This is a genomic window from Xanthomonas sp. DAR 80977, assembly GCF_041240605.1.
Taxonomy (GTDB): domain Bacteria; phylum Pseudomonadota; class Gammaproteobacteria; order Xanthomonadales; family Xanthomonadaceae; genus Xanthomonas_A; species Xanthomonas_A bundabergensis.
The window spans coordinates 504,701-560,000 of sequence record NZ_CP162487.1 but is presented as its reverse complement, the minus strand read 5'-3'; the positions used below and the strand labels follow the sequence as shown (position 1 = coordinate 560,000).

The 55,300-nt window shown below is 70.4% G+C and carries 49 protein-coding genes and 1 tRNA gene (2 of these 50 cut by a window edge); 25 read left to right on the top strand and 25 right to left on the bottom strand.

Annotated features, from left to right (window positions below; genetic code table 11):
• Window positions 1-1,311, top strand: partial view of a peptidoglycan DD-metalloendopeptidase family protein gene (locus AB3X10_RS02535; RefSeq protein WP_369978806.1) — the 3' portion only. The gene continues 159 nt to the left of window position 1, outside the view; 1,311 of the gene's 1,470 nt are visible here — the last part of the coding sequence; its start codon lies off the left edge, out of view; the stop codon is at window positions 1,309-1,311.
• A gap of 89 nt (window positions 1,312-1,400) precedes the next feature.
• Window positions 1,401-2,531, top strand: coding sequence for an anhydro-N-acetylmuramic acid kinase (locus tag AB3X10_RS02530; RefSeq protein ID WP_369978804.1), 1,131 nt, complete (start codon window positions 1,401-1,403; stop codon window positions 2,529-2,531).
• A gap of 39 nt (window positions 2,532-2,570) precedes the next feature.
• Here AB3X10_RS02530 and AB3X10_RS02525 read toward each other — a convergent pair whose 3' ends face one another.
• The 3 genes from AB3X10_RS02525 to AB3X10_RS02515 form a co-directional block, all read right to left on the bottom strand.
• Window positions 2,571-2,798, bottom strand: coding sequence for a hypothetical protein (locus AB3X10_RS02525; RefSeq protein WP_145706592.1), 228 nt, complete (start codon window positions 2,796-2,798; stop codon window positions 2,571-2,573).
• A gap of 70 nt (window positions 2,799-2,868) precedes the next feature.
• On the bottom strand, window positions 2,869-4,185 hold the full coding sequence (locus AB3X10_RS02520) for an AmpG family muropeptide MFS transporter (protein ID WP_369978801.1): 1,317 nt from the start codon (window positions 4,183-4,185) through the stop codon (window positions 2,869-2,871).
• Complete coding sequence (locus AB3X10_RS02515) at window positions 4,182-4,982, bottom strand: exodeoxyribonuclease III (RefSeq protein WP_369978799.1); 801 nt, start codon at window positions 4,980-4,982, stop codon at window positions 4,182-4,184. The genes AB3X10_RS02520 and AB3X10_RS02515 overlap by 4 nt, the downstream gene beginning before the upstream one ends.
• Before the next feature lie 134 nt (window positions 4,983-5,116).
• Here AB3X10_RS02515 and pyrE point away from each other — a divergent pair, with 134 nt between their 5' ends.
• Together pyrE and AB3X10_RS02505 are read left to right on the top strand one after the other, a co-directional pair.
• A complete protein-coding gene (pyrE, locus tag AB3X10_RS02510; RefSeq protein ID WP_369981608.1) occupies window positions 5,117-5,776 on the top strand; it encodes an orotate phosphoribosyltransferase in 660 nt (219 codons plus the stop codon).
• Between the two features lie 69 nt (window positions 5,777-5,845).
• Window positions 5,846-6,463 (top strand): hypothetical protein, encoded by a 618-nt coding sequence (locus AB3X10_RS02505; protein WP_369981606.1) that lies wholly within the window; start codon window positions 5,846-5,848, stop codon window positions 6,461-6,463.
• Window positions 6,464-6,937: 474 nt separating this feature from the next.
• Here the strand turns inward: AB3X10_RS02505 and AB3X10_RS02500 are convergent, their stop codons facing one another.
• The 3 genes from AB3X10_RS02500 to coaBC are packed head-to-tail and all read right to left on the bottom strand — an operon-like array spanning window position 6,938 to window position 11,040.
• The gene (locus tag AB3X10_RS02500; protein ID WP_369978797.1) at window positions 6,938-9,283 is read right to left on the bottom strand and encodes a phosphomannomutase/phosphoglucomutase; all 2,346 of its coding nucleotides are present in this window, start codon (window positions 9,281-9,283) and stop codon (window positions 6,938-6,940) included.
• A gap of 15 nt (window positions 9,284-9,298) precedes the next feature.
• Window positions 9,299-9,769, bottom strand: coding sequence for a dUTP diphosphatase (dut, locus tag AB3X10_RS02495; RefSeq protein ID WP_369978795.1), 471 nt, complete (start codon window positions 9,767-9,769; stop codon window positions 9,299-9,301).
• On the bottom strand, window positions 9,766-11,040 hold the full coding sequence (gene coaBC / locus AB3X10_RS02490; protein ID WP_369978793.1) for a bifunctional phosphopantothenoylcysteine decarboxylase/phosphopantothenate--cysteine ligase CoaBC: 1,275 nt from the start codon (window positions 11,038-11,040) through the stop codon (window positions 9,766-9,768). Before coaBC ends, dut begins: the two co-directional genes overlap by 4 nt.
• Window positions 11,041-11,137: 97 nt before the next feature.
• Between coaBC and radC the strand changes: the two genes are divergently transcribed.
• The 3 genes from radC to AB3X10_RS02475 all read left to right on the top strand — a co-directional run bounded on the left by radC (window position 11,138) and on the right by AB3X10_RS02475 (window position 14,516).
• The gene (gene radC, locus AB3X10_RS02485) at window positions 11,138-11,812 is read left to right on the top strand and encodes a RadC family protein (protein ID WP_369978791.1); all 675 of its coding nucleotides are present in this window, start codon (window positions 11,138-11,140) and stop codon (window positions 11,810-11,812) included.
• Window positions 11,813-11,981: 169 nt separating this feature from the next.
• The gene (gene argS, locus AB3X10_RS02480) at window positions 11,982-13,670 is read left to right on the top strand and encodes an arginine--tRNA ligase (protein ID WP_369978789.1); all 1,689 of its coding nucleotides are present in this window, start codon (window positions 11,982-11,984) and stop codon (window positions 13,668-13,670) included.
• Between the two features lie 15 nt (window positions 13,671-13,685).
• The gene (locus tag AB3X10_RS02475) at window positions 13,686-14,516 is read left to right on the top strand and encodes an SPOR domain-containing protein (RefSeq protein ID WP_369978787.1); all 831 of its coding nucleotides are present in this window, start codon (window positions 13,686-13,688) and stop codon (window positions 14,514-14,516) included.
• 209 nt (window positions 14,517-14,725) lie between these two features.
• Here the strand turns inward: AB3X10_RS02475 and AB3X10_RS02470 are convergent, their stop codons facing one another.
• From AB3X10_RS02470 to AB3X10_RS02455, 4 genes are all read right to left on the bottom strand, one after another.
• Complete coding sequence (locus AB3X10_RS02470) at window positions 14,726-15,481, bottom strand: SDR family NAD(P)-dependent oxidoreductase (protein WP_369978785.1); 756 nt, start codon at window positions 15,479-15,481, stop codon at window positions 14,726-14,728.
• Window positions 15,482-15,553: 72 nt separating this feature from the next.
• Complete coding sequence (locus AB3X10_RS02465) at window positions 15,554-16,123, bottom strand: DUF4865 family protein (protein ID WP_369978782.1); 570 nt, start codon at window positions 16,121-16,123, stop codon at window positions 15,554-15,556.
• Window positions 16,120-16,518 carry a tautomerase family protein gene (locus AB3X10_RS02460; RefSeq protein ID WP_369978780.1) on the bottom strand — a complete coding sequence of 133 codons (399 nt, stop codon included), beginning with the start codon at window positions 16,516-16,518 and terminating at the stop codon, window positions 16,120-16,122. Before AB3X10_RS02460 ends, AB3X10_RS02465 begins: the two co-directional genes overlap by 4 nt.
• A 22-nt stretch (window positions 16,519-16,540) precedes the next feature.
• Window positions 16,541-16,873 carry a carboxymuconolactone decarboxylase family protein gene (locus AB3X10_RS02455; RefSeq protein ID WP_369978778.1) on the bottom strand — a complete coding sequence of 111 codons (333 nt, stop codon included), beginning with the start codon at window positions 16,871-16,873 and terminating at the stop codon, window positions 16,541-16,543.
• Between the two features lie 104 nt (window positions 16,874-16,977).
• Here AB3X10_RS02455 and AB3X10_RS02450 point away from each other — a divergent pair, with 104 nt between their 5' ends.
• Window positions 16,978-17,886 (top strand): LysR substrate-binding domain-containing protein, encoded by a 909-nt coding sequence (locus tag AB3X10_RS02450; RefSeq protein ID WP_369978776.1) that lies wholly within the window; start codon window positions 16,978-16,980, stop codon window positions 17,884-17,886.
• A 77-nt stretch (window positions 17,887-17,963) separates the two neighbouring features.
• Here the strand turns inward: AB3X10_RS02450 and AB3X10_RS02445 are convergent, their stop codons facing one another.
• Both AB3X10_RS02445 and speA read right to left on the bottom strand, forming a co-directional pair.
• Entirely contained in the window at window positions 17,964-19,082 is a 1,119-nt protein-coding gene (locus AB3X10_RS02445) for an acyltransferase family protein (protein WP_369978774.1), read from the bottom strand.
• Between the two features lie 239 nt (window positions 19,083-19,321).
• Window positions 19,322-21,211 carry an arginine decarboxylase gene (speA, locus tag AB3X10_RS02440; RefSeq protein ID WP_369978772.1) on the bottom strand — a complete coding sequence of 630 codons (1,890 nt, stop codon included), beginning with the start codon at window positions 21,209-21,211 and terminating at the stop codon, window positions 19,322-19,324.
• Window positions 21,212-21,517: 306 nt separating this feature from the next.
• On the opposite strand from speA, the gene speE reads away from it, so the two are divergent.
• Window positions 21,518-22,369, top strand: a complete 852-nt coding sequence (gene speE, locus AB3X10_RS02435) for a polyamine aminopropyltransferase (protein WP_369978771.1) — start codon at window positions 21,518-21,520, stop codon at window positions 22,367-22,369.
• A 169-nt stretch (window positions 22,370-22,538) separates the two neighbouring features.
• Complete coding sequence (locus tag AB3X10_RS02430; RefSeq protein WP_369978769.1) at window positions 22,539-23,273, top strand: hypothetical protein; 735 nt, start codon at window positions 22,539-22,541, stop codon at window positions 23,271-23,273.
• Between the two features lie 80 nt (window positions 23,274-23,353).
• Here the strand turns inward: AB3X10_RS02430 and AB3X10_RS02425 are convergent, their stop codons facing one another.
• Window positions 23,354-23,692: a P-II family nitrogen regulator gene (locus AB3X10_RS02425; RefSeq protein ID WP_003480503.1), complete on the bottom strand. Its 339-nt coding sequence runs from the start codon at window positions 23,690-23,692 to the stop codon at window positions 23,354-23,356.
• Window positions 23,693-23,868: 176 nt separating this feature from the next.
• Between AB3X10_RS02425 and ubiK the strand changes: the two genes are divergently transcribed.
• Both ubiK and AB3X10_RS02415 read left to right on the top strand, forming a co-directional pair.
• On the top strand, window positions 23,869-24,141 hold the full coding sequence (ubiK, locus tag AB3X10_RS02420; RefSeq protein ID WP_369978767.1) for a ubiquinone biosynthesis accessory factor UbiK: 273 nt from the start codon (window positions 23,869-23,871) through the stop codon (window positions 24,139-24,141).
• A 13-nt stretch (window positions 24,142-24,154) separates the two neighbouring features.
• Complete coding sequence (locus AB3X10_RS02415) at window positions 24,155-25,702, top strand: YifB family Mg chelatase-like AAA ATPase (RefSeq protein WP_369978765.1); 1,548 nt, start codon at window positions 24,155-24,157, stop codon at window positions 25,700-25,702.
• A 202-nt stretch (window positions 25,703-25,904) separates the two neighbouring features.
• Here AB3X10_RS02415 and AB3X10_RS02410 read toward each other — a convergent pair whose 3' ends face one another.
• From AB3X10_RS02410 to AB3X10_RS02400, 3 genes are all read right to left on the bottom strand, one after another.
• Complete coding sequence (locus AB3X10_RS02410) at window positions 25,905-26,801, bottom strand: WYL domain-containing protein (protein ID WP_369978763.1); 897 nt, start codon at window positions 26,799-26,801, stop codon at window positions 25,905-25,907.
• Window positions 26,802-27,945: 1,144 nt separating this feature from the next.
• On the bottom strand, window positions 27,946-28,773 hold the full coding sequence (locus tag AB3X10_RS02405; RefSeq protein WP_369978761.1) for an alpha/beta fold hydrolase: 828 nt from the start codon (window positions 28,771-28,773) through the stop codon (window positions 27,946-27,948).
• A gap of 380 nt (window positions 28,774-29,153) precedes the next feature.
• Window positions 29,154-29,230 (bottom strand) — tRNA-Arg (locus AB3X10_RS02400).
• Window positions 29,231-29,386: 156 nt separating this feature from the next.
• On the opposite strand from AB3X10_RS02400, the gene ubiA reads away from it, so the two are divergent.
• Entirely contained in the window at window positions 29,387-30,289 is a 903-nt protein-coding gene (gene ubiA / locus AB3X10_RS02395; protein WP_369978759.1) for a 4-hydroxybenzoate octaprenyltransferase, read from the top strand.
• A 439-nt stretch (window positions 30,290-30,728) separates the two neighbouring features.
• Here ubiA and AB3X10_RS02390 read toward each other — a convergent pair whose 3' ends face one another.
• Complete coding sequence (locus tag AB3X10_RS02390) at window positions 30,729-31,238, bottom strand: SecDF P1 head subdomain-containing protein (RefSeq protein ID WP_369978758.1); 510 nt, start codon at window positions 31,236-31,238, stop codon at window positions 30,729-30,731.
• A 366-nt stretch (window positions 31,239-31,604) separates the two neighbouring features.
• Entirely contained in the window at window positions 31,605-32,330 is a 726-nt protein-coding gene (locus AB3X10_RS02385; RefSeq protein WP_369978756.1) for a ComF family protein, read from the bottom strand.
• A gap of 49 nt (window positions 32,331-32,379) precedes the next feature.
• Between AB3X10_RS02385 and bioB the strand changes: the two genes are divergently transcribed.
• From bioB to bioC, 6 genes are all read left to right on the top strand, one after another.
• Window positions 32,380-33,435 carry a biotin synthase BioB gene (bioB, locus tag AB3X10_RS02380; protein WP_369978755.1) on the top strand — a complete coding sequence of 352 codons (1,056 nt, stop codon included), beginning with the start codon at window positions 32,380-32,382 and terminating at the stop codon, window positions 33,433-33,435.
• A 112-nt stretch (window positions 33,436-33,547) separates the two neighbouring features.
• Window positions 33,548-34,753 carry an 8-amino-7-oxononanoate synthase gene (gene bioF / locus AB3X10_RS02375; RefSeq protein ID WP_369978753.1) on the top strand — a complete coding sequence of 402 codons (1,206 nt, stop codon included), beginning with the start codon at window positions 33,548-33,550 and terminating at the stop codon, window positions 34,751-34,753.
• 10 nt (window positions 34,754-34,763) lie between these two features.
• Window positions 34,764-35,117, top strand: a complete 354-nt coding sequence (locus AB3X10_RS02370; protein ID WP_369978751.1) for a DUF7079 family protein — start codon at window positions 34,764-34,766, stop codon at window positions 35,115-35,117.
• 47 nt (window positions 35,118-35,164) lie between these two features.
• Entirely contained in the window at window positions 35,165-35,926 is a 762-nt protein-coding gene (bioH, locus tag AB3X10_RS02365) for a pimeloyl-ACP methyl ester esterase BioH (RefSeq protein WP_369978749.1), read from the top strand.
• Between the two features lie 341 nt (window positions 35,927-36,267).
• Window positions 36,268-37,050: an SDR family oxidoreductase gene (locus AB3X10_RS02360; protein WP_369978747.1), complete on the top strand. Its 783-nt coding sequence runs from the start codon at window positions 36,268-36,270 to the stop codon at window positions 37,048-37,050.
• 263 nt (window positions 37,051-37,313) lie between these two features.
• Window positions 37,314-38,204, top strand: coding sequence for a malonyl-ACP O-methyltransferase BioC (bioC, locus tag AB3X10_RS02355; RefSeq protein WP_179570925.1), 891 nt, complete (start codon window positions 37,314-37,316; stop codon window positions 38,202-38,204).
• Window positions 38,205-38,422: 218 nt separating this feature from the next.
• Here bioC and AB3X10_RS02350 read toward each other — a convergent pair whose 3' ends face one another.
• Genes AB3X10_RS02350 through AB3X10_RS02340 form a run of 3 tightly spaced genes read right to left on the bottom strand, consistent with a single transcriptional unit; the run spans window position 38,423 to window position 40,463 of the window.
• Entirely contained in the window at window positions 38,423-38,851 is a 429-nt protein-coding gene (locus tag AB3X10_RS02350) for a ketosteroid isomerase-related protein (protein WP_369978744.1), read from the bottom strand.
• Between the two features lie 50 nt (window positions 38,852-38,901).
• Entirely contained in the window at window positions 38,902-39,507 is a 606-nt protein-coding gene (locus AB3X10_RS02345) for a YdcF family protein (RefSeq protein WP_369978742.1), read from the bottom strand.
• Window positions 39,504-40,463, bottom strand: coding sequence for a pyridoxal-phosphate dependent enzyme (locus tag AB3X10_RS02340; RefSeq protein WP_369978740.1), 960 nt, complete (start codon window positions 40,461-40,463; stop codon window positions 39,504-39,506). The genes AB3X10_RS02345 and AB3X10_RS02340 overlap by 4 nt, the downstream gene beginning before the upstream one ends.
• A gap of 165 nt (window positions 40,464-40,628) precedes the next feature.
• Between AB3X10_RS02340 and AB3X10_RS02335 the strand changes: the two genes are divergently transcribed.
• From AB3X10_RS02335 to AB3X10_RS02325, 3 genes are all read left to right on the top strand, one after another.
• Window positions 40,629-41,162 carry a hypothetical protein gene (locus AB3X10_RS02335; RefSeq protein WP_369978738.1) on the top strand — a complete coding sequence of 178 codons (534 nt, stop codon included), beginning with the start codon at window positions 40,629-40,631 and terminating at the stop codon, window positions 41,160-41,162.
• 502 nt (window positions 41,163-41,664) lie between these two features.
• Entirely contained in the window at window positions 41,665-43,554 is a 1,890-nt protein-coding gene (gene mnmG / locus AB3X10_RS02330) for a tRNA uridine-5-carboxymethylaminomethyl(34) synthesis enzyme MnmG (RefSeq protein WP_369978737.1), read from the top strand.
• A gap of 49 nt (window positions 43,555-43,603) precedes the next feature.
• The gene (locus AB3X10_RS02325; RefSeq protein WP_369978736.1) at window positions 43,604-44,416 is read left to right on the top strand and encodes a nucleotidyltransferase domain-containing protein; all 813 of its coding nucleotides are present in this window, start codon (window positions 43,604-43,606) and stop codon (window positions 44,414-44,416) included.
• Window positions 44,417-44,682: 266 nt separating this feature from the next.
• Here AB3X10_RS02325 and AB3X10_RS02320 read toward each other — a convergent pair whose 3' ends face one another.
• The 4 genes from AB3X10_RS02320 to AB3X10_RS02305 form a co-directional block, all read right to left on the bottom strand.
• Window positions 44,683-46,134 carry an efflux transporter outer membrane subunit gene (locus AB3X10_RS02320; protein ID WP_369978735.1) on the bottom strand — a complete coding sequence of 484 codons (1,452 nt, stop codon included), beginning with the start codon at window positions 46,132-46,134 and terminating at the stop codon, window positions 44,683-44,685.
• Window positions 46,131-49,259, bottom strand: coding sequence for a multidrug efflux RND transporter permease subunit (locus AB3X10_RS02315; protein ID WP_369978733.1), 3,129 nt, complete (start codon window positions 49,257-49,259; stop codon window positions 46,131-46,133). Before AB3X10_RS02315 ends, AB3X10_RS02320 begins: the two co-directional genes overlap by 4 nt.
• 9 nt (window positions 49,260-49,268) lie before the next feature.
• Entirely contained in the window at window positions 49,269-50,390 is a 1,122-nt protein-coding gene (locus AB3X10_RS02310; protein ID WP_369978731.1) for an efflux RND transporter periplasmic adaptor subunit, read from the bottom strand.
• Window positions 50,391-50,879: 489 nt separating this feature from the next.
• The gene (locus tag AB3X10_RS02305) at window positions 50,880-51,737 is read right to left on the bottom strand and encodes a PA4780 family RIO1-like protein kinase (protein WP_369978729.1); all 858 of its coding nucleotides are present in this window, start codon (window positions 51,735-51,737) and stop codon (window positions 50,880-50,882) included.
• Window positions 51,738-51,791: 54 nt separating this feature from the next.
• On the opposite strand from AB3X10_RS02305, the gene AB3X10_RS02300 reads away from it, so the two are divergent.
• From AB3X10_RS02300 to AB3X10_RS02290, 3 genes are all read left to right on the top strand, one after another.
• On the top strand, window positions 51,792-52,001 hold the full coding sequence (locus tag AB3X10_RS02300; RefSeq protein ID WP_369981998.1) for a hypothetical protein: 210 nt from the start codon (window positions 51,792-51,794) through the stop codon (window positions 51,999-52,001).
• Window positions 52,002-52,553: 552 nt separating this feature from the next.
• Window positions 52,554-54,986, top strand: coding sequence for a membrane-bound PQQ-dependent dehydrogenase, glucose/quinate/shikimate family (locus tag AB3X10_RS02295; protein ID WP_369978727.1), 2,433 nt, complete (start codon window positions 52,554-52,556; stop codon window positions 54,984-54,986).
• Window positions 54,987-55,106: 120 nt separating this feature from the next.
• Window positions 55,107-55,300 carry the 5' end (the start) of an IclR family transcriptional regulator domain-containing protein gene (locus AB3X10_RS02290; protein ID WP_369978725.1) on the top strand. It continues 667 nt past the right edge of the window, so the window shows 194 of its 861 coding nt (coding positions 1-194); the start codon lies at window positions 55,107-55,109; its stop codon lies off the right edge, out of view.

The window sequence follows — 55,300 nt, the reverse complement described above, 5'->3', positions numbered from 1 at the left end:
ACCATCGGCGCGCTGGTGGCCACGATCGTCCCCGGCTTCTCCAATGCCATCGACGTGCCGCTGCAGACCACGCACGCGACGCTGGCGCTGCCGTTGCCGCCGATCTCGCTGGCCCAGCAGCAGGGCGTGGCCGGCGACAGCTGGCAGGTGGTGCGGATCCAGCCCGGGCAGACCCTGGGCGCGGTATTCGAACAGCTGAACATCCCGGCCACGGTGATGCATCAGGTGCTCGATCACCCGGGTACCCGCGAGGCGCTGACCAAGCTGCGCCCCGGCGCCGAGATCGGCTTCGACCTGCCGGTGGCCGGCAGCCTGCGCGGGATCCGCTTCGACCGCGACGCCACCCACCGCGTGGAACTGTCGCTGCTCGGCGACGACATCCGCGAGAAGGTGACCGAGCGCGAGACCAGCACCCGCACCGCGGTCATCAGCGGTGAGATCAGCAGTTCGCTGTACGTGGCCGCGCGCAAGGCCGGGCTGTCGCCGTCGGCGATCGCGACGATGACCGACGAGATCTTCAAGTACGACATCGACTTCGACAAGGACCTGCAGCCGGGCGACCGCTTCAGCGTGGTGATGGACGAGACCTGGCGCGAAGGCGAGCGGATCGACACCAGCAAGATCCTCGCCGCGACCTTCACCACCCGCGGCAAGACCTACAGCGGCTTCCGCTTCGAGCGCGACGGCAAGCCGGCCGAATACTTCGACGTCAGCGGGCGGCCGCTGAAGAAGAGCTTCATCCGCATGCCGGTGTCCTACAGCCGGATCAGCTCGACCTTCGGCGCGCGCAAGCATCCGGTGCTGGGCACCATGCGCATGCACAAGGGCATCGACTACGCGGCGCCGTCGGGCACGCCGATCATGGCCGCCGGCGATGCGCGGGTGCAGTTCGTCGGCACCCAGCGCGGCTACGGCAACGTGGTGATCCTGGACCACGGCAAGGGCTACAGCACGCTGTACGGGCACATGTCGCGCTTCGGCGGGATCAAGCCCGGCCAGCGCATCAACCAGGGCACGGTGATCGGCTTCGTCGGCATGACCGGCATGGCCACCGGCCCGCACCTGCACTACGAATTCCGCGTGGACGGCGTGCAGCGCAACCCGGCATCGGTGACGATGCCGCCGCCGACGCCGCTGGCCGGTGCGGAACTGGTCGCGTTCCGTGCGCAGACCTCGCCGGCGCTGGCGCGCATCCAGCGCGTGGAGAAGCTGATCTACGCCGACGCCGCACCGGCCAAGAACGACGCGCCGGCGAAGAAGAAGAAGAGCGTCGCCTCGGCCAGGCCGGCGCAGTCCAGCGACGCCGGCTGAGGCGCATACCGGCACGCCACGGCGGCGCGGATTGACGCGCCGCCGCCCCTCGCCCACGCTGCGCTACTGACGCTGCCTGGTGCCCCGCAATGCCCGATCCGACCGCAATCGACGACGCGTCCCTGTTCCTTGGCCTGATGTCCGGCACCAGCGCCGATGGCATCGACGCCGCGCTGGTGCGCTTCGCCGCCGATGGCCAGGCGCAGCTGCGCCTGGGGCGCACCTATGCCTGGGCGCCGCGCCAGCGCGAGGCGCTGATCGCGCTGAGCGAGGGCGGCGAGATCGATTCGCTGGACACGCTGGGCCGGCTCGATGCAGAGGTGGCGATCGCCTTCGCCGAGGCCGCGCTGCGCCTGCTCGAGGAAGCCGGCGTCGCCCCTGCCGACGTCCGCGCGATTGGCTCGCACGGGCAGACCGTGCGCCATCGGCCGCTGGCCGATCCCGCCTTCACCTGGCAACTGGGCGACGGCAACCGCATCGCCGAGCTGACCGGCATCGCCACGGTCTGCGATTTCCGCCGCCGCGACGTGGCCGCCGGCGGCCATGGCGCGCCGCTGATGCCGGCCTTCCACGCGGCGATGCTGGGCGCGGCGCACGAGGACCGCGCGGTATTGAACCTGGGCGGGATCGGCAACCTGACCCTGCTGCCGGCGCACGGCGACGTGCGCGGGTTCGACACCGGCCCGGCCAACGCGCTGCTCGATGCCTGGTGCCTGCGCCACCTGGGCCAGCCCTACGACGCCGGCGGCGCCTTCGCCGCCAGCGGCCAGGTCGACGACGGCCTGCTGCAGCGGCTGCTGGCCGATCCCTGGTTCGCGCTGGCCCCGCCCAAGAGCACCGGGCGCGAGCAGTTCCACCTGCGCTGGGTGGATGCGCTGCTGGAGCCGGCCGCGCATCCGGCCGCGGCGGTGCAGGCGACCCTGCTGGAACTGACCGCGGCCACCGTCGCCGACGCGCTGCTGGCGCAGCAGCCGGCGACCCGGCAACTGCTGGTCTGCGGCGGCGGCGTGCACAACCCGCTGCTGCTGGCGCGGCTGCAGGCGCGCTTGCCCGGCGTGCAGGTGCTGTCGACGCAGGCGCGGGGCCTGGATCCGGATTACGTGGAAGCGATGGGTTTCGCCTGGCTGGCGCGGCAGACCCTCGCCGGGCTGCCCGGCAACCTGCCTTCGGTCAGCGGTGCACGCGGGCCGCGCATCCTGGGTGCCATCCACCTGGCCTGACGGCGGCAGCGGCCCGCGCCACGGGCGCCGAAGCGCGGCTCAGAAGCCGGCGCCGGCCGGCAGTTCGCGCAACGCGGCGATCGCTTCGGACAAGGCGTCCACTTCCGGGTTCTCGAAGCCGCTGCGCACTTCGTGCTCGCTGGCGAACAGGCCCTGCTCGATCAGGTTGAGCACGGTCTGGTGCTGGGTCCAGCCGCGGGCCACGGCGATGCGGCGGATCCGGTCGACCAGGATGGGGTCGATGTCGCGCAACAACAGATCGGTCATGCGGACTCCCTGACGGACGGCGGCGCACCCCATGCGCCGGCGCCCATCATCCGCAACTCGCCGCGGGCTTTCAATCGGCCGGCGGCGCGGCCGCGGCCGGTTGTTCGCGGATCCGCGGCCACAGCCAGGCCAGCAGCAGCAGGGTCGGGATCACCGTGAACGCGCTGAGCACGAAGAAGGTGCTGTAGGAGGTGGCCTCGACGATGTAGCCGGAGGCGCCGCCGACGAACTTGCCCGGCAGGTTGGCCAGCGACACTAGCAGCGCGTACTGGGTGGCGGTGAAGTTGCGGTCGGTCAGCGAGGACATGAACGCGACCAGCACGGTGCCGGCGAAGCCCTGGAACAGGTTGTCGGCGCTGAGCGCGGCGTAGAACGACCAGATCTGCCCCGGATGCTGGGCCATCAGCAGGAACGCCAGGTTCGACAGCGCCACGCCCAGCGCGGCGACGAACAGCATGCGCCGGAAGCCGAACGCCGCCACCGCCAGGCCGCCGGCGAACGCGCCGGCGATGCCCATCCACACCCCGAACAGCTTGGAGACGGTGGCGATGTCGGCCTTGCTGAAGCCCGAATCCAGGTAGAACGGCCCGGACATCACCCCGATCACCTGGTCGGGGAACTTGAACAGGCCCACGAACAGCAGCAGCCCCAGGCCCAAGGCCAGGCCATTGCTGGTGAAGAAACTGGAGATCGGCTGCCAGAACGCGCCGACCACGTCGATCTTGCGCACCACCGTGGACGCCGGCACCTCCGGTTCGCGGCACAGCAAGGTGGTGGCGATCGGCAGCAGCATCAGCCCGGCCATGACCAGGTAGGCCAGGGTCCAGTCGCCGAACTGGGCCAGGTACAGCGCGCCGGCGCCGGCCAGGATCAGGCCGATGCGGTAGCCGAAGGTGTAGGTCGCGGCGAGCGCGGCCTGCGCCGCCGCCGGGGCGATCTCGATCCGGTACGCGTCGACCACCGAATCCTGGGTGGCGCCGGCGAAGGAGGCGACCAGCACCCACAGCACCAGCCCGCCGACGCTCAGTTCCGGGCGCATCAGCGCCAGCGCGACCAGGCCGATGGTGACCCCCAGCTGCGACACCAGCAGCCACGAGCGGCGCCGGCCGAGGAAGGCGATCAGCGGGAACGAATAGCGGTCCAGCAGCGGCGCCCACAGGAACTTGAGCAGGTAGAAGAAGCTGGCCAGGCTGATCAGGCCGATGCTGCCCAGGTCCAGGCCGACGTCGCGCAGGCGCGTGGACAGGGTCTGCGAGGCGATCAGCAGGAACGGCAGGCCGCTGCCGAAGCCCAGCAGCGCCATCGTCGCCGCCGACGGCGTGGCGAAGGCGCGCTTGATCCCGGCCCAGCCCTTGTAGGACGCCGGCGCGGAGGCGGCCTGGCTCATTCGCGGTAGTCCACCACGAACGGCGCATGGTCGGAGAAGCGCTGCGCGGTGTAGATCGCGCAGCCCTGCAGGCGCTCGCGCAGCGACGGGGTGGCGAACTGGTAGTCGATGCGCCAACCGACGTCGTTGGCGCGGGCGGCGCCACGGTTGCTCCACCAGGTGTAGTCCTGGCCTTGCGGGTGCAGCGCGCGGTAGGTATCGACCCAGCCGCGACCGCTGGCCGGGTCGGCGTCCTCGGCGCGGTCGGCGCACAGGCCGTTGAGCCAGTCGCGCTCGGCCGGCAGGCAGCCGGAATTCTTCTGGTTGGACTTCCAGTTCTTGATGTCCAGCGCCGAGCGCACGATGTTCCAGTCGCCGCACAGCACGTAGTCGCGGCCGCTGGCCAGCCACTCCGCCAGGATCGGCCGCAGCCAGTCCATGACCTGGAACTTGTAGCCCTGGCGCAGTTCGCCCGACGAGCCGGAGGGAATGTAGAACGAGACCACGCTCAGGTTGCCGAAGCGCGCCTCCAGGTAGCGGCCCTCCTCGTCGAACTCGGGCCAACCCAGCGCGGTGCGCACCTCGTCGGGCTCGCGCTTGCTGTAGATGGCCACGCCGCTGTAGCCCTTCTTGGTGCTGGCGTCGCGGAACCAGGCGCGGTAGCCCTCCGGCAGGAACGCCGGCCCGGCCAGCTGATGCTCCTGCGCCTTGGTTTCCTGCACGCACAGCACGTCGGCGTGCTGCGTGGCGAACCACTCGAAGAAGCCCTTGGTGGCGGCCGAACGCAGGCCGTTGGCGTTGAAACTGATGATGCGCATGGATGGAGAGCCGGGATTCGGGATTGGGGGATTGGGGATTCGTGAAAGCGTACCCCATGCGTGGACGCTGCATGGCCGCGACCGGCTATGCTTTCACCAATCCCGTCATCCCCAATCCCGAATCCCGGCCCCCAATGACCGACTACCGGCAACGTTTCCTGCAATTGGCGCTGGACGCGCAAGCGCTGCGCTTCGGCGAGTTCACGCTGAAGTCCGGGCGCATCAGCCCCTATTTCTTCAATGCCGGGCGCTTCGATGCCGGGACCGCGATGGTGCGCCTGGCGGCGTGCTACGCCGATGCGGCCGACGCCGCCGGGCTCGACTTCGACCTGCTGTTCGGCCCGGCCTACAAGGGCATCCCGCTGGCGACCGCGCTGGCCTGCGAGTACGCGCAGCGCGACCGCAACCTGCCGCTGGCGTTCAACCGCAAGGAAGCCAAGGCCCATGGCGAGGGCGGCAGCCTGATCGGCGCGCCGCTGGCCGGGCGCCGGGTGCTGATCGTCGACGACGTGATCACCGCCGGCACCGCGATCCGCGAGGCGCTGGCGATCATCCGCGAGGCCGGCGGCATCCCGGCCGCGATCCTGGTCGCGCTGGACCGTCAGGAGATCGCCGGCGAGCACGACCGGCGCTCGGCGGCGCAGGCGGTGGCGGCCGAGGCCGGCATTCCTGTGGTGTCGGTCGCGCACCTGGGCGACCTGCTTGCATTCATCGATGGAAACGCGGACCTTGTCGGCTTCCGCGAACCGCTGCTGGCCTACCGGGCACGCTACGGCTGCGATCCGTCAGGCTGACAGCAGGGGGCTGCCACGATGCCGATCCACCGATCATGGGGCCGCGCCTTGCCGGCCTTGCTCGCGCTGATGGCGTTGCCGGCCGCGGCACAGCCGGCGCCGGCCAAGAAGCTGTACTGCTGGAACCAGGGCGGGCAGCGCGTGTGCAGCGATGCGTTGCCGCCGGAAGCGGTGAACCAGGCGCGCGACGAATTCAACGCCACCAGCGGCATGCGCAGCGGCGCGGTCGGCCGCACGCTGACCGCCGAGGAGCGCGCCGCGGCCGCCGCCGATGCCGCCCAGCAGCGCGCCGACCAGGCGGCGCTGGAGACGCGCAAGCGCACCGACCAGGCGATGCTGCTGTCGTTCCAGACCGAAGAGGAACTGCGCCGGGTGTTCTCCGAGCGCATCGGCATCGTCGACAACAACATCAACACCGCGCGCTACAACGTCAACAGCCTGCGCGAGGGCCTGGTCGCGGTGCTCGCCAACGCCGGCGCACGCGAGCTGGCCGGGCAGAAGGTGGCCGGCAAGATCGCCGAGGACGTGCAGCAGCGGCATCGCGCTTTGTTGTGGCAGCTGCGCATGCAGCAGAACTTCGAGCAGCAGCGGCTCGGCCTGGACCAGGAAATCGACGACACCCTGCAACGCTATCGCGCGGCGAAGCGGCCGGGCACGGCGGCGGCCGCGACGACGACCGACGGCTGAGCGCGGCGGGCGGCGGGGCCGCCTTCGGAAAGCGCTGCCCGGCGGCGGCGAACTGCCGCGGTGGCAGGGATGTCGGGGCTGAAGCCCCTCCCTCAGTGTCCCTCGCCCGCTGCGCGCGCTCCTTGTTGGAGCGACTTCAGGCGCGACGAACGAGTCCGGATGCCTGGCCGGCTGCGGAGGCAGTCGGGGCCGAATCCCCTCCCACGCTGCACTCAGCCGCTGCTCGCGCCTCTTGTGGGAGCGACTTCAGTCGCGACGGATCAAGCCCGGATGCCTGGCCGGCTGCAGCATGCGGTCGCGGCTGAAACCGCTCCTGCAAGACCTTGCGATAGCGGCCTGGGTGCACTGCAGGAGCGGCTTCAGCCGCGACCGGAAGCCGGAACGGCACAGGCGACGCACGGTGCCGGGCCGAGGCCCTCCCTGCGCTGCGGGATTGCGCATGCCCGCCCGGCGCCAGCGCGCCGGGCGAGCGCCTCAGAACCCCGGCGCCAGCGACGGCAGCAGCGCCTGCAGCTGGCTGCGGAACAGGTCCTTGATCCGCTCCAGCGCGGCGTTGCTGTCGGCCTCGAAGCGCAGCACCAGCACCGGCGTGGTGTTGGACGCGCGCACCAGGCCCCAGCCGTCGGGATAGTCGGCGCGCAGGCCGTCGATGGTGAGCAGCCGCGCGCCCGCGAACGCCGAGCCTTCCTGTTGCGCGGCAGCAACCAGCTGCGCGACCAGCGCATGCGCGTCTTCGCCGTCGGCCAGCGGCAGCTTGATCTCCGGCGTGGACACGCTGTCGGGCAGCTCGGCCAGCACCTCGGACGGGCTCTCCTCGCGCTGCGCCAGGATCTCCAGCAGCCGCGCCGCCGCGTACAGGCCGTCGTCGAAGCCGTACCAGCGCTCCTTGAAGAAGAAGTGGCCGCTCATCTCGCCGGCCAGTTCGGCGTCGGTCTCGCGCATCTTCGCCTTGATCAGCGAATGTCCGGTCTTCCACACCATCGGGCTGCCGCCGTTGCGCAGCACGTAGTCCGACAGCTTGCCGGTGCATTTGACGTCGTAGATCACCAGCGCGCCGGGATTGCGCTGCAGCACGTCGGCGGCGAACAGCATCAGCAGCCGGTCGGGGTAGATCACCGTGCCTTCCCTGGTGACCACGCCGAGCCGGTCGGCATCGCCGTCGAAGGCGATGCCCAGGTCGGCGTCGAAGCGCTTCACCGTCTGGATCAGGTCTTCCAGGTTGTGCGGCTCGCTGGGATCGGGGTGGTGGTTGGGGAAGGTGCCGTCGACGTCGCAGTACAGCGGGATGACCTCCGCGCCGATCGCCTCCAGCAGCCGCGGCGCCAGTTCGCCGCCGACGCCGTTGCCGGCATCGGCCACCACCTTGAGCGGGCGGTCCAGCTGCACGTCGTCGGCGATGCGCTGGATGTAGTCGTCGCCGACGTCGCGCTGCTCCAGCCGCCCCGGCTCGGCGGCGCTCGGCAGGCGGCCTTCGCTGATGCGCGCGTACAGGTCGGCGATCGCCGCGCCGGACAGGGTCTCGCCGCCGACCACGATCTTGAAGCCGTTGTACTCCGGCGGGTTGTGGCTGCCGGTCACCGCCACGCAGCTGCCCGCGCGCAGGTGGAAGCTGGCGAAGTACACCACCGGGGTCGGCGCCAGGCCGATGTCGGTGACGTGGCAGCCGGCGCGGCGCAGGCCTTCGATCAGCGCCGCCGACAGTTCCGGCCCGGACAGGCGGCCGTCGCGGCCGACCACCACCTCGTTCAGCCCCTGCTCCTGCATCACCGCGCCGATCGCCTGGCCGATCAGCGCCGCGACCTGCGGACTGAGGTCGCGGCCGACCACGCCGCGGATGTCGTAGGCGCGGAAGATGCCGGCCGGCACGGTCAGCGCCGGCACCGTCCTGGCCGGCGTGGCCTCGCCCTCGGGCAGCGCCGGCGGCGGCGGCGGTTCCTGGTGCTGCAGGCTCTGCCGCAGGGTGGGTTCCTGTCCGTCGCCGGCGCCGGCGGCGGCTTTGGCGCGGCGCGGCCGCGGCAGGCGCCCGCGCGCGGCCAGCAGCACCGCCAGGGCCAGGAAGCCGAGCAGGCCGGCGACGACCAGGCTCGGCAGCGCGTCCAGGCCGAGCGGGCCGGTGTCGGCATCGGGCAAGGCCGCGACCACGCGCAGCCCGCTCGTGCCGATCGGGCGCGCCAACGCGTCGCCATGGTCGGCCAGGTTGGTATCGCCGGCGCCGATCACGTCGTAGCTGCCCTGGCGCAGCGCCAGGTAGCCGCTGGCCGGGACCGCGGCCTGCGCCACCGGTGCGGTCAGCACGCGCAGCGGCAGGCGCAGGTAGGCGACGCCGGCGCCGGTGGTCAAGGTCACCGGCGCCGCCAGCCCCAGCCGCGGCCCGCCGCCGTCGCGCACCACCGCGCTGGCGACCGCATTGGTCAACAGCGCCTTTTCCAGCAGCGCCATGCGGCCGTAGCCGAACCCGTCCAGGTCGGCGTAGCCGGCGCCCAGGTCGCCGGGCAGCACCTGCGCGTCTTCCGCCTCCTTCCAGCCCTCGCGCAGCGCCTGCGTGGCCGCCGCCGCGTCGCCGCGCGCCAGGGCCGCCTGCAGCGCGGGCCGCCGCAGTTGCTCGGCGAAGCGCTTGCCGGCCACCGCCAGCGCCTGCGCGGTCTGCGCCACCGCCGCATCGCGCGCCTGCACCAGTTCCGTGGCGCTGTGTTCGTAGCGCCATTGCTGCACGCCGCTCCAGCCGAACCAGGCGGCCAGAATGGCCAGCAGCACCGCCAGCAGCGGCGCCGCCTTGCGCAAACCCTCCGGCGCCGGGCGCCGTTGTGTTGCCTCGCTCATGCAGACGATCCCCTGTCAGCGCACTCCGGTATGGCCGAATCCACCCGTTCCCCTGGCGCTGTCGGCGAAAGTATCCACCACCTGCAGGGCGACGCGCACGACCGGCATCACCACCAGCTGCGCGATGCGGTCGCCAGGGGCGATGGTGAACGGCTCGCGGCCGCGGTTCCAGACGCTGATCAGCAGCGGCCCCTGGTAGTCGGCGTCGATCAGGCCGGTGCCGTTGCCGAGCACGATGCCGTGGCGGTGGCCCAGCCCGGAACGCGGCAGCACCACCGCGCACAGCTGCGGATCGGCGATGTAGATGGACAGCCCGCTGGGGATCAGCGCGGTATCGCCCGGCTCCAGGGTCAGCGGCGCCTCGGTGGCCGCGCGCAGGTCGAGTCCGGCACTGGCTTCGGTGGCGTAGTCCGGCAGCGGCCAGCTGTCGCCGAAGCGCGGGTCGAGCAGTTTGACCTGCAGCGGATACGGCGTCGGGATGGTCATGCGTGCAGTCGCTCCGCGATCAGGTCCAGCAATTGTTCGGCCAGTTGCGCCTTGGGCACGGCCGGGAAGCTCCGTGCGCCCGCCTGCCAGTAGGCGGTGGCGGCATTGTGGTCGCTCTCGAAGCCGTTGCCGGCCACCCCCACCTGGTTGGCGATGATCAGGTCCAGGCGCTTGTCGTTGAGTTTGCCACGCGCGTAGCGCTCGATGTCGTGAGTCTCGGCGGCGAAGCCGACCACCAGCTTCAGCGCCTGGGTCTGGGCGGCGACCTCGGCCAGGATGTCGGGCGTGCGCACCAGCTCCAGGGTCAGCATCTCGCCGCTCTTCTTGATCTTCTGCGCGGCGACCTGCCTGGGCGTGTAGTCGGCGACCGCGGCGGTGCCGATGTAGATGTCGGCGGGCAGCGCGCCCAGCACCGCTTCGCGCATCTGCGCCGCCGACCGCACGTCGATGCGCTGCACGCCGTCGGGCGTGGGCAGGTGCACCGGGCCGCTGACCAGCACCACCGACGCGCCCTGCCGCGCGGCCGCGGCGGCCAGGGCATAGCCCATCTTGCCGCTGCTGCGGTTGCCGAGGTAGCGCACCGGGTCCAGGTCCTCGTAGGTGGGGCCGGCGCTGATCAGCAGGCGCAGGCCGCTCAACGCGCCGGTGCCGCCGGTGCCGGCGGCGACCGGCGCGGGCGCCGCGGCGGCGGCAGGGGCATGCGCGGCCGCGGCGCGGCCAGCGGCCAGCGCGGCGACGATCTCCTCCGGCTCGGCCAGGCGCCCGGGACCGGATTCGCCCTCGGCCAGCGGGCCGTCGTTCGGCCCGACCACGCTGGCGCCGCGCTGGCGCAGCGTGGCGACATTGGCCTGGGTGGCGGGGTGCAGCCACATGCGGTGGTTCATCGCCGGGCAGACGGTCAGCGGCGCGGCGGTCGCCAGGCACAGCGTGGTCACCAGGTCGTCGGCCAGGCCGTGGGCGAGCCGCGCCAGCAGGTCGGCGGTGGCCGGCGCCACCACCACGCGGTCGGCCCAGCGCGCCAACTCCAGGTGCCCCATCGCCTGCTCGGCGGCGCTGTCCCACAGGCTGGTACGGGTCGGGTGCGCGGACAGCGCCTGGAAGCTCAGCGGAGTGACGAACTGCTGCGCGCCGGCGGTCATCGCCACCTGCACCTCGGCGCCCGCCTCGCGCAGCCGCCGCACCAGCTCCAGCGCCTTGTAGGCGGCGATGCCGCCGCCCACACACAACAGCACACGCCGCCCCTGCAGGGGCCCCTCGAAAGTACCGGTCACGTCGGGAATGTCCTACCCATGCAAGAACGATTAGCTTACCCGATGGCCCTTTGCGGCCCTGATACCGTTGCGCCATATCGCCCGCCAATCTGGCGATATGCACATATCCGACTGGCCCGACGACGAACGCCCAAGGGAAAAGCTGCTGGCACGCGGCCCCGGCGCCCTCTCCGACGCCGAACTGCTGGCGATCTTCCTCGGCTCCGGCCTGCCCGGCAGCGACGCGGTACGCACCTCGCGCGACCTGTTGCATCGGCACGGCCCGCTGCGCACGCTCCTGGATCGCCCCCCACGCGAGTTGGTCCGGCTGCCGGGGCTGGGCCCGGCACGGGCCTGCAAACTGTCGGCCGCACTGGAGCTGGGCCAGCGCCACCTGGCCGCCGAGCTGGAGCGCGGCTCCATCCTGACCGATCCGGGCGTGGCCGGCCGCTATTTCGCGCGGCGGTTGCGCGGATGGCCGCACGAGGTGTTCGCGGTGCTGTTTCTGGACACCAAGCACCGCTCGCTGGCGTTCGAGGAAATGTCCCATGGCACCCTGGACGGCGCCGAGGTGCATCCGCGCGAAGTGGTGCGGCGCGCGCTGGCGCACAACGCGGCAGCGGTGATCATCGGCCACAACCACCCCTCCGGGAATTCGGAACCCTCGCCCGCCGACCGCGCCGTCACCCACCGCCTGAAACAGGCGCTGGGGCTGGTGGACGTCCGCCTGCTGGACCATTTCATCGTCGGCGACGGCGGGCCGGTGTCGATGGCGGCGCGCGGCTGGGCCTGAGCCGGATTTCGGACGTCGTGGAAGCACTCCGGCCATCCCTGCGAATCCCGAATGCCCAATCCCAAATCCCGCCGTCGCCAGACGGGCTGAGGTCGGGCTGAACCCGGCGCGGGCCGGGAGGCGGCGGGTCGGGTAAAATCGCCGGTTCCGCGCTTCAAGCAGAGATCACGTGAAATCCCAACTCCGCGCCCTGATCGGTCAAGGCATCGAAGCCTTGCGCGCCAACGGCACCTTGCCGGCCGACACCTTGCCGCCGGACTTCGTGGTCGAGCGGCCCAAGACCCGCGAGCACGGCGACTTCGCCACCAATGCCGCGATGCTGCTGGCCAAGGCCGCGCGCGGCAATCCGCGCGCGCTGGCCCAGCAGCTGGTCGCCGCCTTGCCGGCCAGCGACGACGTGACCCGGGTCGAGATCGCCGGCCCCGGCTTCATCAACTTCCACCTCGGCCCCGGCGCCTACCAGCGCGAAGTGCTGGCGGTGCTCAAGCAGGGCGAGGACTACGGCCGCAGCCTGGTCGGCAACGGCCGCACCGTGGGCGTGGAGTACGTCTCGGCCAATCCGACCGGCCCGCTGCACGTGGGCCACGGCCGCGCCGCGGCGATCGGCGACTGCCTGGCGCGGCTGCTCGAGGCCAACGGCTGGAACGCCAAGCGCGAGTTCTACTACAACGACGGCGGCGGGCAGATCGAGAACCTGGCGCGCTCGGTGCAGGCGCGCGCGCAGGGCAAGACCCCCGACAGCCCCGACTGGCCGGAAGAAGGCTACCGCGGCGACTACATCCAGGACGTGGCCAACGCCTACCTGGCCGGCGCCGCGGTGGACCTGGAAGGCCACCAGGTCACCGGCTCCAAGGACCCGAACGACCTGGAGGCGATCCGCCGCTTCGCCGTGGCCTACCTGCGCAACGAGCAGAACCACGACCTGGCCGCGTTCGGCGTCGACTTCGACATCTACTTCCTGGAAAGCTCGCTGTACCGCGACGGCAAGGTCGAGGAGGCGGTGCAGAAGCTGGTCGCCTCCGGCCACACCTACGAGGAAGGCGGCGCGCTGTGGCTGAAATCGACCGATTTCGGCGACGACAAGGACCGCGTGATGCGCAAGTCCGACGGCAGCTACACCTACTTCGTGCCGGACGTGGCCTATCACCTGAGCAAGTGGCAGCGCGGCTACGTGCGCGCGATCACCGAGCTGGGCGCCGACCACCACGGCTCGCTGGCGCGGGTGCGCGCCGGCCTGCAGGCGATGGACCTGGGCATCCCCAAGGGCTGGCCCGAGTACGTGCTGCACCAGATGGTCACGGTGATGCGCGGCGGCGAGGAAGTGAAGCTGTCCAAGCGCGCCGGCAGCTACCTGACCCTGCGCGACCTGATCGAGGAAGCCGGCCGCGACGCCACGCGCTGGTTCCTGATCGCGCGCAAGCCCGATTCGCAGTTGACCTTCGACATCGACCTGGCGCGCCAGCAGAGCAACGACAACCCGGTGTTCTACGTGCAGTACGCGCACGCCCGGGTGTGCAGCCTGCTGCGCCAGGCGCAGGAGAAGAAACTGGATTACGACCAGGCCGACGGCCTGGGCCAGCTGAACCGGCTGAACGATGCGACCTCGCTGGAACTGATGCTGGAACTCTCGCGCTACCCGGAAGTGGTGGAGAATGCGGGACACGTGCTGGAACCGCACCTGATCGCGCAATACCTGCGCGAACTGGCGACCGCGTTCCACACCTGGTACCACGGCACCCCGGTGCTGGTGGACGATGCGAGCGAGCGCAACGCCAAGCTGACCTTGGCCGTGGCGGCGCAGCAAGTGCTGGCCAACGGCCTGAACCTCCTGGGCGTGTCCGCCCCGGAAAAAATGTGAGTGGAGAAGCGGTAGATGGCAGCACGACGCGGTAAGACGCAGGCGCGACGCAACAGCGGCAACGGCACGCCCGGATGGGTGTGGCTGATCGCCGGCGTGGCGATCGCGGCAGTGGTGTTCCTGGCAGCGCCCGGCCTGTTCAAGAAGGACGGCGACGGCTTCCTGCGCGTGGGCGGCCCGCGCGCCAACCCCGACGCGCAGCCGGCGCCGGTGGCCGATGCCGATGTGGACGCCGCGCCGGAGCTGCCCAAGCCGGCGGCCGCGGCGGCCGGCAGCAGCAAGCCCGACGCCAAGAAGGACGCGCAGACCCAGTACGACTTCTACACCTTGCTGCCCGGCAAGGAAGTGCAGATGTCCGACGCCGAACTGGCCGCCAGCGCACGCGCCGAGGCCGCCCGCCAGGCGCGCGCACCGCAGGCGGCCGCCACACCGGCGACCGCAACCGCAACCGCGACGGCCTCCACTGCGCCGGCAACGACGGCGGCAGCGTCCAATCCGACGCCGCTGCCGGAAACCCCCACCGCGAGCGCACCGGCCAACACCGTGGCCACGGCGACCAGGCCGGCCGCAGCGGCGGCGACACCCGCAGCGGCCGCCGCCGCGGCGCCGGACAACACCCGCTACATCCTGCAGGCCGGTTCGTTCGGCGCCTCCGGCGATGCCGAATCGACCAAGGCCAAGCTGGCGATGCTGGGCCTGTCGGCGCGCGTGGAATCGGCGCAGATCAGCGGCAAGACCGTCTACCGCGTGCGCATGGGGCCGTACGGCACCGCCAGCGAACTGGCCGAGGCCAAGCAGAAGCTGACCGGCAGCGGCCTGCCGGCGATCGCGATCAAGGCGCAGTGAGGCGGGGATTGGGCATTCGGGATTCGGGAATGGGGAGACGCGACGTCTCCCGCATTCCTTGCGGCCGGTTGGCTGACGACATTCGTTGAATTGCCTCGCCGGTCGCGAGCGCAGCCGATGGCCGCCTGGCTGCGACGACCGTCAGCAGGCGCAACGCCTCGGCACCCGCTTTCGCTTTCGCTTTTTTTCTAATCCCGACTCCCGAATCCCTACTCCCCGCCCCGAGCAACCTGGAAGCCGGCGAAGGACTGCGTCACCGGCATGATTTCCAGCCGGTTGATGTTCAGATGCGGCGGCAGCGTGGCCACCCAGAAGATCTGCTCGGCGATGTCCTCGGCGGTCATCGGCTGCGCGCCGTGATAGAGCTTGTCCGACGCGCCCTGGTCGCCGTGGGTGCGCACCAGGGTGAACTCGGTCTCGGCCATGCCCGGTTCGATCGCGGTCACGCGCACGCCGGTGCCGTGCAGGTCCGAGCGCAGGCCCAGCGAGAACTGGCTGACGAAGGCCTTGGTGCCGCCGTAGGCATTGCCGCCCGGATACGGGTACAGCGCGGCCACCGAACTGATGTTGATGATCGCGCCGCGGCGCTGGATCAGCGTCGGCAGCAGGCGATGGGTCAGGGTCACCAGTGCGGTGATGTTGGTGTCGATCATGGTGCGCCAATCGTCCAGCGATGCCGCCTGCGCCGGCGCGGTGCCCTGCGCCAGGCCGGCGTTGTTGACCAGCAGGTCGATGCCGCGGAACGCGTCCGGCAGTTCGGCCAGCAGCGCATCGAGTGCGGCTTCGTCGCGGATGTCGAATGCCGCCACGTGCACGCGCTCGGCGCCGAACTCGGCCAGCAGCGGCTGCAGGCGCTCGGCGCGGCGGCCGGTGGCGATCACGCGCCAGCCGGCAGCGACGAAGCGGCGCACGGCGGCGGCGCCGAAACCGGAGGTGGCGCCGGTGATGAGGGCGGTCTGGGTCATTGGGAGGCCGGGAATGGGAGTGGGGGAATCGGGAATGGTAAAAGCAAACGGCAAGGCAGGGGGCGCCGTGCCTCAGCCGCCACTCGCCGGTGCGGACACATGGCCCACGGTGTAGGCCTGGCCGGCGTCGGACGACGGCGGCGGCGGATCGCGCCAGAGCCGCAGGCGCAGCAGATTCCAGCCATGCGGCTCATAGGCGCTCACCGCGGCGAGCGCACCTGCGGCAAGATCGCCGCGCGCACGCTCGGCCTCGCGCTCGCCTAGCGCTTCGAGCGCAACCGCGTCGGATAGCGCGACGCTCTCGCGCCGGGCGTAGCGGGCGCCACGCAGGTCCGCGGTCAGGCGCGCCTCGCATACCGTCCACAGCTGCACCGCAGGCCATCCGAACGACTCGCTCAGCGCGCCGAACGCGGCGCCGGCGAGGAAGGCATGCATCGCCTCGGCATCGCGCCACAGATAGAACGGCGCATACAGGTTGCTGCGGCTGGACAGCGACGGATCGCGCCGGTCGGCGCTGAGGTAGGCCTTGAACACCAGGCCCGGCAGGCCATCCAGCAACGGTCCCTTGTCGGCGATGCGGCGCCGGATGATGGCCATGTCGTAGTCGGCCGGCAGCACGATGCTGTACTGCATGGCGATCATGCGCCGGACTCCGTTGCCGCGATCCCGGCGCGGCCGCCGCCAAAGGACCAGTCCTGCGCCGCGGTGGTGACGATGTTCACCATCACGTCTTCCGGCGCGATGCCCGGCGCGATCGCCAGCAGTTCCACCAGCCGCCGGTAGAACGCGCGCTTGCAGGCCTCGCTGCGCGGACGCCCGGCGGTGATGGCGATCAGCACGAAGGCGTCCGAGCGCGGTCCGCCCAGGTAGTGGCGGTCGAACACCAGTTCTCCCGGATCGTGCTGGTGGATGATCTGGAAGCAATCGCCGGCGGGCACCTCGAAGGCCTCGTGCATGGCCTGGTAGACGCCGGCGGACAGGGCGCGCAGATAGTCGGGCGTGGCGCCGCGATGCAGCGAGATGCGGGCGTAGGGCATGGGAAGTCTCCTGCTTGGGGAATCAGGCGGCCGGCGCCGCCGACGCGGTCGCGGCACGCAGCAGCGGCAACGCCGAGGCGGCGCACGGCCAGCCGGCGTAGAACGCCAGATGGGTGATCGCTTCGGCCAGTTCGTCGCGGTGCAGGCCGTTGTCCAGCGCGCGGCACAAGTGGAACGGCAACTGCTGCGGCCGGTACAGCGCGACCAGCGCCGCCACGGTGACCAGGCTGCGCTCGCGCGGCGACAGCGCGGGGCGCTGCCACAGGTCGGCGAACAGCACCTCGTCGGTCAGTTGCGCGAATTTCGGCGCGATGTCGCCGAACAGGGCCTGGCTGGGCGTGGGCAGATCGGACATGGGCGCCTCGCGCTCGGGATTGACTGCGCACAGGCTAGCGATCGAAGATGATCCTGAAAATCGGGAAATTCAGCATTCAATCTTCGATAAAACAGGATCATTGCATGCGCCGCGTCACCTTCGACCTCGATGCGCTGCGCAGCTTCGTCGCCGGCGTCGAACTGGGCAGCTTCGCCAAGGCGGCGGATCGGCAAGGACGGTCCACGTCCGCGATCAGCGCGCAGCTGAAGAAGCTGGAGGACCAGGCCGGCCAGGCGCTGCTGCGCCGCAATGGCCGCGGGCTGGCGCTGACCGAGGCCGGCGAGGTGTTGCTGGCCTATGCACGGCGCCTGCTGGACCTCAACGACGAGACCGCCGCGGCGCTGCACGGCCCCGCCCTGCAAGGCTGGGTCCGGCTCGGGCTGCAGGAGGATTTCGGCGAACACATGTTGCCCGACGTGCTGGGGCGCTTTGCCCGCGCCCATCCCAAGGTGCGCATCGAAGCGCGCATCGCGCGCCATCAGGAACTGCTGGCCCGGGTCGAAATGGGTCAGCTGGACCTGGCGCTGATCTGGGACGCGGGCACGGCGACGGCGCATCGCCAGCCGCAGGCCGCCTGGCCGATGCGCTGGATCGCGGCGGCGGACGCCCCGCCGCCGGCCCCGAGCGACTGGGACGGCGAGACGCCGTTGCCGCTGGTGATGCTGGACGCGCCGTGCCTGCTGCGCACCGCGGCGACCACGGCGCTGGACCGGGCCGGCATCCCGTGGCGCATCGCCTTCACCAGCGCGAGCCTCGGCGGCGTCTGGGCCGCGGTCCGTGCCGGCCTGGGACTGACCTTGCGCACGCCGGCCGGCCTTCCCCAAGCGCTTGCGCTGCTGCCCCCAGGTGCCGGCGGCCTGCCGACGCTGCCGGCGTTGGGCTTGAACCTGCATCGCGCCGAGGCAGCGCCAGCGCCGGCGGTGGCGCGCCTGGCGGAGATCCTGCAGCAGCGCCTGCACGACGCGCGCATGGCGCACGCCGATCCGGGGTGAGGCCGCTGCGTGGCGAACGCCGCATGACCGGCGTGCGCCGCGCATTCGCCTGAACGACGCGCCCCGGCAGCGGCCACCTATGCCGCCACCGGCACCTCTGTCGGCTTGCCCCGCAGGCGCTCGCGCAGGTGCAGGAACGGCCGTTCCACCGCGTAGTGCAGCAGCGCGGCGGCCAGCAGCGCCATGCCCGCATAGGCACAGAACGCGAGCGGCCCGCGCCCGTCCAGCGCGCTGCCGAACCAGCTCTGGGTGAGATGGAACACGGCCTTGTGGGTCAGGTACAGGCTGTACGAGACCGCCGCCAGCCACCCGGCGCCCGGCACGGCACGCCGGCCCAGCACGCCATGCAACGACGCGCCGGCGCAGACCAGCAGTGCCAGCCCCAGCGACAACACCGGCCAGCCGATCGCATTGCCGAGCAGGCCGGTGCGCTCGCGGAACAGCCACATCGCCAGCGCGCACACCGCCAACCCGGCCAGCATCGCCGCGTTGGCCCGGCGCTGCAGCCACTGCCAATACTGCGGCCGGAACACCTTGAGCACGGCCAGCACCACGCCGGCCAGCAACCCGTCGAGCCGGTTCCAGGTCGGGTAGTAGATGTCCTCGATGAACCAGTTGCGCTGCAGCCCGTCGCCGATGCGGTCGAGCGCGCTGTCGTGCAGCCAGGTCGCCGTGCGCAGCGCGATGCCGGCCAGCACCGCGGCAAGGCACAGCGCGACGAAGCGCGGCGCCGACGGCCGCCGCAGCGACAGCGCCGCCAGCAGCGGGAACACCAGGTAGAAATGCTCCTCCACGCACAGCGACCAGGCATGCGAGAACGCCTGCTGGTTGGCGTAGTCGATGCCCAGGTTCAAGGTGAAGCTGGCGAACATCCACCACGGCGCGATGCCCGGCGCTTCGCGGAATCCGGGCCAGGCCAGGTACAGCGCCAGCACCGCGGCGAAGGCCGGCAGGATGCGGAACGCGCGGCGCAGGTAGAAATCGCCGTAGCGCAGCGGCGCGCCGCGCGCCAGCGGCGCCAGCACCTGGCCGCCGATCAGGAAACCGCTGAGCACGAAGAACAGGTCCACGCCCATCCAGCCGTAGCGCGACAGCCAGGCCCAGTCCGGGCCCAGGCCGCCGACCACGAACGAGTGGAACAGCATCACCCACACGATCGCGAGGGCGCGCAGCAAATCCAGTCCGGGGTAGCGCATCGCGTCTAGAAGTGATGGCGGAGGCGCTCAGCTTATGAGCCGGTGCCAGCGTGCGTCCATCCTCGGTGGTGCACGCGAGAGGCGCCGCGAAGAAGACAAGGAGCTTGGCGTCTGCGCGACATGCGATGGAGCGGCGGTCGCACGCGATACGTTCCCCGCATGCGCTCGACAACGCGGCGCGACACGCAGCCGGGGAGCGCGCTCGCCTCGCCTATCGGCGAGGGAGCGCATGCCGGCGCTCAGCCCAGCGGTTCGTCCGACAGGTAGGTGTAGCCGGTCAGCCCCGCCTCCAGCGCCGCCGACAGGGCCTGCGCCTGCTCGGCCGGCAGCTGCGCGGCGGCCACGCGCTCGGCGTAGGCCGCGCGCAGGTCGGCCAGCGCATAGCCCACGTAGTCCAGCATCACGTCGGTGGTGTCGCCGCGGCGCTGCTGGGCGATGCGGTAGCCGTCGCCGTCGGCGCTGACCTCGATCGCGTCGGTGTCGCCGAACAGGTTGTGGATGTCGCCGAGGATCTCCTGGTAGGCGCCGACCAGGAAGAAGCCGATCCGGTAGCTTTCGCCCGTGCGCAGTTCGTGCAGCGGCAGCGAGCTGTCCAGGCTCTCGTTCTCGACGTAGGTCTTGACCATGCCGTCGGAGTCGCAGGTCATGTCGCAGATCACGCCGCGCCGCGCCGGCGCCTCGTTCAGGCGCTCGATCGGCACGATCGGGAACACCTGGTCGATCGCCCACACGTCGGGAATCGATTCGAACACGCTGAAGTTGACGAAGTACTTGTCCACCAGCCGTTCGTTGAGCTCGTCCAGCACCGGGCGGTGGCTCTTCTCCTCGTGGCTCAGGCGCGCGCGCACGCCGTGCGCGATCGCATAGAACAGGTCGTCGATGCGCGCGCGCTGCGGCAGGTCGATCTGGCCCAGCGCGTAGCTGGACAGGCCTTCGGCATGGAAATGCTGCGCTTCCTGGAACAGTTCCACCGCCGGACGCACGTCCAGTTCGTCGTGGATCTCGCGCAGGTGGCGGATCGCCGCCGGCTCGTCGGCGTGCGCGTCGGGCACGCGCCCTTCCGGCGCCTGCTCCACTTCCGAGACGTTGGCGATCAGCACCGCATGGTGCGCGGTCATCGCGCGGCCGCACTCGGTGACGATGCGCGGCGGCGCCAGGCCGTGCTCCTCGCAGGCGTTGGCCAGCGGCTGCACGATGTTGCTGGCGTAGGAATGCAGGCCGTAGTTGATCGAGCAGTAGCTGCGCGAACGGGTGCCTTCGTAGTCGATGCCCAGGCCGCCGCCGACGTCGACGTGGCTGATCTTCGCGCCCAGCTTGGACAGCTCGACGAAGTAGCGCGTGGCCTCGCGCATGCCGTTGGCGATGTCGCGCACGTTGGAGATCTGCGAGCCCATGTGGAAATGCAGCAGGTTCAGCGACTCGGCGTACTCGGTGTCGCGCAGCGTCTTCCACAGGTCCAGCACCTGCCGCGGCGACAGCCCGAACTTGGCCTTGTCGCCGCCGCTGTTCTGCCACTTGCCCGCGCCCAGCGAGGCCAGGCGCATGCGCACGCCCAGGCCCGGCTTCACGTCCAGCGCGCGCGCCTCCTCCAGCACCAGCTTCAGCTCCGACGGCTTCTCGATGACGATGAAGGTCTGCAGCCCCAGCTTGCGCCCGATCAGCGCCAGGCGGATGTACTCGCGATCCTTGTAGCCGTTGCACACGATCAGCCCGCCCGGCCGCGACAGCGCCAGCACCGCCATCAGTTCCGGCTTGCTGCCCGCTTCCAGGCCGAAGCCCTCGCCCTGGTGGCTGGCCAGGGTACCGGCCACGCCGCGGTGCTGGTTGACCTTGATCGGGTACACCGCGGTGTAGCCGCCGGCGTAGTCCCAATCGGCCTGGGCCTGGGCGAAGGCGGCCTGCAGCTTGCCCAGGCGCTCGCCGAGGATGTCCGGGAAGCGCACCAGCATCGGCAGCTTGGCGCCGGCCGCGCGCGCCGCGTCCACCACTTCCGGCAGCGCGATCGCCACGCCGTCGGCGCCCTGCGGCCGCACCACCACCCGGCCGGCCGGATCCACGTCGAAATACCCATCGGCCCAGTGCGGGATCGAATAGGTCTTGCGGGCTTGGTCGAGGGACCAGTCGCTCATCGGGGCGGACTCGGCGGGAAAAAGGGCGTGGATTGTAACGCCTGCTACGCGTGGGCTCCGTTACAATCCGCGCCGACCTGACGCCCCTCTCCCCGGCGGAGCGGGGTCGGGTGAGGGTTCGGGTGCCGTGCCGCGCGCTTCGGGCGCACGAGGCTGCGCCCTGCCCTCATCCGGCGCAGGGTTGGGCCTGGCATCGCGTGGTCTGGCTGCGCGGGGCTGCGCCCTACCCTCATCCGGCGCTTCGCGCCACCTTCTCCCGGTGGGAGAAGGGAGTACCTCTTCTTTTTTGTTTTCTAGGATCCCTGCATGACCGCCAACGACAACTGGTACATCGAACACTTCCAGCCCACCGGCTCGGCCATCGGCTACCGCATCACCGGCAAGCTGGACGAGGTGCAGTCGCCGTTCCAGAAGATCGAGATCTACGACACCACCGACTGGGGCAAGTTGATGGTGATCGACGGCGCGGTGATGCTGACCACGCGCGACAATTTCTTCTACCACGAGATGATCAGCCACCCGGCGCTGTTCACCCACGCCGCGCCCAAGCGCGTGGTGATCATCGGCGGCGGCGACTGCGGCACCCTGCGCGAGGTGCTCAAGCACCCGGGCGTGGAAAGCGCCACCCAGTGCGACATCGACGAGCAGGTCACGCGCATGGCCGAGAAGTACTTCCCGGAACTGTGCGAGTCCAACGCCGATCCGCGCGCCGAGCTGCTGTTCGACGACGGCATCGCCTACATGGCCAACTGCCCGGCCGGCAGCGTGGACATCGTCATCGTCGACTCCACCGATCCGGTCGGCCCGGCCGAAGGCCTGTTCAACAAGGCGTTCTACGACAGCTGCTTCAAGGCGCTGAAGGACGACGGCATCCTGGTCCAGCAGTCCGAATCGCCGCTGGCGCTGCTGGACCTGATCAAGGAAATGCGCACCGAGATGGGCAAGGCCGGCTTCGCCAGCTTCCACACCGTGCCGTTCCCGCAGCCGTGCTACCCGACCGGCTGGTGGAGCGTGACCCTGGCGCGCAAGTCCGGCGGCTTCGACTTCCGCCAAGCCGACGCGGCTGCCAAGCCGTTCGCCACCCGCTACTACAGCGCGCACCTGCACACCGGCACCCAGGTGCTGCCGCCGTTCGTGGCCGAAGCCCTGGGCGAGTAAGCGCGCGACGGTCGGCGCCTGCCGCATGGCGCCGACCGCACACCCTGCCCGCGGGACAGCGCCGGCCCCGCGCCAGCGCTATCCTGGCGTCCGAAAAGACGCCTACGGCGGACGCGGTGCCGCTGGCCTGGCGTCGCCGCGCCTCTCTCCCGCCCAGGCATCGCACCCCATGCCGCATGAGCGCCTCAGCGTTTGGACCCTGTGCGCACTTGCGGCCATTGCGTTCGTCATTGCATGCGCAGCACACGAAGTCGTCGGCCACGGGCTTGCCTGCCTGGGCACAGGCGGCACGGTGACCCTGCTGACTTCGGTGTACTTCCGATGCCACCCCGGCCTTGCGATCGTCGATGCCGCTGGGCCGTTAGGCAGCCTCTGCACCGCCGCCGCCGCTGCAATCGCCTTAGGGCGAAGCAGACAAGGCGCGACCGAGGCCGTGTTCCTGGCCCTGCTTCTCGCGTTCAGCGGGCTCTGGGGCGCGGGCTGCTGCATTCTTTCTGCGGCTACCGATACCAGCGACCTCGCCTTCGTGTTGCGCGACCTTTCGCTGCAGCCTCGCTGGGCGTGGCGCCTGGCCCTGGGGATCGCGGGTATCTGGCTCTACGTCATCGTCTTGCGGCGGGCCGCCACTGGATTGCCGACGGGCACGCCCCTGCTCGCCGCATATTGCACCGCAGGTGCGGTGGCCTGCCTGAGCGTTCTGTTCTACCCAGGCGTGGCGCTGACGACCCTCAAAGAGGTCGCGCTGGAAAGCCTGCTCGCGCCGGTCGGCCTGCTGTTTGTCGCCGCGTCACGTACCCTCTCGCGAATGTCCTCGCTTCCATTCAGCCGGGCCATCGTGCTTGCCGCTGCCGCAACGGTTGCCGTCTTCTGGCTCACGCTCGGCCGGGGCCTGTCCGGCATCTAGAGCCTCGCAAGTCGACCTGCGCCTGGCGGACCTGCTGGCGTCGACGGCTGCTCGCGCATCGGCCCGGCATCGCAGACGCCTTACAGCGCGTCCGCATCCAGTTCGCCGGTGCGGATCCGCACCACCGTGCCCAGGTCGTACACGAACACCTTGCCGTCGCCGATCTTGCCGGTGCCGGCGGCCTTGACGATGGCCTCCAGCACGCGCTCGACCTGGTCCTCGGTGACCGCCACTTCCAGCTTCACCTTGGGCAGGAAATCGACCACGTACTCGGCGCCGCGGTACAGCTCGGTGTGGCCCTTCTGCCGGCCGAAACCCTTGACCTCGGTGACGGTGATGCCGGCCACGCCCTGCGCGGCGAGCGCTTCGCGCACGTCGTCGAGCTTGAACGGCTTGATCACGGCCATGATCATCTTCATGCGGCTTTCTCCAATCACAATGGCCTCAGGATAGCGCGGTTGCGCGATGCCCGGCCGCCGGGTTCAAATGGCCGCGCGCCCCATCGCCGGAATTTCCCGACAGCGCGCCGCGCCGGACACCGATGGACCCGAACCGCCGGGTGCCGCAGTCTGGCGCTACCTGCCGGAGCATCGCCATGATCGACCTCAACCACCTCGACGACCTCGCCCGCCGCCTCAGCGACCTGGTGCCGCCAGGCCTGCGCGAATCCCGCGACGAACTGCAGAGCACCTTCAAGAGCGCGCTGCAGGCCGGGCTGGGCAAGCTCGACCTGGTCACCCGCGAGGAATTCGACGTGCAGCGCGCGGTGCTGCTGCGCACCCGCGAGAAGCTGGAAGCGCTGGAACGCAGCGTCGCCGCGCTGGAAGCCGCGCGCAGCGGCGACGCGCCGCCCTCCGCGCAAGCCTGACCCACCCGCCACCATGAGCCTGGCGCTGGTGCACAGCCGTGCCCGCGCGGGGGTGCTTGCGCCTCCGGTTCGGGTCGAGGTCCATCTGTCCGGCGGGCTGCCGGCGACGCAGATCGTCGGCCTGCCCGAAGCCGCGGTACGCGAATCGCGCGACCGGGTGCGTGCCGCCATGCTGTGCGCGCAATACGAATTCCCGGCACGGCGCATCACCGTCAACCTGGCCCCGGCCGACCTGCCCAAGGAAGGCGGGCGCTTCGACCTGCCGATCGCATTGGGCATCCTCGCCGCCGCCGGGCAGCTCGACCCGCAGGCGCTGAGCCACTACGAATTCCTCGGCGAACTGGCCCTGACCGGCGAACTGCGCCCCGTGGACGGCGTGCTGCCGGCGGCGCTGGCCGCCGCGCAGGCCGGACGCACCCTGATCGTGCCCGCCGGCAACGGCCCCGAGGCGGCGCTGGCGCAGCACGTGCAGGCATTCACCGCACGCACCCTGCTCGAGGTCTGCGCGCTGTTGAACGGCACCAAGACCTTGCCGGCCGCCGCCGCCCTGCCGGCCGCGGCCACGCCGTTTCCCGACCTGAGCGACGTGCGCGGGCAGGCGCAGGCGCGGCGCGCGCTGGAGATCGCCGCCGCCGGCCACCACCACCTGCTGCTGATCGGCAGTCCGGGCTGCGGCAAGACCCTGCTGGCCTCGCGCCTGCCGGGGATCCTGCCCGAGGCCAGCGAGGCCGAGGCGCTGGAAGCGGCGGCGATCGCCTCGGTCAGCGGCCGCGGCCTGGACCCGGCACGCTGGCGGCAGCGCCCCTACCGCGCGCCGCATCACACCGCCAGCGCGGTGTCGCTGGTCGGCGGCGGCACCCATCCACGCCCGGGCGAGATCTCGCTGGCGCATCGCGGCGTGCTGTTCCTGGACGAACTGCCCGAATGGAACCGGCACGCGCTGGAAGTGCTGCGCGAGCCGCTGGAATCGGGCACGGTCACGGTGTCGCGGGCCGCGCGCAGCGCCGAGTTCCCGGCCCGCTTCCAACTGGTCGCGGCGATGAACCCCTGCCCCTGCGGCTGGGCCGGCGATGCCAGCGGCCGCTGCCGCTGCAGCGACGATGGCATCCGCCGCTACCGCGCGCGCATCTCCGGCCCCTTGCTGGATCGCATCGACCTGCATGTGGACGTGCCGCGGCTGCCACCGCAGGCGCTGCGCGCCGATGCCGCGCCCGGCGAAAGCAGCGCCGCGGTGCGCGCCCGCGTGGAGCAGGCACGGCAACGCCAGCTGGCGCGCGCCGGCTGCCCCAACGGCCAGCTCGGCCACGGCGAAACCTTGCGCGACTGCCGCCTGCAGCCGCGCGACGAGGCTCTGCTGGAACACGCCATCGACCGCCTGCGGCTGTCGGCACGCTCGCTGCACCGCATCCTGCGCGTGGCGCGCACCATCGCCGACCTGGACGGCAGCGACGCGATCGCCACCGCGCACCTGACCGAGGCGATCGGCTACCGGCAACTGGACCGCGGCGAACCCGCAGCACCGGGGCTAGAGCCGCTAGCGCATGCAATAGACGCGCTCTAGCACAAATACCACGCCACTCCTCCCTTTTCGATATTGACTGAGAGTGCACATCTTTGCCATTAAGTGGGGCGACCAACGCTTCATGCCTTTACTTCACGAAAATTGGCATTATTTGGAAGCGATAACTACACAGTAGTGGCGATTATTTAAAAATCGCCCAAGCTGATAAGCCAATTTATTACCAGAGCAACTTTCCAAAATATCAAGCGCGAATCAGGCCTGGTAGATATTTAGCCAACTCGAACCTATTAACAAGTATGACTTGCTGTACTTTACCAGTACGAAAATCATCATCTCTCAGCCCAAGTCGGGTCAGGAGGTAGTAGCCCATCGCCTGCCTACAAGCAATCGTGAGCTTGCCGTCAATCATCCCATAATCCAATTCGATGACTCTCTTTGCACCTTCCGAAAGGTCCGGATTGGGCGCAATAGTAATATCGATCATTCTTTTCCATTCAATATCATTATCAATACTTACTTGGGTACTACCAGCCAGAGCAGCACTTAACACTCTCGCGAATACGAAGTCTCGATATTCGTTGCGCACATGACAAAACGCGCGAATGTGCCACCGAAATCCATCGTAGCCCAAAGCCACAGGGCTAACCTGCCGCTGATCGGGCTCTGACCTAGCCATGGTTTGATATGTTATTAAAAGAAATCTGCGCTCTCGGATGGCATGCAATGTATCCCTGAGAAGCGTAGAATTTACGGCACGCGCAGGAGAGCGAACAACCTCAGCTGCCGGCAATGCTCCTAAGAAACTTAGATCAGGCCCTAATATACTAGTGCGTAACGCATATAATTCGGCAAGATAACGGGAACTGGAAGAATCGGCCAGCACTGCCTTAAATGAGGGCGAAGCCAAGTAGGATTTCTGTCTCGGATCGTAGTACACATTTCCTGGCGCCCTTTTGACATACTCAGCCAGGTCTAATGTCGCCTGAGGAGGAGAAATGTGGAAAAAATCCGTCAAATCAGATCGGTTCACATGCCCGTCCCATAAGAGACGAGAGTCAATGAATTCAAGGCGCCGAGCTTGTCCCCACTTCTCCTTTCTCCCTGAAACATCTTGTGAATTATCATTTGCAATGGACATGCAAGAACCTCAGATAATTTTAATATTTATATTTACCGTAAGCGCCCTATCTCAGCATGATTTTGATAGCTATAACCGTGAGTGCTTGAGCGCAGCCGACTAACATGGCAGGTAGACGAATAAAATAAGGGCCCGCAGTTATGCGGGCCCTTATATTCATTTTTTCTTCGGCGGCGGCGGACGATTGTGCTCTTTCTCAGTAGTTCGCGGATTGCGCTCCGCGGTTTTCTGAGTCACAAATCTACCGGAAACCGAACTACGGAAGTCCGCAGGGCCTTTGCTGTTGCTAGCCATTATTGACAAGCTCCGATGTGACTCTCCTAGACTAACGCCTCGCAACAAGCCTTCCTTTAATAAACACCGGACCCTAAGACTAAGGTCCGGTGTTTATCCTATCGACGCTTAGTGGCGCGGATAGGAGCGGAAGTGCCGGCAGACGTGCTCGACCCTGCCAAAACGGCGACGGGTGTAAGCACAGACCGGTACAGACTTGGTACGCATGCGTGCTGTCCTCAGAGAAGATTGGAGGAGCACGGTCTCGCCAAGAGATTCCAGACTGCCCGGGCCAACAATTGACACGCCCGGTGCAACCATGAAAAGATTGTCTTGTCGCCCCAAAAGTCGACAAGACACTGCTTGGCCGTGTGACAGAGGAGCCTCCTCGGCACTGATCTCTGTCCCCGTCCTTGTCACTGGAAGAATCGCGCGCCAACGCGACCGACCAGCGAGTCTTAAGCTGTTAAAGAACCGACCCTCGCCCTCGTGGCGGGGGTTTTTTACTTCTGTCACTACAATTCAACCTTAACCGTAAAAATCCCCTCCGTCAACAGCAAAAGACGAGACATCAACGCTAGCCGGTCTATTTGCCCCGCTAGCGCTTCCGAATAGCGAAACCTCCACCCCCCAGAGAGAGGCAAGCAACCGGCCTCGCAGCCCCTCTCAGCGCCCTAAGAGGCCATCATAATTTTTAAAGTGAAATTATTAAAATTAAGTTAAATTTGCAAAAATCCTTTTAACTTCTAAAAAGATCGGCCTTTTTCGCGCTTCTTCCCGGTAAGCGGGCCTTCTCCACGGCTAAGTGAGCGGCGGAGCAAGCAATACCACTAGAAATTATCTGAACTAGGTGCTAAGGCTCATCCATGTCTCAACCTAGTTCTGGCGCCACGAACTCAGCCAGCAAGGCATTGCAGCGCCGCGCATGGGTGAAGGTCATGCCGTGCGACGCGCCGGCGAGGACGTGGTGGCGCGCATCGGGCAACCACTCGGCGAGCGCCGCGGCGTTGTCGCGGTACTGCGCCGGGCTCAGTTCGCCGCTGACCAGCAGCACCGGCAGCGCCAGCGCAGCGGCCTGCTCGCGGCGGTAGGCCGGCAGCGCATCGCCGATCTGCGGCACCAGCGTCTGCGCGTTGTCGCGCACCATCTGCCGGAACGACGCGCTGCTGCGCGCCCAGGCGCCGGGCTGACTGACCGAATCGACGAAGCATTCCAGGCCGGCCTCGACCTGTCCGTCCTGAAGCAGCGCGATCGCCTGCGCACGGATCGCCACCACCTCTTCAGGCAGGCCCTGCGGCTGCGGCCCGCCGGGATCGAACAGGCTCAGGCTGGCAACTGCGGCCGGCTTCTGCAACGCCACCTGCCAGGCCACCGCGGCGCCGCGCGAGTGACCGACCAGATGCACCGGCCGGCCATAGTCGGCGAGGAACGCGGCGACCTGCCGCGCATGCCAGCGCCAGCCGAAGGGATGCCGCAGCGAGGACTGCAACTGGGGGTAGTACTGGCCCAGGCTCAGCGCGGCGACATCGAAGCGCTCGCACAGGCCGCGCAGTTGCGGCGCCCAGTAGCGGTAGTCGCACAGGGCGCCATGCACCAGCACCACCGGCGCGCCCGCGCCGAGCCGCAGGTAGGCCAGCGCATCGTCGTCGCCGAGCAGGCGCACGGCAGGCTTGCCGAGTGGCGCGCGCTGGCTGCTCACCGGCGGCGGCCGCCTCGGCCGGGAATCGCGTTCGGCGCCAGGCCGTTGGTCGGGAGAGTGGCGACACGGACTGGGCACGCAGGCGTGGAAGCGAGCGGCCGGTGCCGCGGGCGCTGCACGCATGCCGCGCCCGCTGGAGCGGCGGCGAAACGCAACGCAAGCACCGCCGTCGGCATCGCAAAAGCGGTCACGGCCACGACGGACATTGGCGCCAGCGCAGGACTGCGCCGCAGACGGCAGCGACACTCAGCGGGTGTTGTGACGGGGGATCGCACCGATCGCAGCGCTCGGCGTCGCCCCGGACCGTCGCAGCGCCGAAGGCGGCGTGCAGCACCGGCAGGGGTCGCGATCGAGGAGGCCATGCAGGCTGGGAGATGATGTGGTGCGCCCGGAGGGATTCGAACCCCCGACCAATGGCTTCGGAAGCCACTACTCTATCCGGCTGAGCTACGGGCGCAACGGACGCGCATTCTAACGGCAAACCGCGCGCCGCGTCTCCCCCATGCCGATGGCCTGCCGCCGCGGCCGGCCTGGCCGTCGCCGGGCCTGCGCCGCAACGGTCGCGGACGCGGCCGTGCTGCCGCCAGCCGGGCCCGGCTGCTACCCTTGCGCGATGGGTTACGAACGCTACGAAACGCCCGCCGCGCTACCGCCGCGCGCGCGCCTGGGCCAGTACTGGAAACTGCTGCGCGGCGACCGTCCGATCGGCGCGCTGCTGCTGCTGTGGCCGACCTGGTGGGCGCTGTGGCTGGCCGCCGACGGGGTGCCGCCGCTTTGGACGCTGTTCGTGTTCACCGCCGGGGTGTGGCTGACCCGCTCGGCCGGCTGCGTGATCAACGACTACGCCGACCGCTGGCTGGACCCGCAGGTCGAGCGCACCCGCACCCGGCCGCTGGCCACCGGCGCGGTCAGCGGCCGCGAGGCGCTGGCGGTGTTCGCGCTGCTGATGGTCGTGGCCTTCGCGCTGGTGCTGACGATGAACGCGCTGACCATCGGACTGAGCGTGGTCGGGCTGTTCCTGGCCGCCAGCTATCCCTACCTGAAGCGCTACACCTACCTGCCGCAGGTCTATCTGGGCATGGCCTTCGGCTGGGGCATCCCGATGGCGTTCGCGGCGATCCGCGGCGAGGTGCCGGCGCTGGGCTGGCTGCTGTACGCGGCCAACATCCTGTGGGCCACCGCCTACGACACCTGGTACGCGATGGTCGACCGCGAGGACGACCTGCGCGCCGGCTCCAAGTCCACCGCGATCCTGTTCGGCGACCTGGACCTGGTCGCGCAGGGCATCCTGTACGCGCTGATGTTCGTCGCGCTGGCCTTCGTCGGCACCCGCGGCGCGCTGGGGATCTGGTACTGGGCCGGCCTGGGCGTGGCCGCGCTGCTGGTCGCCTACGAATTCCGCATCGCCCGCACCCGCGAACGCGCGCCCTGCTTCCGCGCCTTCCTGCACAACAACTGGGTCGGCCTGGCGGTCTTCGCCGGCATCGCCGCGGCGCTGGCGTTGCGCGCGGGGTAGACCGAGGCGGAGAAACCGCGCAATGGCGGCTGCGGATGAGGACGTCGTCGGAGCGGTGCGTTTGGCCGCTGACGGCAATGCCGCAGGGCAGGCTTCGTCCGGTGCTTGCCGGTAAAGCGTCGGGATTGAAGTCCCTCCAAACCGTCGATCGACTCCTGTAGGAGCGGCTTCAGCCGCGACGCCTTTTCCATGCCGGTGGCGGGAACGAACTCGGTTGCGGCAGGTACATCCGGCAAACTCCGCGTCCGTCTGCTGGATCGATATTTCCTGACCTGGCCGGTCGGCGCAACCGGCGGAAGATCCGACGCACTGCGGTTCAAGGCATGGGCATCGCACTGCCTTACCGGCGCAATGCAACAGCGCGCGGCTTGAACAGGCAGGCTATGCACAAGCCTGCCACGGCGGACACGGCACCCCACCCCGATCACGCCAGCCAGCGCTAAGGCTTCGCGTCATCCATCGGCGCATGCGTCAGCAGCGCGAACACCCGCTGCTGTTCCTGCGCATCCTGCAGACCGCTGATGCGCAGTCGGTCGCCGGGGAGCGGCGCCATGACCGTCGCCACGGTGAGCACCTGACCGTCGGCCAGCAGCGCGATCGGCTTGCCGATGTTTTGCTCCGTCGCACGGGTCAGGCGATCGTCGTGTCCCGAGAAACTCAGATCCAGTGCCGGCTTGCCATCGTCGCCGTCCACGCGCGCCACCGTCGCGGCGCCATCGACGGCCAACAACGGCTGCGGCGCCAGATACACCGGCCGTCCCTGGTACGCGGCCTCGGTATAGCCGGCACTGGGCGCATTGCTGGCCTGGCGCCATTCGATCTTCGCCTTGACCGCACTCGCGCCTGCACTCGCGCCGGCGCCATCGGGCGACGGGGCGTAGCTGCATCCGCTCATGCCGAACACGCACAACGCCAACGACAGTCCCAAAGTTCTCCAACGCATCGCCATCTCCCGCAGTTCGTTTGGCCGCATCATAGAAGAACCGGCCGTTGCGGCCTGTCGCAGACCGCTGCCCAGCCGGGTCGCACAGAGGAACGCGCCATGCACCGCGCTGCTGAACCCATGCGCCAGCGACCGATTGCGTCGGGTTGTGGCGCCTGCGCGGCGGGATCAAGCGTAAGGCTCGCCATACTCCCGATCAGACATGCCCTCGCTGCCGTTGCCTGGTCCAGGCAACCACACAGCGACCGCTCCCTGCGTGCATGACGGATCGCGCGACCACGGCCAGCGCCAGACACGCATCCCCACATGACCTGCCACATCGTTGCCGTCGCAGGGCCAATCGCCGCCGCGGCACGCAAGCCGCCAGCGCACTCACGGCACCCGCGCCACCACCCACGCATCGACCCGGGCCACGCCGGCGCGGCGCAGCGCCCGTGCGGCGGCATGCAGGGTCGCGCCGGTGGTCATCACGTCGTCGACCAGCGCCACGTGCGGCGGCAGCGGCGCACGCACCGCGAAGGCATGGCGCAGGTTGCGGCGGCGCGCGCGCGCATCCAGCTCGGACTGCGGCGACGTGGCGCGCACGCGCTGCAGGCCGTCGCACAGCGGCAGGCCCAGCGCGCGCGCCAGCGGCCGCGCCAGTTCCAGCGCCTGGTCGTAGCCGCGCTGGCGCAGCCGGGCGCGGTGCAACGGCACCGGCAACAGGGCCTGCGGGCGCGGCAAGCCGGCGCAACGCGCCTGCAGCAGGGCTGCCAGCAGGCGCCCGGCGGCCAGGTCCTGGTGGAACTTGAAGCGGCGCAGCAGCGCATCGACCGGCGCGGCGTAGACGCAGGCACTGGCGACCAGGGCCAGCGGCGGCGGCTTGCGTTGGCAGGCACCGCACAGCTGGGCGGCGTCCAACGCGGGCAGCGGCAGCGCGCACGCCTGGCAGGCGCTGCCGTTCCAGGGCAGCGCATCGCGGCAGGCCGGGCACAGGTCCAGGCCGGCGCCGCCGGGTTCGGCGCAGACCAGGCAGCGCTCGGGCAGCACGCAGCGCTGCAAGCGCTGCCACCAGCCGTCAACCCTGTTGCCGGCAATGAAGTTGACAGGGATATCCATGCTCACCAGACTGCCCGCTTTCCCAGCCGCTTACCGTCAGGAAACTCCCATGTCCGCTGTCGTCCGACACGACTGGCAACGCCAGGAATTGCTCGCCCTGTTCGACCTGCCGTTCCCGGAGCTGCTGCATCGCGCCGCCGCGGTGCATCGCGAACACTTCGACCCGGCGCAGGTGCAGGTCTCCACGCTGCTGTCGGTGAAGACCGGCGGCTGCCCGGAGGATTGCGCGTACTGCCCGCAGGCGCAGCGCTACGACACCGGGGTGGACGCGCAGAAGCTGATGAGCACCGAGGCGGTGCTGGCCAAGGCGCGCCAGGCCAAGGCCGCCGGCGCATCGCGGTTCTGCATGGGCGCGGCGTGGCGCTCGCCGAAGGACCGCGACATCCCCAAGGTCGCGGCGATGATCCGCGAGGTAAAGGCGCTGGGCCTGGAGACCTGCGCCACCCTGGGCATGCTCGACGGCCGCCAGGCGCAGGCGCTGAAGGCGGCCGGGCTGGACTACTACAACCACAATCTGGACACCGCGCCGGACTTCTACGACACGATCATCCACACCCGCCAGTACCAGGACCGCCTGGACACGCTCGCCCACGTGCGCGATGCCGGCATGAAGACCTGCTGCGGCGGCATCGTCGGCATGGGCGAATCGCGCGAGCAGCGCGCCGGCCTGCTGCAGGCGCTGGCCAACCTGCCGGTGCATCCGGACTCGGTGCCGATCAACCGACTGGTGCAGGTCGCCGGCACCCCGCTGCACGGCACCGTCGAGCTGGATCCGTTCGAGTTCGTGCGCACCATCGCCGTGGCCCGCATCGCGATGCCGCAGGCGATGGTGCGGCTGTCGGCCGGCCGCGAGAGCATGAGCGACGAACTGCAGGCGCTGTGCTTCTGCGCCGGCGCCAACTCGATCTTCTACGGCGAGAAGCTGCTGACCACCGGCAACCCCGACACCGAACGCGACCAGGCGCTGTTCGCACGGCTGGGGCTGACGCCGATGCAGGTGCACGTCGATGCCGACGCGCACGACCATCCCGGCACCGTGCACGCGGACATCACCGCGCCGGCAGCGGCGCCGGCACGGCCGGCGATCGCCGCGGCGCTGGTCTGACCCGCCGCGCCGGCACGCACGCCCGTCTGCCGATCCGGCCGTCCATCGCCGGCGGCGCCCGGCCTGGCCGGGGACGCGCTACGCTAGCCGGCCGCCCCATGCCCCGCCGCCCATGGCCCGCCCCGACCTGCACGACCGCATCCAGTCCTTGCGCAAGCTGCGCGAGGCCCAGGGCCGCATCCGCGTGCGCCGCAGCGTGGGCCGCCGCGACGGCGTGCGCCTGGAGCTGGACGGCCGCTGGCTGACCGGCTTCTGCAGCAACGACTACCTGGGCCTGGCGCAACAGTTCGAAGTGCTCGCCGCGCTGCAGGACGCCGCCGCGCGCGAGGGCGTCGGCGCCACCGCCTCGCACCTGGTCTGCGGCCACCATGCGCTGCACGAGAGCCTGGAACGCGAGGTCGCCGACTGGCTCGGCTATCCGCGCGCGCTGCTGTTCGGCAGCGGCTTCCTCGCCAACCTGGCGGTGCAGCAGGCGCTGCTGAGCGAAGAGGACGACGTGTGCGTGCAGGACCGGCTCAACCACGCCAGCCTGCTCGACGCCACCCGCCTGGCCGGTTGCCGCCTGCGCCGCTATCCGCACCTGGACACCGAGGGCGCGATGCGCCAGCTCAAGCACGCCGCCGGCGGCGCCGCGATGCTGGCCACCGATGGCGTGTTCAGCATGGATGGCGACATCGCCCCGCTGCGCTCGCTGACCCTGGTGGCGCGCATGCAGCAGGCGCTGATGTACGTGGACGACGCGCACGGCGTCGGCGTGGTCGGCCCGCACGGCCGCGGCTGCGTGGCCGAGGCCGGGCTGGGCGTGGACGACGTGCCGCTGCAACTGGTGACGCTGGGCAAGGCGCTGGGCGGCTACGGTGCGCTGGTGGTCGGCGACGAGGCGCTGATCCGGCACCTGGCCGAAACCGCGCGGCCCTATCTGTACACCACCGCGCTGCCGCCGGCGCAGGCCGCCGCCTCGCTGGCCGCGGTGAAGCTGGCGCGGCGCGACCAGTGGCGGCGCGAGCGCCTGGCCGAGGCGATCGCCGCGTTCCGCGGTGGCGCGCGCCGCCATGGCCTGGAACTGATGGCCTCGGACACCCCGATCCAGCCGCTGCTGTGCGGCGACGAGGCCAGCGCGCTGGCGCTGTCGGCGGCGCTGGAGCAAGCCGGCTTCCTGGTCTCGGCGATCCGCCCGCCGACCGTGCCGGAAGGCAAGTCGCGGCTGCGGGTGACGCTGTCGGCGCTGCACACCCCCGCGCAGGTGCAGGCGCTGCTCGACGCGCTGGCGCTGGCGCGCGACCGCCTGGCCGTGCATCCGGTCGGCCTGCCGGCGTGAGCCGCGCGGCATGAGCGGCGGCGACCTTGCGGCGCGCCGCAAGGTGTGGGACGCGCTGTCCGAGCTGTACCTGGACGACGATGTCGCGACGCGGCACGCGCACATCGCCGCGGTGCTCGCGGCCTCGCCGTATGCGCCGGACACGCTGCAGCGGATGCTGCTGCACGACGTGCATCCGCGCCTGGCGCCGAACCTGCTGAGCGTGGCGGGCGTCTGGCAGGGCTTCGACGGCGACTGGCTGAGCGCGGCGATCCTGCGCCGCGAAGGCGTGCGGCGCTGGCCGGCCTGGCGCACGCGTGCCTATCCGCGTCAGCAGTGGCGCCTGTTGCTGCCGCGGCTGCTGGCGCTGCGCGGAGCGCGCTGAGCGCGCGCGGCAGGCGATTTTCCTTTCCATCCGGCACACGCTCGACGATGCATATCGAAACGCTGGGGCAAGGCCCCGACCTGGTCCTGATCCATGGCTGGGCGCTGCACGGCGGCATCTTCGCGCCGCTGGTCGAGCGCCTGTCGGCGCAGTTCCGCATGCACCTGGTGGACCTGCCCGGGCATGGCCACAGCCGCGGCGACGACACCCCGCTGGCGCTGCCGCACGTGGTCAATGCCATCGCCACGGCCACGCCGCCGGCGGCGTGGCTGGGCTGGTCGCTGGGCGGGCTGTTCGCGCTGCATGCCGCGGCGACCCAGCCGCAGGTGCGCGGCCTGGCGATGCTCGCGGCGACGCCGCGGTTCGTGCGCGGCAGCGACTGGCCGCACGCGGTGGAGCCGCAGGTGTTCGCCCAGTTCGGCCGCGACCTCGCCGACGACTACCGCGGCACGCTGGACCGCTTCCTGGCGCTGGACACGCTGGGCTCGGCGCATGCCCGCGCCGAGCTGCGCACCCTGCGCGAAACCCTGACCGCGCGCGGCGAACCCGATGCGCAGGCGCTGCAGGATGGGCTGGCGCTGCTCGAGCGCAGCGACCTGCGCCGCTCGCTGCCGGGCCTGCGCGTGCCCAGCCTGTGGATCGGCGGCCAACGCGACCGGCTGGTCCCGGCCACCGGCATGCACGACGCCGCGGCGCTGGCGCCGCAGGCGCAGACGCTGGATATCGCCGGCGGCGGCCATGCGCCGTTCCTCGGCCATGCCGATGAGGTCGCCGAGGCGTTGCGCGGGTTCCTTGCCGGGCTGGCATAGCGCTTTCCTGCGAGAAGGCTTCGGCCCTCGATGCGTGACCGGCAAAGCGTCGGGGCTGAAGCCCCTCCCACAGGAAACCTGCCCGCTCGGATCGCCAGTAGGGCTACGTGCCCTGCTTCGGTCGTGCCGATCCAGTGCACCAGCTTCGCGCCGGCCGCGTTGCGCTTCCGCTTCCTGTAGGAGGGGCTTCAGCCCCGACCGGGCTTTCCCGGTAGCGCCCGGTCGGGGCTGAAGCCCCTCCTGCAAAAAGCGGGCTTCGCGGTCGGATCGACGCGCCGCGCTGGCCGCCGCCACGCCGATGCCCGATCATCGCGGTTCCTTCGATCGATCGGAACGCCGACATGGACCTGGGTATCGCCGGCAAATGGGCGCTGGTCTGCGCCGCGAGCAAGGGCCTGGGCCTGGGTTGCGCGCGGGCGCTGGCCGCCGAAGGCGTCAACGTGGTGATCGTGGCGCGCGGCCAGCCCGCGCTGGATGCGGCCGCCGCCGGCCTGCGCGCGCTGCCCGGCGCCGGCACGGTGATCGCGGTGGCCGCGGACATCGCCACCGAGGCCGGCCGCGCCGCCGCGCTGGCGGCGTGCCCGCAGGTCGACATCCTGGTCAACAACGCCGGCGGCCCGCCGCCCGGCGATTTCCGCGACTGGGAACGCGAGGACTGGCTGCGTGCGCTGGACGCCAACATGCTGGCGCCGATCGCACTGATCCGCGCCACCGTCGATGCGATGCAGGCGCGCGGCTTCGGCCGCATCGTCAACATCACCTCGGCGGCGGTGAAGGCGCCGATCGACAGCCTGGGCCTGTCCAACGGCGCGCGCGCCGGCCTGACCGGCTTCGTCGCCGGGCTGGCGCGGCGCACGGTCGCGCACAACGTCACCATCAACAACCTGCTGCCCGGCCAGTTCGACACCGACCGGCTGCGCGGCAACTTCGCCCATGCCGCGCAGCGCAGCGGCATCGACGCGGACACGCTGGCGGCGCAGAAGCGCCAGCAGATCCCGGCCGGGCGCTTCGGCACGGCGGAGGAATTCGGCGCGGCCTGCGCGTTCCTGTGCAGCGCGCAGGCCGGCTACGTCAGCGGGCAGAACCTGTTGCTCGATGGCGGCGCGTATCCTGGGACGTTCTGAAGAGCTGGGATTGGGGATTCGGGATTCGGGATTGGTATGGGTGGCTGTGCGCGGTCGCTGCGGCGCGCGTCCTGGGGGGCGCTGCAGACTGAAGCGCGGAAGAGCCGGGATTGGGGATTCGGGAGTGGGGATGGGTGGCTGCGCGCGGTCGCTGCGGCGCGCGTCAAGGAGTTCGTTACAGACTGAAGCGCGGACGAGGTTGCGCGGGCGGCGCTGCGCGATGCGGCTGGCCGTCGCGCATGGCGGCCGGCGATAATGCGCCGATGGATCCTTCTTCGTTCGATGCCAACCACATCCGCCGCGCGTTCTCGCGCGCCGCGGCCAGCTACGATGCCGCCGCCGCCCTGCAGCACGAGGTCGAGAAGCGCCTGCTGGAATCGCTGGACTATCTCGGCGACCGCGTGCCGCAGGTGGTGCTGGACGTGGGCAGCGGCCCCGCGCATGCCGCCGCGACGATGAAGAAGCGCTGGCCGCGCGCGCAGGTGATCGCGCTCGACCAGGCGCTGCCGATGCTGCAGCAGGCCAAGCGCCAGGCCGGCTGGTGGAAGCCGTTCGGCCGCGTCTGCGCCGACGCGCGCGCGCTGCCGCTGGCCGAGCACAGCGTCGATGTGATCTTCAGCAACCTGTGCCTGCAATGGGTCGAGGACCTGCCGGCGGTGTTCGCCGGTTTCCGCCGCGTGCTCAAGCCCGGCGGCCTGCTGCTGTGCTCCAGCTTCGGCCCGGACACGCTGGTCGAACTGCGCGAGGCGTTCGCGCACGCCGACCGCGAGGCGCCGCATGTGAGCCGCTTCGCGCCGATCGCGCAGTTCGGCGATGCGCTGATGCTGTCCGGCTTCCGCGACCCGGTGCTGGACCGCGACCTGTTCACCCTCACCTATCCCGACCTGGCCGCGCTGATGCGCGAACTGCGCGCGATCGGCGCGACCAACGCGCTGCACGCGCGCCGCCACACGCTGACCGGACGCGGCCGCTTCGCCGCCGCCAGCGCCGCCTACGAGCCGCTGCGCAACGCCGACGGCACGCTGCCGAGCAGCTGGGAAGTGATCTATGCCCACGCCTGGGCGCCGCCGCCGGGCGCGCCGATCCGCGAAGGCGGCAGCGAGATCGCCGCGGTGCCGGTGTCGGCGATCCCGATCCGTCGCCGCGGCGATTGAGCGAAAGCATCCTCGCTGCGGGTGGCGCCACCTGCAGGAGCGGCGTCAGCCGCGACAGGCGTTACCGGTAGCGCCCGTCGCGGCTGACGCCGCTCCTGCAGCGTTTCGCCGATTGCAAACGCTGCGTCGACTACGCGCAGCCCGCGCCATTGCCGGCCTTCGACAGGTGCAACGGCCGCAGCTCTACCGCGGCACGCGCTGCTAAGTTCGACCGTCGCTCAGACCGACACCTGATCGATCCAGTCCTGCAGGTTGTAGTAGTTGCTGACCCGGGCGATCTTGCCGTCGCGGATGTCGAAGAATGCCCCGCCCGGCAGCACGTAGGTCTGCCCGCGCGCCGGCGGCAGGCCCTCGTCGGTGTGGTGGTATTCGCCGTGCACCACGTATTCGGCGGCGGCGCGGCGGCCGTCCTGCCCGCCCAGCACCACGATGTCGCGCAGCTGCTCGCGGTAGCTGGCGTTCATCCGCTGCAGGAACGCGGCGAAGGTGTCCTTGCCCACCTCGCGCGCGCCCTGGTTGAGGTCGTGCGCGACGTCGTCGGTCAGCTTGTCGAGCATCGCCGCCCAGTCGCCACGGTTGAATGCGTCGTAGTAGGCCAGCACCAGTTCGATGGCGCGGTCTTGCTCACGGGTCCCGTCGATCTTCATCGCCACCACCTCATGCCCTGGGGACGCCCATGATACGGCGCCGGACGCGCTCAGGCGCCGGGCGCCACCAGATCGCGATGGAAGAAGTAGACCTCCTGCAGCAGGAAGCGCCAGCGGGTCTGGAAGCTGCGGAAGCGGGTGCTCGGGGTCGAGGACGCCAGCGCGTCGATCTGCAGCTCGCGGCACAGGCGCAGCGCGCGCGCCATGTGCAGCGGATCGCTGACGATGATCGCCCGGTGCAGGCCGTGGCTGCGCATCAGCTGGCGCGCCTGGATCAGGTTCTGCCGGGTGGTGCGCGAGACGGTCTCGATCAGGATCGCGTCGGCCGGCACGTCGTGGCGCAGCGCGTAGCGGCGCGCCACCTGCGACTCGGCGAAGCGCGCGCCATTGCCGCCGAAGCCGCCGGTGAAGATCAGGGTCGGCGCGTAGCCGCGCTGGTACAGGTCCAGGCCATGGCGGATGCGCTCCTCGAACACCGGCGAGGGCTTGGCGTCGTAGGCGGCCGCGCCGAGCACGATGATCGCGTCGGCCGGCGCCGCCTGGTCGCGGTCGCCGACCCAGACGATGTAGATCGCCACGCCCAGCAGCCACAGGCCCAGCACCGCACCCAGCCGACCCAGCCAGCCGAGCCAGCCGCGGCGCCGGCGCGGCGTCAAGCGGCGCCCCACGGCAAGGCGTCGAGGTCGACGTTGCCGCCGGACAGGAGCACCCCGACCCGGCGCCCGGCGAAGCGCTCGGGCTGGGCCAGCACCGCCGCCAGCGCGATCGCCGAGGACGGCTCCACCACCTGCTTGAGCACCTGCCACAGCAGCCGCATCGCCGCCACGGTCGCGGCGTCCTCGACCACGATGGTCTCGGCCTGGCCGTGCAGCAGCGCGAAGTTCGGCGCGCCCAGGGTGCCGCGCAGGCCGTCGCAGACGGTGTCCGGGACGAAATCCAGGCGCAGCGCGCCGGCCGCCAGCGAACGCGCGGTGTCGGCGGCGCCGGCCGGCTCGGCCAGCAGCAGGCGCGCCTGCGGGGCCAGCGCCGACAGCGCCAGGCGGCTGCCGGCGGCCAGGCCGCCGCCGCCGACCGGCACCACCAGCAGGTCCAGCGGGCCGCTGGCGCCGAGCAATTCCAGCGTCGCCGTGCCCTGGCCGGCGATCACCGCGGGGTCGGCGTAGGGATGCACCAGGGTCGCGCCGGTCTGCTGCTGCACCTGCGCGCACATCGCCTCGCGTGCGGCGATGCCGGCCTCGCAGCGCCACAGGGTCGCGCCATGGCGGGCGATATTGGCCAGCTTGGCCGCCACCGCCCCTTCCGGCACCACCACGTGGCAGCCGATGCCGCGGGTCAGCGCGGCCTGCGCCAATGCCGCGCCATGGTTGCCGGAGGAATGGGTGACCACGCCGCGCGCCGCCTGCGCCTGGCTCAGCGCCCAAACCGCGTTGCAGGCACCGCGGAACTTGAACGCGCCGCCGCGCTGCAGGTGCTCGGCCTTGAAGTGCAGGCTGGCGCCGGTCAACGCGTCCAGCGCCTGCGAGCGCAGGACCGGGGTGACCTGGGCGTGCGGCGCGATCCGCGCGGCCGCCGCCGTCACATCGGCGAAAACGGGCAGTGAAGATGAGAACATGCGCGAAAGGTTAACGTATCGCCTCACGCTCGCGGTGTCGCCGGCTGCCGGCGCAACGCAACCGTTGCGCGCGACTTAAGCGTTCAATCACCGACGAAGCGAGTTAAGGGGGCATTCAATGCAACGCGCCGAACCTGTCAGTCAGCCTCAGGGAGAGGATTCGCCATGAACATGCGCCTGATCTTGGCCGCTGGACTGCTGGCCACGCTGGGTGGCTGCGCCACCTACGACTATGCCGACAGCGGCGGCGGCTACTACCGCGGCGCGCCGTCGGTCGAGTACCGCTACCCGGCCGGCTATTCCGACGGCTACTACGCGCCCTACGGCGCCGTGCCCTACGGCTACGGCGCGGGCTACTACGGCTATGGCTACTACGGCTACGGCGGCCCGTACTACTACCGCGACTACTACGGCCCGCCGCGGCATCGTCCGCCGCCGCGCCCGCGTCCCGACGACAACGGCCGCCCGCCGGACCGCCCGCCGCCGCCGGCCATCGGCGGTGGCGACCGGGTCAAGTCGCCGTGGCGCGACATGGACCGGCTGCGCCGCCCCGATGCCGCCAACGCCGGTCCGCGCCCGCAGTCGATGCAGCCGCGTCCGGCCAGCGCGCCGCGGCCTGCGGCGACGCAGCGTCCGGCCGCGCCCCGGCCCGGCAATCTGGGTCGCAGCAATGGGACCAAGCGCACACTAGAACCCTAAGAAAAGGCTTGATTTCACGCGGCCACAAGACGCACTCTACGTCGTACGGGGTGACCGCCTGCGTCGCTTTATGACCCGCTAGGGATCGCCCCACCGTCTATGTCGATGTCCGACAGGGAAATCTGGATCCCCCCTGTTCCGGCCCTGTCGGGCGTCGGCGCCTAAAACGAAAAGCCCCGGTCCGCCGGGGCTTTTCGCGTTCGGGCCTTGCGGTTGCTGGCGTCGGGCCCGGATCGCGGGCATAAAAAAAGGGCCGGCAGTCCCCCGACTACCGGCCCCCAGCTCCCCCAACGTGCGCGTGACTGGCCCCTGTTCCAATTCCAGTCGTACGCCCCTGACGCAATGCCACGTTGGGTGCAGTAGGGATATCTGCAGATGGCGTGCCAACTTTAGTGCCGAATCCGCAAACTGTGATGCAAACGCTAAAATTACCGTTTTCCGGCGCTCGCGACCCCGCGGGCGCGCCCATTCCGGTCCCTGCGGCCCGGCTGACGAGTCCCCGATGAGCGATTCCTTCTACCGCTACGACGTCATCGTGATCGGCGGCGGCCATGCCGGCACCGAGGCGGCGCTGGCCTCCGCGCGCGCCGGCGCGCGCACCCTGCTGCTGACCCACAACGTGGAGACGGTGGGCGCGATGAGCTGCAACCCGGCCATCGGCGGCATCGGCAAGGGCCACCTGGTCAAGGAGATCGACGCGCTGGGCGGGGCGATGGCGCATGCCGCCGACCTGGCCGGGATCCAGTGGCGCACGCTCAACGCGTCCAAGGGCCCGGCGGTGCGCGCCACCCGCTGCCAGGCCGACCGCAGCCTGTACCGCAGCGCGATCCGGCGCCTGGTCGAGGCGCAGCCGAACCTGACCCTGTTCCAGGCCGCGGTGGACGCGCTGATCGTGGAGGGCGAGCGCGTGCGCGGCGCCGTCACCCAGACCGGCCTGCGCTTCGAGGCGGCGGCGGTGGTGCTGACCGCCGGCACCTTCCTGGCCGGCAAGATCCACATCGGCCAGACCCAGTACGCCGGCGGCCGCGCCGGCGACCCGCCGGCCACCGCGCTGGCGCAGACGCTGCGCGACGGCCGCTTCGGCGTGGACCGGCTCAAGACCGGTACCCCGCCGCGCATCGACGGGCGCAGCCTGGACTACGCGGCGATGGAGGAGCAGCCCGGCGACGATCCGCTGCCGGTGATGTCGTTCATGGGCGCGGTCGCCGAGCATCCGCGCCAGGTCTCGTGCTGGATCACCCATACCACCGAGCGCACCCATGAGCTCATCCGCGGCGCGCTGGACCGCTCGCCGCTGTACACCGGGCAGATCGAGGGCATCGGCCCGCGCTACTGCCCCTCGATCGAGGACAAGGTGGTGCGCTTCGCCGAGAAGGCCAGCCACCAGATCTTCGTCGAGCCCGAAGGCCTGGACGTGGCCGAGATCTACCCCAACGGCATCTCCACCTCGCTGCCGTTCGACGTGCAGCTGGAACTGGTGCGCTCGATCCGCGGCTTCGAGCGCGCCCACATCACCCGCCCCGGCTACGCGATCGAGTACGACTTCTTCGACCCGCGCGGGCTGAAAGCCTCGCTGGAGACCAAGGCGATGCCCGGGCTGTTCTTCGCCGGCCAGATCAACGGCACCACCGGCTACGAGGAAGCGGCCGCGCAGGGCCTGATCGCCGGGCTCAACGCCGCGCGCCAGGTGCGCGGGCTGGAGCCGTGGACACCGCGCCGCGACCAGGCCTACATCGGCGTGCTGATCGACGACCTGATCACCCACGGCACCACCGAGCCGTACCGCATGTTCACCAGCCGCGCCGAATACCGGCTGCAGCTGCGCGAGGACAACGCCGACGCGCGCCTGACCGGCATCGGCCACGACCTGGGCCTGGTCGGCGAGGCGCGCTGGGCGCGCTTCCAGGCCAAGCAGGAGGCGGTGGTGCGGGAGAACGCGCGGCTGCGCGCGCTGTGGGCCACGCCGGGCAATGCGCTGGGCCGCGAGGTCGCCGCGACGCTGGGCGTGGCGGTGAGCCGCGAGACCACCGTGCTCGACCTGATCAAGCGCCCGGAGCTGGACTACGCGGCGCTGATGCGGGTGCCGTCGCTGGGCCCGGGCGTGGACGACGCGCAGGTCGCCGAGCAGGTCGAGATCGGCATCAAGTACGCCGGCTACCTGGACCGCCAGCGCGACGAGATCGCGCGCCAGCAGCGCCACGAGGACACGCCGATTCCCGAGGCCTTCGACTACGCGCAGGTGCGCGGGCTGTCGGCCGAGGTGCAGCAGAAGCTGCAGCGGGTGCGCCCGCAGAGCGTGGGCCAGGCGCAGCGCATTCCCGGCATGACCCCGGCGGCGATCTCGCTGCTGCTGGTGCACCTGGAGCGCGCGCGGCGCAGCCGGGTAGCGTAGGCGGCGGCGCGGCGGCATCCTGTCCCGCCCCATCCCAGGACGGCAGGCCATGGACATCCACCCGCTCGCGGCGGACAAGCGCGCCGCCGTGCTCGACGCCTTGCGCGATATCGAGCGCGACCACGCCGTGCGCATCCTGCTCGCCTGCGAATCCGGCAGCCGCGGCTGGGGCTTTTCCTCGCCCGACAGCGACTACGATGCGCGCTTCGTCTATGTGCACCGGCCGCACTGGTACCTGACCGTCAACGAACGCACCGGGCCGGGCGAGGCGCAGCGCGACGTGATCGAACTGCCGATCGCCGACGACCTGGACGTCAGCGGCTGGGATCTGCGCAAGGCGCTGCGGCTGGTGTCCAAGTCCAACCCGACGCTGCTGGAATGGCTGCAGTCGCCGCTGGTCTATCGCCAGGATGCGGCCGCCAGCGCCGCGCTGCTGGAGATGGCGCGCGCGTTCTATTCGCCGCTGGGCACCTGGTGGCACTACTTCAACATGGCCAGGAGCAACTACCGCGGCTATCTGCGCGGCGAGCGCATCCGCACCAAGAAGTACCTGTACGTGCTGCGCCCGGTGCTGGCCTGCCAGTGGATCGAACGCGGGCACGGGATGCCGCCGATGGCCTTCGAACTGCTGCTGCAGGCGCTGCTGCCGTCGGGACCGCTGCGCGAGGCCATCGACGCCTTGCTGGCGAAGAAGCGCGTCGCCGCGGAAATCGAGGACGGGCCACGGGTGCCGGCGATCAGCGATTTCCTGGATGCCGAACTGGCGCGCATGGGTGCCGCCGCACCGCGCCTGGCGGCCGGCAGCGGCGATCCACGGGCGCTGGATGAGGTATTCCGGCAGCTGATCCGCGCCGACGCCTAGGCATCGCTGCGTTGCGAACCCGCGCTTCGCGCGAGTGACCTGGCGCTGGTCACGGCAAGGATGAACGCCTTGCGCGACGACGGGATCTCGCGGTCGCTGGCACCGCCAGCTCGCTAGACACCTGGGAGCGACTTCAGTCGCGACGGGCGTTACCGGGAAGGCGCGTCGCGACTGAAGTCGCTCCCACAAATGGCATCGGCTTGGGCTGGCTCGAATCTACGCCGACCACGCGCCACGCGGGTCGATGCGTCGCATCGGCCCTGCGTTCATCGATCTGACGATGCGGGGCCTGCCGCGCCCGCATCCGCGCCGCCGCCGAGCGCCGTGTACAGCGCGACCCGGTTGCTGTCGTCCTGCAGCCGCAAGCCGATCAGGTCCTGCTGCGCGGCGTACAGCGAACGCTGCGCGTCCAGCACCTGCAGGTAGTCGTCCACGCCGGCGCGGTAGCGCGCCTCGGCCAGCGTGTGGCTGCGCCGCGTGGCCTCCACCAGCGCGCGTTGCGCGGTCAGCTGCGCGTCGATGTGGTCGCGCTGCGCCAGCGCGTCGGCGACGTCGCCGAAGGCGCTCTGGATGGCCTTCTCGTATTGCGCCACGGCGATGTCCTTGCCGATCCTGGAGACGTCCAGCGATGCCTTCAGCGCACCGGCATGGAAGATCGGCGCGGTGAGGTTGGGCACGAACGACCAGGTCCGCGCGCCGGCCGAGAACAGCGTGGACAGCGCGTCGCTGCTGCGCCCGGTGGACGCGGTCAGGGTCAGGGTCGGGAAGAACGCCGCGCGGGCGGCGCCGATGTCGGCGTTGGCCGCCTTCAGCGCATGCTCGGCGGCGAGCACGTCGGGACGCTGCAGCAGCACCGCGGCATCCAGCTGCGCCGGCACCGGCGCCAGCGCCACGCTGCCGTCGACCGCATCGGCGCCGGCCAGCAGCGCCGCGTCCACCGGCGCGCCGACCACCAGTTGCAGCGCGTCGCGGGCCTGGGCGAGCTGGGTGGCGTCGCGGGCCACGTCGACCCGCGCCGCTTCCACGCTGCTCTGGATCTGCGCCAGGTCCAGGCCGGAGCCGATGCCGTTGTCGTGCTGGTCGCGGCTACGCCGCAGGGTCTGCTCCTGGCTCTCCAGGGTCTGCTGCGCCAGGGCCAGCAGTTGCTGGTCGGCGCCGACCGCGAGCCAGTCGTCGGCGATCTCGCCGATCAGGCTCAGGCGCACGCTGCGCTGCGTCTCGGCACTGGCCAGCCAGGTTTCCAGCGCTTCGTCCTTGAGACTGCGCACGCGGCCGAACAGGTCCAGCTCCCAGCTGCTGATGCCGACCTGCAGCGTGTCGCTGCTGCCGACCTGCGCGGTGCCGGTGTCGCTGGTGCTGGCGCTGGCGCTGGTGCGCTGGCGGCTGCTGCTGGCGGCGGCGTCCAGCGACGGCGCCAGCGCCGCGCGCTGGATCCGGTACTGCGCGCGCGCCTTGTCGATGTCGAGCATGGCCACGCGCAGGTCGCGGTTGTTGTCCAGGCCCAGCGCGATGACCTGGCGCAGGCGCGGATCCAGGAACACCGCGCGCCAGTCCGGCAAGGCCGGCGCCGCGTCGCCGGCGCCGGGCGTGGCGATGGCCGCGTTGCCGAACCGCGACGGGACCGGCGCGGCCGGACGGACGTAGTGCGGGGCCATGCTGCAGCCGGCCAGCGCCGCGCAGCAGGCCAGGGCCAGCAGGCATTGCGAACGCGCGCTCATGGCGTGGCCTCCTGCGGCGGCTGCGCCCGCCCGGGGAACAGGCGGCGCACGATGACGTAGAACAGCGGCACGAAGAACAGGCCCAGGGTGATCGAGGCCAGCGTGCCGCCGGTCACGCCGGTGCCCAGCGAGTGGCGCGCGGCCGAACCGGCGCCGTGGCTGAACACCAGCGGCAGCACGCCGAGCAGGAACGCCAGCGAGGTCATCAGGATCGGCCGCAGGCGCATCTGCACCGCGTGCAGGGTGGCCGCCAGCAGGCTTTCGCCGCGGTGTTCCAGGTCGCGCGCGAACTCGACGATCAGGATGCCGTTCTTGGCCGCCAGGCCGACCGTGGTCAGCAGGCCGACCTGGAAATACACGTCGTTCTGCAGGCCGCGCAGGCTCATCAGCAGCACCGCGCCGAACACGCCCACCGGCACCGCCAGCATCACCGCGAACGGGATCGTCCAGCTTTCGTACAGCGCCACCAAGCACAGGAACACGAACAGCAGCGAGATCGCGTACAGCGCCGGCGCCTGGTTGGCGGACAGCTTCTCCTGGTAGGCCATGTCCGACCACGCATAGCCGAAGCCATGCGGCAACTGCTTGCTGAGTTCGGCCATCGCGTCCATCGCCGCGCCGGAGCTGACGCCCGGCACCGCCTGGCCGGTCAGTTCCATCGCCGACACGCCGTTGTAGCGCTCCAGCGCGGCCGGCGCGCTGGTCCAGTGCGAGGTGGTGAAGGCGGACATCGGCACCATGTCGCCGCTGGCGTTGCGCACCGTCCAGCGCTGCAGGTCCTGCGGCGCCATGCGCGCCTCGGCGTCGCCCTGCACGAACACCTTCTTGATCCGGCCCTTGTAGATGAAGTTGTTGACGAAGTCGCCGCCGAGCGCGCTGTTGAGCGTGGCGTTGATGTCGCCCGGGTCCACGCCCAGCGCCTGCGCCTTGTCGTCGTCGATCTTGACCGCATAGACCGGCGCGTCCTCCAGGCTGGCGTAGCGCACGTCGCGCAGCTTGGGATCGTGCCCGGCCAAGCGCAGCAGCTTGTCGCGCGCGCCGACCAGGGCGGCGTGGCCAGCGCCTTCGTAGTCCATCAGCTCGAAGGTGAAGCCGGAGGCGTCGCCGAGGCCGCTGATGGCCGGCGGCGAGGTCACGAACAGCTCCGCGTCGGGCACGTCGGCCAGGGCCTTGTTGAGATGCGCGGCGATGGCGTCGGCGTCGTCGTCGCGGTCGTCCCAGTCCTTGAGGCGGACGAAGGCCATGCCGACGTTCTGGCCGGCGCCGGTCACGCTGAAGCCGGCCGAGGACAGCACCGAGAGCACCCCCGGCTCGTGCAGCGCGGCCTTGGTCAGGCGGTCGGTCACCGCCAGGGTCTGCTCCAGGGTGGCGCCGGCCGGCAGCTTGACCAGCACGTTGAGCATGCCCTCGTCCTCGTCGGGCAGGAACGCGCCGGGCAGGCGCCACAGCAGCACGCCGGTGACGCCCAGCAGCAGCGCGTAGGCGAGCAGGCCCAGCGCGCGCCGGCCCAGCACCCGCTCGACCAGCGCACGGTAGCGCTCGGACAGGTGGCGGAAGCGGGTGTTGAACCAGACGAAGAACCAGCCGAGGCGGCCGTGCGAGCCGATCGGCGCCTGGCCTTGGTGCAGCGGCTTGAGGATGGTCACGCACAGCGCCGGGGTCAGGGTCATCGCCACCAGCACCGACAGGATCATCGAGGCGGCGATGGTGATCGAGAACTGCCGGTAGATCACCCCGGTGACGCCGTTGAAGAAGGCCATCGGCACGAACACCGCGGTCAGCACCAGCACGATGCCGACCAGCGCGCCGCCGATCTGCTGCATCGAGCGCAGCGTGGCCTCCTTCGGCGGCAGCCCTTCCTGGCCCATGACCCGCTCCACGTTCTCCACCACCACGATGGCGTCGTCCACCAGCAGGCCGATCGCCAGCACCATCGCGAACATGGTCAGCGTGTTGATCGAGTAGCCGAACGCGGCGAGCACGCCGAAGGTGCCCATCAGCACCACCGGCACCGCGATGGTCGGGATCAGCGTGGCGCGCCAGTTCTGCAGGAACAGGTACATCACCGCCACCACCAGCAGCACCGCTTCGATCAGGGTGATGACCACTTCCTTGATCGAGGTGGTCACGAACGGCGTGGTGCTGAAGGCGATGTGGTAGGTGTAGCCGTGCGGCCAGTACTGCTTGAGCTCCTGCAGGCGCGCGTCGATCGCCCTGGACGTTTCCACCGCGTTGGCGTCGGCGTTCAATTCGATGCCGAGCGAGGCCGACGGCTTGCCGTTGAAGCGGGTGATGCTGTCGTAGGTCTCCGGGCCCAGGCCGATCCTGGCCACGTCGGACAGGTGCACCGCCGCGCCGCCGGGACCGCTCTTGAGCACGATCGCGCCGAACTGCGCCGGCGTGTGCAGGCGGCTGCGCGTGGTCACCGTCGCATCCAGGCGCTGCCCGCGCAGCGCCGGCTGGCCGCCGATCTCGCCGGCCGACACGTCGGTGTTCTGCGACTGCAGCGCGTTCTCCACGTCCGAGGGCATCAGCGCGTACTTGCGCAGCTTCTCCGGATCCAGCCAGATGCGCATGGCGTACTCCGAGCCCATCGGCTGGATGTTGCCCACGCCGCTGACCCGGCTGATCTGGTCGTCGATGTTCGATTCCATGTAGTTGGCGACATCGAAGTTGTCCATGCTGCCGTCGTCGGAGGTGAACGCCACCACCTCGAACAGCGAGCCGCTGGACTTGGTGATGACGATGCCGTTCTGCTGCACATCCTGCGGCAGCACCGACATCACCGACTGCAGCTGGTTCTGCACCTGCACCTGCGCGGTGTCGGCGTTGGTGCCGGTCTCGAACACCAGGTTGACCTGGGCGCTGCCGTCCGAGGCGCTGGTCGAGGTCATGTACAGCAGGTGGTCCAGGCTCTGCTGCGACTGCTCGATCAGCTGGGTGACGGTGTTCTCCACGGTCTGCGCCGAGGCGCCGGTGTAGGTGGCGCGCACGGTGATGGTCGGCGGCGCCATCTGCGGATAGCGCTCGACCGGCAGCGCATGGATGGCCAGCATGCCGACCAGGACGACGACGATGGCCATGACCCAGGCCACCACCGGGTGGTTGACGAAGAAACGCGACATGGCAGCTCCTCAGTCGGCCTGGGCGTCGCCCGGCACCGCCGGCGCGGTCGCCAGCTGCGCGGCGCTGACGGCGTACGGCGTGACCGGCTTGCCGATCTCGGCGCGGCTGGCGTTGACCACGATCAGCCGTTCGCCCGGCTTGAGTCCGTCCTGCACCAGCCAATCGTGGCCCACCGCGTCGCCGGTGCGGATGCGGCGCTCCACCACCCGGTTGCGCGCGTCGAGCAGCTTCACCAGCGGCTCGCCCTTGCTGTCGCGGGTCACCGCCTGCTGCGGCACCAGGATCGCGCCGGGATCGCTGGCCAAGGGCAGCAGCGCGCGCAGGTACATGCCGGGCAGCAGCAGGTGCTGCGGATTGGGCACGACCACGCGCAGGGTGACCGCGCCGGTGCCGGGATCGACCGCGCTGCCGACGAACTGCAGCGTGCCCGGATGCGGATAGACGCTGCCGTCCTCCAGCCGCACGCGCACCGCGACCTTGCCGTCGGTGGCCTTGATGCGGCCGGCGTCGAGCTGCTGGCGCAAGGCCAGCAGCTGCGTGCTGGACTGGCTCACGTCCAGGTAGATCGGGTCCAGGCGCTGGATCTTGGTCAGCGCCGCGTCCTGCTGCGCGGTCACCAGCGCGCCGGCGGTGTAGGCCGAGGTGCCGATGGTGCCGGAGATCGGCGCGGTCACCTTGGTGTAGTCGAGATTGATCCGCGCCGCCTGCAACGAGGCCTGCGCCGCCACCACGTTGGCCTGCGCTTCCTTCAACGCGGCCATCGCGTCGTCGGCATCCTGCCTGCTGGCCGCATCCAGGCCGACCAGGGTGCGGTAGCGCTCGGCCTTGGGACGCGCGGCGAGCACCGCGGCCTGCGCCTGCGCGAGTTGCCCGCGGGCGGTGTCGTAGGCGGCCTGGTACGGCGCCGGATCGATCTGGTAGAGCACCTGCCCGGCCGCGACTTCCTGGCCCTCGGTGAACAGCCGCCTGCGCACCAGGCCGTTGACCTGCGGGCGCACGTCGGAGACCTCGTAGGCGACGGTGCGCCCGGGCAGGGTCTGCTCCACCGGCACGGTCTGCGCGCTCACCGCGAGGGTGCCGACCTTGATCGGCGACGGCGCCTGCGCGGTGGACGAACACCCTGTCGCCATCGCCAGGGAAACAATGGATCCACAGAGAATGAAACAACGAGGCGCGGCGAAGGCGTCGAACATGAGCGTCGAAATCGAGGGGAGGGAAGATCGAAGCGCGCAACGCTACACGAAATGTATTCCCGCGATATATCCGCACGAAAACGGCAGTCAGCTGCCACTTCAACTTTTGTTCGCGCGCAGAAAGATTGACGAAAGATTGGTATTGCGGCGATACGTTGGTATCGCATCGACATACGAATTTTTCAGCGCGCGATGCGCGATCGCGCGTGATTGCCGAGCGCATCTCGGCATCGCGTCATGCCGCGGTCATGGCCACGGCGTGGGCGCAGCGATCGGCACCGACGCTGGCGGGATTTGCAGGCGTGGCGGCAATGCCGCCGCATGCGGCCGGCGCGGCGGTCGGCCGCGCGTCGTGGTCGTCGGCGCGTCTCGGAGAAGCGTTCTTTGCGGGCCACGCGTCGCGCAGGACGCGCGGCCCGCACGCGGTCAGTCCTCGTCCGCCGCGGCCTCGCGGCCCTGCTGGCGGATGATCGCCTCCTGCCGCGCGTCCTCGATCGAATCGCGCACCGCGCGCACGTCGGCGCGGCGGGTGTCGAACACGAAGCGGCCGGTGAGCGCGCTGTCCGGGCGCAGCTCGCCCTTCTCGTACAGCGCCCACATCTCTTCGCCGTAATGGGTGTCGTTGAGTTCGGGGGCGAAGCGGCCCAGGCAATCGCGCAGGTTGTGCACGTCGCGCAGCAGCATGTCGCGCGCGGCATTGTTGCCGGCGGCGCTGACCACCTGCGGGAAATCGATCACCACCGGGCCCTCGCCGGCGACCAGCACGTTGTATTCGGACAGGTCGCCGTGCACCAGGCCCAGGCACAGCATCTTCACCACGTCGCCGACCAGCTGCGCATGGAACGCGCGCGCCTGTTCCGGCTCCAGCTCCACCTCGCCCAGCCGCGGCGCGCTCTGCCCGTCGGCATCGGTGACCAGGTCCATCAGCAGCACGCCGTGGAAGTAGCCGCGCGGCTGCGGCACGTGCACGCCGGCATCCACCAGCTGGTACAGCGTGTTGGCCTCGGTGTCCTTCCACGCGGCCTCCTGCTCGCGGCGGCCGAACTTGGTCGCCTTGCCCATCGCCCGCGCCTGGCGGCTGCCGCGCACCTTGCGCCCTTCCTGGTACTGCACGCGCGCCTGGAAGCTGCGCTGCGCCATGTCCTTGTAGACCTTGGCGCACAGCACCTCGTCGCCGGCCTGGACCACGTACACGGCGGCCTCCTTGCCACTCTTGAGCGGGCGCAGCACGCTGTCGATGACGCCGTCCTCGATCAGCGGCTGCAGGCCCTGGGGGGTTTTCATCGGACGCGGGGGACCTTGAAGGGGAAAGCCGGATTATGGCCCAACCGTGCGTGCGTGCCGGTCGACAACTGCGGCATGGCCGGCCGCCAGCGGAGTAAAGTGGCAGCCGCGATCGCCGCCATGGCGGCCGCAGTCGGCAATCCACAGTGCAATCGTCCAGAGGGTGTCATGAGCAAGGGCATGGATCAGAAGAAGAGCGACAAGAAGCAGCCGACCAAGACGCTGAAGGAAAAGCGCGCGGCCAAGAAGGAAAAGAAGAAGTAGCAAGCGCCTCCGGCGAGCTCGCGTTCCGGGCTCGCCGGAACGCGGACGCGGATACGGCGCGCCGCATCCGCGTCCGGCCCGGCCCAAGCCGGCGGCAGCGGCAGCCGCTCGATGCGGCTGCTCGCTGGCACGCGGCCAGGCGTGCCGCGCTTCGGCGCACCCCCTGAATCGCCCGGACGACCGCGCGCACGCCGCGCTCCGTGCGCAAACCCTCATCGCTCCCCGCCCCGCCCGTGGCATGCGCTGCGGTCGGCGGCCGGTCGCTGAATCCACAGCGCTACCGGCGCAGCGCGGCATTGCCGCGGACCACGCAAATTTCGCACATCGGTGCGATAATCGACCCGACCTCTCGGAATGCGCCCTCATCGGTGCCGCACGCCAGGGCGGCGGTCGCTGGCCGCCGCCCCTGTCCCGGCGCGGTGGCAAGCCACGGAAGACATCGTCCGCTGCGGTCAGGACCCGTCCGTTCCCCTTGCCGTCTCACGGAACGCCCGGGCACACCGCCGTCGCGCGCAAGCGGACGGTCACGGCTTTTGCAGAGGAATACGCAACGTGAATACGCAATCGGACGTCTCGGCCCTGGGCCGCGGACTGCTTTGGGTGGTGGGCCTGCTGCTGGTGCTGATCGGCGGCGTGCTGCTGGTCGGCGGCCTGCGCCTGGCCACGGAAGGCGGCAGCTGGTACTTCCTGCTGATGGGGCTGGCCACGCTGGCCGCCGGCATCCTGGTGATCGCGCGCCGGCCCGCCGGTGCCGTGCTGTACGCCGCGGCCTTCGTGGGCACGCTGGCCTGGGCGCTGTGGGAAGTGGGGCTGGAGTTCTGGCCGCTGGTCTCGCGCCTGGTCGCGCCGGCGGTGCTGGCGCTGCTGGTGGCCCTGCTGTGGCCGACCCTGCGCCGCAGCCGCCGTCTCCCGGCCGGGCGCGGCGCCTACGCGCTGTCCGCGCTGCTGGTGGCCGGCCTGGCCGCCACCGCGGGCTATGCCTTCGTGCCGCGCCCGATCGTGCAGGCCGCCGCCGACGCGCCGATCACGCCGGTGGCGCCGGGCACCGCGCAGAAGGACTGGATGCACTGGGGCAATACCCCGGCCGGCACCCGCTTCGCCGCGCTGGACCAGATCGACCGCAACAACGTCGGCAAGCTGCAGGTGGCCTGGACCTACCGCACCGGCGACGTGCCGACCAGCAACGGCTTCGGCGCCGAAGACCAGGCCACCCCGCTGCAGATCGGCGACACCGTGTACGTGTGCACCCCGCACAACCAGGTGTTCGCGCTGGACGCGGACAACGGCCGCAAGCGCTGGTCGTTCGATCCCAAGGCCACCGCGCCGAACTGGCAGCGCTGCCGCGGCCTGGGCTACTACGACGCCGCCAGCGCGGCCGCCGCCCCCGCCGCGGCGGATGCCGCCGGCGGCAACCTGATGCCGGCGCCCACCGCAGCGCCCGTCGCAGCGACGGCGCCCGCGCTGTGCCGCCGCCGCATCCTCATGAACACCGTCGATGCGCGCCTGTTCGCGCTCGATGCCGACACCGGCGCGCCCTGCCCCGACTTCGGCCAGGACGGCGTGGTTGACCTGAAAGCCGGCATGGGCGAGGTCAAGCCCGGCTTCTACACCCTCACCGCCGCGCCGCTGATCGCCGGCGAACTGATCGTGGTCGGCGGCCGCGTGGCCGACAACATCGAGGTCGGCGAGCCCTCGGGCGTGGTCCGCGCCTTCGACGTGCACAGCGGCAAGCTGGTGTGGGCCTGGGACCTGGCCAAGGAGACCCCGGACACCCCGCTGGACCCGAACATCCACTACACCCGCGCCACCCCGAACGTGTGGACCTCGATGGCCTACGATCCGGCGCTGGGCCTGATCTACCTGCCCACCGGCAACACCACCCCCGATGCCTGGGGCGGCGAACGCACCCCGCAGGACGACAAGTACAGCTCCTCGGTGGTGGCGCTGGAAGCGGCGACCGGGCGCGTGCGCTGGCACTACCAGACCGTGCGCCACGACCTGTGGGACTACGACCTGCCGGCGCAGCCGGCCCTGGCCGACGTGCCCGACGGCAAGGGCGGCACCGTGCCCGCGCTGCTGCAGGTGACCAAGGCCGGGCAGATCTTCATGCTCGACCGCGCCACCGGCAAGCCGCTGACCGCGGTCCAGGACGTGGCCGCGCCGCAGGGCAAGGCCGACGGCGAGCGCTACGCGGCGACCCAGCCGCTGTCCACCGGCATGCCGCAGATCGGCACCGAGACACTGACCGAAGCCGACATGTGGGGCGCCACCCCGATCGACCAGATGCTGTGCCGCATCCACTTCAAGCAGATGCGCTACGACGGCATGTACACCCCGCCCGGCGAGGACCTGGCGCTGCAGTGGCCGGGCTCGCTGGGCGGCATGAACTGGGGCAGCGCCGCGCTGGACCCGACCACCGGCTACCTGTTCGTCAACGACATGCGCATCGGCCTGTGGACGAAGCTGATCCCGCGCCGGCAGATGGAGAGCCAGAAGGCCGGCGGCGTGGAGATGGGCGCGGCCTCGCAGACCGGCACCCCGTACGGCTCGCTGCGCGACCGCTTCGTCTCCAAGCTCGGCATCCCGTGCCAGAAGCCGCCGTACGGCACCATGTCGGCGATCGACCTGGCCACCCGCAAGCTGGTCTGGCAGGTGCCGGTGGGCACCGTGCAGGACACCGGTCCGCTCGGGATCAAGATGCGCCTGCCGATCCCGATCGGCATGCCGACCCTGGGCGGCGCGCTGGCCACCCAGTCCGGCCTGCTGTTCTTCGCCGGCACCCAGGACTACTACCTGCGCGGCTTCGACAGCCACACCGGCAAGGAAATCTGGAAGGCGCGGCTGCCGGTCGGCAGCCAGGGCACGCCGATGACCTATGTCTCGCCCAAAAGCGGCCGCCAGTACATCGTGGTGACCGCCGGCGGCGCGCGCCAGTCGCCGGACCGCGGCGACTACGTGATCGCCTACGCGCTGCCGGCCAAGTAGCGAGCGCCGGCGCAACCGGCGGTGTCAGCCGGTTGCGCCGCGGCGGGAACCCGGCCGCCGCGCAGGCGGCCGCGCAGCGCTTACCATGGCGGGGTATTCGATGGAGCGCACGATCACCTGATGGCCGATTCCCCCGCACCCGCAGGCCGGCGCAAGGCCGGCCCCGGTTCGCCGCCCGCCGAGCGCGGGCTCACCCACGAGCTGATGCAGCAGATCGACGGGCTGCAGGGCGATCCGGACTTCATGACCTCGCTGGCGCGCGGCCTGGCCGTGCTCAGCGTGTTCGCGCAGCATGCGCGCGAGGTCACCATGTC

Excerpts from the sequence above, each read along its gene's own strand:
- AB3X10_RS02530 (WP_369978804.1), top strand. The coding sequence starts at position 1,401 with ATGCCCGATCCGACCGCAATCGACGACGCGTCCCTGTTCCTTGGCCTG.
- AB3X10_RS02525 (WP_145706592.1), bottom strand. The coding sequence starts at position 2,798 with ATGACCGATCTGTTGTTGCGCGACATCGACCCCATCCTGGTCGACCGG.
- AB3X10_RS02520 (WP_369978801.1), bottom strand. The coding sequence starts at position 4,185 with ATGAGCCAGGCCGCCTCCGCGCCGGCGTCCTACAAGGGCTGGGCCGGG.
- AB3X10_RS02515 (WP_369978799.1), bottom strand. The coding sequence starts at position 4,982 with ATGCGCATCATCAGTTTCAACGCCAACGGCCTGCGTTCGGCCGCCACC.
- pyrE (WP_369981608.1), top strand. The coding sequence starts at position 5,117 with ATGACCGACTACCGGCAACGTTTCCTGCAATTGGCGCTGGACGCGCAA.
- AB3X10_RS02505 (WP_369981606.1), top strand. The coding sequence starts at position 5,846 with ATGGCGTTGCCGGCCGCGGCACAGCCGGCGCCGGCCAAGAAGCTGTAC.
- AB3X10_RS02500 (WP_369978797.1), bottom strand. The coding sequence starts at position 9,283 with ATGAGCGAGGCAACACAACGGCGCCCGGCGCCGGAGGGTTTGCGCAAG.
- dut (WP_369978795.1), bottom strand. The coding sequence starts at position 9,769 with ATGACCATCCCGACGCCGTATCCGCTGCAGGTCAAACTGCTCGACCCG.
- radC (WP_369978791.1), top strand. The coding sequence starts at position 11,138 with ATGCACATATCCGACTGGCCCGACGACGAACGCCCAAGGGAAAAGCTG.
- AB3X10_RS02475 (WP_369978787.1), top strand. The coding sequence starts at position 13,686 with ATGGCAGCACGACGCGGTAAGACGCAGGCGCGACGCAACAGCGGCAAC.
- AB3X10_RS02470 (WP_369978785.1), bottom strand. The coding sequence starts at position 15,481 with ATGACCCAGACCGCCCTCATCACCGGCGCCACCTCCGGTTTCGGCGCC.
- AB3X10_RS02465 (WP_369978782.1), bottom strand. The coding sequence starts at position 16,123 with ATGATCGCCATGCAGTACAGCATCGTGCTGCCGGCCGACTACGACATG.
- AB3X10_RS02460 (WP_369978780.1), bottom strand. The coding sequence starts at position 16,518 with ATGCCCTACGCCCGCATCTCGCTGCATCGCGGCGCCACGCCCGACTAT.
- AB3X10_RS02455 (WP_369978778.1), bottom strand. The coding sequence starts at position 16,873 with ATGTCCGATCTGCCCACGCCCAGCCAGGCCCTGTTCGGCGACATCGCG.
- AB3X10_RS02450 (WP_369978776.1), top strand. The coding sequence starts at position 16,978 with ATGCGCCGCGTCACCTTCGACCTCGATGCGCTGCGCAGCTTCGTCGCC.
- AB3X10_RS02445 (WP_369978774.1), bottom strand. The coding sequence starts at position 19,082 with ATGCGCTACCCCGGACTGGATTTGCTGCGCGCCCTCGCGATCGTGTGG.
- speA (WP_369978772.1), bottom strand. The coding sequence starts at position 21,211 with ATGAGCGACTGGTCCCTCGACCAAGCCCGCAAGACCTATTCGATCCCG.
- speE (WP_369978771.1), top strand. The coding sequence starts at position 21,518 with ATGACCGCCAACGACAACTGGTACATCGAACACTTCCAGCCCACCGGC.
- AB3X10_RS02430 (WP_369978769.1), top strand. The coding sequence starts at position 22,539 with ATGCCGCATGAGCGCCTCAGCGTTTGGACCCTGTGCGCACTTGCGGCC.
- AB3X10_RS02425 (WP_003480503.1), bottom strand. The coding sequence starts at position 23,692 with ATGAAGATGATCATGGCCGTGATCAAGCCGTTCAAGCTCGACGACGTG.
- ubiK (WP_369978767.1), top strand. The coding sequence starts at position 23,869 with ATGATCGACCTCAACCACCTCGACGACCTCGCCCGCCGCCTCAGCGAC.
- AB3X10_RS02415 (WP_369978765.1), top strand. The coding sequence starts at position 24,155 with ATGAGCCTGGCGCTGGTGCACAGCCGTGCCCGCGCGGGGGTGCTTGCG.
- AB3X10_RS02410 (WP_369978763.1), bottom strand. The coding sequence starts at position 26,801 with ATGTCCATTGCAAATGATAATTCACAAGATGTTTCAGGGAGAAAGGAG.
- ubiA (WP_369978759.1), top strand. The coding sequence starts at position 29,387 with ATGGGTTACGAACGCTACGAAACGCCCGCCGCGCTACCGCCGCGCGCG.
- AB3X10_RS02390 (WP_369978758.1), bottom strand. The coding sequence starts at position 31,238 with ATGGCGATGCGTTGGAGAACTTTGGGACTGTCGTTGGCGTTGTGCGTG.
- AB3X10_RS02385 (WP_369978756.1), bottom strand. The coding sequence starts at position 32,330 with ATGGATATCCCTGTCAACTTCATTGCCGGCAACAGGGTTGACGGCTGG.
- bioB (WP_369978755.1), top strand. The coding sequence starts at position 32,380 with ATGTCCGCTGTCGTCCGACACGACTGGCAACGCCAGGAATTGCTCGCC.
- bioF (WP_369978753.1), top strand. The coding sequence starts at position 33,548 with ATGGCCCGCCCCGACCTGCACGACCGCATCCAGTCCTTGCGCAAGCTG.
- AB3X10_RS02370 (WP_369978751.1), top strand. The coding sequence starts at position 34,764 with ATGAGCGGCGGCGACCTTGCGGCGCGCCGCAAGGTGTGGGACGCGCTG.
- bioH (WP_369978749.1), top strand. The coding sequence starts at position 35,165 with ATGCATATCGAAACGCTGGGGCAAGGCCCCGACCTGGTCCTGATCCAT.
- AB3X10_RS02360 (WP_369978747.1), top strand. The coding sequence starts at position 36,268 with ATGGACCTGGGTATCGCCGGCAAATGGGCGCTGGTCTGCGCCGCGAGC.
- bioC (WP_179570925.1), top strand. The coding sequence starts at position 37,314 with ATGGATCCTTCTTCGTTCGATGCCAACCACATCCGCCGCGCGTTCTCG.
- AB3X10_RS02350 (WP_369978744.1), bottom strand. The coding sequence starts at position 38,851 with ATGAAGATCGACGGGACCCGTGAGCAAGACCGCGCCATCGAACTGGTG.
- AB3X10_RS02340 (WP_369978740.1), bottom strand. The coding sequence starts at position 40,463 with ATGTTCTCATCTTCACTGCCCGTTTTCGCCGATGTGACGGCGGCGGCC.
- AB3X10_RS02335 (WP_369978738.1), top strand. The coding sequence starts at position 40,629 with ATGAACATGCGCCTGATCTTGGCCGCTGGACTGCTGGCCACGCTGGGT.
- mnmG (WP_369978737.1), top strand. The coding sequence starts at position 41,665 with ATGAGCGATTCCTTCTACCGCTACGACGTCATCGTGATCGGCGGCGGC.
- AB3X10_RS02325 (WP_369978736.1), top strand. The coding sequence starts at position 43,604 with ATGGACATCCACCCGCTCGCGGCGGACAAGCGCGCCGCCGTGCTCGAC.
- AB3X10_RS02320 (WP_369978735.1), bottom strand. The coding sequence starts at position 46,134 with ATGAGCGCGCGTTCGCAATGCCTGCTGGCCCTGGCCTGCTGCGCGGCG.
- AB3X10_RS02315 (WP_369978733.1), bottom strand. The coding sequence starts at position 49,259 with ATGTCGCGTTTCTTCGTCAACCACCCGGTGGTGGCCTGGGTCATGGCC.
- AB3X10_RS02310 (WP_369978731.1), bottom strand. The coding sequence starts at position 50,390 with ATGGCGACAGGGTGTTCGTCCACCGCGCAGGCGCCGTCGCCGATCAAG.
- AB3X10_RS02305 (WP_369978729.1), bottom strand. The coding sequence starts at position 51,737 with ATGAAAACCCCCCAGGGCCTGCAGCCGCTGATCGAGGACGGCGTCATC.